The 53,871-nt window shown below is 69.5% G+C and carries 55 protein-coding genes and 2 riboswitches (2 of these 57 cut by a window edge); of the genes, 34 read left to right on the top strand and 21 right to left on the bottom strand.

The window, feature by feature from the left end:
• Positions 1-235, top strand: the 3' portion of a protein-coding gene (locus ACUDCK_RS18685) for a hypothetical protein (protein WP_175166692.1). It extends 41 nt beyond the left edge of the window; the window shows 235 of its 276 coding nt (coding positions 42-276); its start codon lies beyond the left edge, outside the window; the stop codon is at positions 233-235.
• Positions 236-269: 34 nt separating this feature from the next.
• Here ACUDCK_RS18685 and trhA read toward each other — a convergent pair whose 3' ends face one another.
• Positions 270-923, bottom strand: coding sequence for a PAQR family membrane homeostasis protein TrhA (gene trhA, locus ACUDCK_RS18680; RefSeq protein WP_064527895.1), 654 nt, complete (start codon positions 921-923; stop codon positions 270-272).
• A 279-nt stretch (positions 924-1,202) separates the two neighbouring features.
• Between trhA and ACUDCK_RS18675 the strand changes: the two genes are divergently transcribed.
• The 3 genes from ACUDCK_RS18675 (at position 1,203) to ACUDCK_RS18665 (ending at position 3,283) form a co-directional block, all read left to right on the top strand.
• On the top strand, positions 1,203-1,385 hold the full coding sequence (locus ACUDCK_RS18675) for a hypothetical protein (RefSeq protein WP_006396220.1): 183 nt from the start codon (positions 1,203-1,205) through the stop codon (positions 1,383-1,385).
• Between the two features lie 125 nt (positions 1,386-1,510).
• Positions 1,511-2,581 (top strand): extracellular catalytic domain type 1 short-chain-length polyhydroxyalkanoate depolymerase, encoded by a 1,071-nt coding sequence (locus ACUDCK_RS18670; RefSeq protein WP_054502917.1) that lies wholly within the window; start codon positions 1,511-1,513, stop codon positions 2,579-2,581.
• A 189-nt stretch (positions 2,582-2,770) separates the two neighbouring features.
• Entirely contained in the window at positions 2,771-3,283 is a 513-nt protein-coding gene (locus ACUDCK_RS18665; RefSeq protein ID WP_054502916.1) for a DUF1993 domain-containing protein, read from the top strand.
• An 85-nt stretch (positions 3,284-3,368) separates the two neighbouring features.
• Here the strand turns inward: ACUDCK_RS18665 and ACUDCK_RS18660 are convergent, their stop codons facing one another.
• Positions 3,369-3,872, bottom strand: a complete 504-nt coding sequence (locus tag ACUDCK_RS18660; RefSeq protein WP_054502915.1) for a VOC family protein — start codon at positions 3,870-3,872, stop codon at positions 3,369-3,371.
• Positions 3,873-4,003: 131 nt separating this feature from the next.
• Positions 4,004-4,372, bottom strand: coding sequence for a DUF1428 domain-containing protein (locus tag ACUDCK_RS18655; RefSeq protein WP_054502914.1), 369 nt, complete (start codon positions 4,370-4,372; stop codon positions 4,004-4,006).
• Positions 4,373-4,542: 170 nt separating this feature from the next.
• Here ACUDCK_RS18655 and ACUDCK_RS18650 point away from each other — a divergent pair, with 170 nt between their 5' ends.
• The 3 genes from ACUDCK_RS18650 to ACUDCK_RS18640 all read left to right on the top strand — a co-directional run bounded on the left by ACUDCK_RS18650 (position 4,543) and on the right by ACUDCK_RS18640 (position 8,274).
• Complete coding sequence (locus tag ACUDCK_RS18650; protein ID WP_175166693.1) at positions 4,543-5,517, top strand: GlxA family transcriptional regulator; 975 nt, start codon at positions 4,543-4,545, stop codon at positions 5,515-5,517.
• Between the two features lie 279 nt (positions 5,518-5,796).
• Positions 5,797-7,266 (top strand): dihydropyrimidinase, encoded by a 1,470-nt coding sequence (gene hydA / locus ACUDCK_RS18645; protein ID WP_144654805.1) that lies wholly within the window; start codon positions 5,797-5,799, stop codon positions 7,264-7,266.
• Between the two features lie 75 nt (positions 7,267-7,341).
• Positions 7,342-8,274 (top strand): N-carbamoyl-D-amino-acid hydrolase, encoded by a 933-nt coding sequence (locus tag ACUDCK_RS18640; RefSeq protein ID WP_155755605.1) that lies wholly within the window; start codon positions 7,342-7,344, stop codon positions 8,272-8,274.
• Here ACUDCK_RS18640 and ACUDCK_RS18635 read toward each other — a convergent pair.
• Positions 8,271-9,233: a LysR family transcriptional regulator gene (locus ACUDCK_RS18635; RefSeq protein ID WP_054502910.1), complete on the bottom strand. Its 963-nt coding sequence runs from the start codon at positions 9,231-9,233 to the stop codon at positions 8,271-8,273. The two genes, ACUDCK_RS18640 and ACUDCK_RS18635, sit on opposite strands and share 4 nt — an antisense overlap.
• A 78-nt stretch (positions 9,234-9,311) precedes the next feature.
• Between ACUDCK_RS18635 and ACUDCK_RS18630 the strand changes: the two genes are divergently transcribed.
• Positions 9,312-9,971 (top strand): aspartate/glutamate racemase family protein, encoded by a 660-nt coding sequence (locus ACUDCK_RS18630; protein ID WP_054502909.1) that lies wholly within the window; start codon positions 9,312-9,314, stop codon positions 9,969-9,971.
• Positions 9,972-10,037: 66 nt separating this feature from the next.
• Here the strand turns inward: ACUDCK_RS18630 and ACUDCK_RS18625 are convergent, their stop codons facing one another.
• The 5 genes from ACUDCK_RS18625 to ACUDCK_RS18605 form a co-directional block, all read right to left on the bottom strand.
• On the bottom strand, positions 10,038-11,798 hold the full coding sequence (locus tag ACUDCK_RS18625; RefSeq protein WP_175166694.1) for an ABC transporter ATP-binding protein: 1,761 nt from the start codon (positions 11,796-11,798) through the stop codon (positions 10,038-10,040).
• 12 nt (positions 11,799-11,810) lie between these two features.
• Positions 11,811-13,265, bottom strand: a complete 1,455-nt coding sequence (locus ACUDCK_RS18620) for an amidohydrolase family protein (RefSeq protein WP_054502907.1) — start codon at positions 13,263-13,265, stop codon at positions 11,811-11,813.
• 64 nt (positions 13,266-13,329) lie between these two features.
• Positions 13,330-14,907 carry an ABC transporter substrate-binding protein gene (locus ACUDCK_RS18615; protein ID WP_054502906.1) on the bottom strand — a complete coding sequence of 526 codons (1,578 nt, stop codon included), beginning with the start codon at positions 14,905-14,907 and terminating at the stop codon, positions 13,330-13,332.
• A gap of 50 nt (positions 14,908-14,957) precedes the next feature.
• Positions 14,958-15,863, bottom strand: coding sequence for an ABC transporter permease (locus ACUDCK_RS18610; RefSeq protein WP_231133056.1), 906 nt, complete (start codon positions 15,861-15,863; stop codon positions 14,958-14,960).
• The gene (locus ACUDCK_RS18605; RefSeq protein ID WP_054502904.1) at positions 15,860-16,798 is read right to left on the bottom strand and encodes an ABC transporter permease; all 939 of its coding nucleotides are present in this window, start codon (positions 16,796-16,798) and stop codon (positions 15,860-15,862) included. The genes ACUDCK_RS18610 and ACUDCK_RS18605 overlap by 4 nt, the downstream gene beginning before the upstream one ends.
• A 533-nt stretch (positions 16,799-17,331) precedes the next feature.
• On the opposite strand from ACUDCK_RS18605, the gene ACUDCK_RS18600 reads away from it, so the two are divergent.
• Both ACUDCK_RS18600 and ACUDCK_RS18595 read left to right on the top strand, forming a co-directional pair.
• Positions 17,332-18,306 carry a Bug family tripartite tricarboxylate transporter substrate binding protein gene (locus ACUDCK_RS18600; RefSeq protein WP_054502903.1) on the top strand — a complete coding sequence of 325 codons (975 nt, stop codon included), beginning with the start codon at positions 17,332-17,334 and terminating at the stop codon, positions 18,304-18,306.
• A gap of 27 nt (positions 18,307-18,333) precedes the next feature.
• Positions 18,334-19,068 carry an alpha/beta fold hydrolase gene (locus ACUDCK_RS18595; RefSeq protein WP_054502902.1) on the top strand — a complete coding sequence of 245 codons (735 nt, stop codon included), beginning with the start codon at positions 18,334-18,336 and terminating at the stop codon, positions 19,066-19,068.
• A 65-nt stretch (positions 19,069-19,133) separates the two neighbouring features.
• On the opposite strand, the gene ACUDCK_RS18590 is transcribed toward ACUDCK_RS18595, so the two are convergent.
• A complete protein-coding gene (locus ACUDCK_RS18590; protein ID WP_231133055.1) occupies positions 19,134-20,522 on the bottom strand; it encodes an MFS transporter in 1,389 nt (462 codons plus the stop codon).
• A gap of 148 nt (positions 20,523-20,670) precedes the next feature.
• Between ACUDCK_RS18590 and ACUDCK_RS18585 the strand changes: the two genes are divergently transcribed.
• A complete protein-coding gene (locus tag ACUDCK_RS18585; RefSeq protein WP_064527883.1) occupies positions 20,671-21,573 on the top strand; it encodes a LysR family transcriptional regulator in 903 nt (300 codons plus the stop codon).
• Positions 21,574-21,609: 36 nt separating this feature from the next.
• Here the strand turns inward: ACUDCK_RS18585 and ACUDCK_RS18580 are convergent, their stop codons facing one another.
• Positions 21,610-21,900 (bottom strand): hypothetical protein, encoded by a 291-nt coding sequence (locus tag ACUDCK_RS18580; RefSeq protein WP_064527881.1) that lies wholly within the window; start codon positions 21,898-21,900, stop codon positions 21,610-21,612.
• Positions 21,901-22,092: 192 nt separating this feature from the next.
• Between ACUDCK_RS18580 and ACUDCK_RS18575 the strand changes: the two genes are divergently transcribed.
• The 11 genes from ACUDCK_RS18575 to ACUDCK_RS18525 all read left to right on the top strand — a co-directional run bounded on the left by ACUDCK_RS18575 (position 22,093) and on the right by ACUDCK_RS18525 (position 31,602).
• The gene (locus ACUDCK_RS18575; RefSeq protein WP_240806380.1) at positions 22,093-22,530 is read left to right on the top strand and encodes a hypothetical protein; all 438 of its coding nucleotides are present in this window, start codon (positions 22,093-22,095) and stop codon (positions 22,528-22,530) included.
• A 112-nt stretch (positions 22,531-22,642) separates the two neighbouring features.
• Entirely contained in the window at positions 22,643-23,230 is a 588-nt protein-coding gene (locus ACUDCK_RS18570) for a TetR/AcrR family transcriptional regulator (protein WP_144654810.1), read from the top strand.
• A gap of 166 nt (positions 23,231-23,396) precedes the next feature.
• Positions 23,397-23,900: a hypothetical protein gene (locus tag ACUDCK_RS18565; protein ID WP_116791800.1), complete on the top strand. Its 504-nt coding sequence runs from the start codon at positions 23,397-23,399 to the stop codon at positions 23,898-23,900.
• 44 nt (positions 23,901-23,944) lie between these two features.
• Positions 23,945-24,604, top strand: coding sequence for a hypothetical protein (locus tag ACUDCK_RS18560; RefSeq protein WP_175143160.1), 660 nt, complete (start codon positions 23,945-23,947; stop codon positions 24,602-24,604).
• Between the two features lie 269 nt (positions 24,605-24,873).
• Positions 24,874-25,659: an IclR family transcriptional regulator gene (locus ACUDCK_RS18555; RefSeq protein WP_054502895.1), complete on the top strand. Its 786-nt coding sequence runs from the start codon at positions 24,874-24,876 to the stop codon at positions 25,657-25,659.
• Entirely contained in the window at positions 25,656-27,266 is a 1,611-nt protein-coding gene (locus ACUDCK_RS18550) for an OPT/YSL family transporter (RefSeq protein WP_175143159.1), read from the top strand. The genes ACUDCK_RS18555 and ACUDCK_RS18550 overlap by 4 nt, the downstream gene beginning before the upstream one ends.
• Before the next feature lie 40 nt (positions 27,267-27,306).
• Positions 27,307-28,248 carry a DUF1177 domain-containing protein gene (locus ACUDCK_RS18545; RefSeq protein WP_064527873.1) on the top strand — a complete coding sequence of 314 codons (942 nt, stop codon included), beginning with the start codon at positions 27,307-27,309 and terminating at the stop codon, positions 28,246-28,248.
• Positions 28,249-28,266: 18 nt separating this feature from the next.
• Complete coding sequence (locus ACUDCK_RS18540; protein ID WP_175166695.1) at positions 28,267-28,962, top strand: AroM family protein; 696 nt, start codon at positions 28,267-28,269, stop codon at positions 28,960-28,962.
• Between the two features lie 67 nt (positions 28,963-29,029).
• The gene (locus ACUDCK_RS18535) at positions 29,030-29,839 is read left to right on the top strand and encodes a DinB family protein (RefSeq protein ID WP_175166696.1); all 810 of its coding nucleotides are present in this window, start codon (positions 29,030-29,032) and stop codon (positions 29,837-29,839) included.
• Complete coding sequence (locus tag ACUDCK_RS18530; protein ID WP_054502892.1) at positions 29,836-30,585, top strand: alpha/beta fold hydrolase; 750 nt, start codon at positions 29,836-29,838, stop codon at positions 30,583-30,585. The genes ACUDCK_RS18535 and ACUDCK_RS18530 overlap by 4 nt, the downstream gene beginning before the upstream one ends.
• Before the next feature lie 69 nt (positions 30,586-30,654).
• The gene (locus ACUDCK_RS18525; protein WP_054502891.1) at positions 30,655-31,602 is read left to right on the top strand and encodes a Dyp-type peroxidase; all 948 of its coding nucleotides are present in this window, start codon (positions 30,655-30,657) and stop codon (positions 31,600-31,602) included.
• A gap of 6 nt (positions 31,603-31,608) precedes the next feature.
• Here ACUDCK_RS18525 and ACUDCK_RS18520 read toward each other — a convergent pair whose 3' ends face one another.
• Complete coding sequence (locus ACUDCK_RS18520) at positions 31,609-32,055, bottom strand: SRPBCC family protein (RefSeq protein ID WP_064527868.1); 447 nt, start codon at positions 32,053-32,055, stop codon at positions 31,609-31,611.
• An 88-nt stretch (positions 32,056-32,143) separates the two neighbouring features.
• Positions 32,144-33,871, bottom strand: a complete 1,728-nt coding sequence (locus ACUDCK_RS18515; RefSeq protein ID WP_064527866.1) for an NAD(P)H dependent flavin oxidoreductase family protein — start codon at positions 33,869-33,871, stop codon at positions 32,144-32,146.
• A 113-nt stretch (positions 33,872-33,984) separates the two neighbouring features.
• Between ACUDCK_RS18515 and pdxR the strand changes: the two genes are divergently transcribed.
• The 3 genes from pdxR to ACUDCK_RS18500 all read left to right on the top strand — a co-directional run bounded on the left by pdxR (position 33,985) and on the right by ACUDCK_RS18500 (position 37,318).
• Positions 33,985-35,505 (top strand): MocR-like pyridoxine biosynthesis transcription factor PdxR, encoded by a 1,521-nt coding sequence (gene pdxR, locus ACUDCK_RS18510; protein ID WP_081273633.1) that lies wholly within the window; start codon positions 33,985-33,987, stop codon positions 35,503-35,505.
• 128 nt (positions 35,506-35,633) lie between these two features.
• Positions 35,634-36,422 (top strand): PhzF family phenazine biosynthesis protein, encoded by a 789-nt coding sequence (locus ACUDCK_RS18505; RefSeq protein ID WP_054501984.1) that lies wholly within the window; start codon positions 35,634-35,636, stop codon positions 36,420-36,422.
• 152 nt (positions 36,423-36,574) lie between these two features.
• On the top strand, positions 36,575-37,318 hold the full coding sequence (locus tag ACUDCK_RS18500; protein WP_064527862.1) for a sulfite exporter TauE/SafE family protein: 744 nt from the start codon (positions 36,575-36,577) through the stop codon (positions 37,316-37,318).
• Positions 37,319-37,455: 137 nt separating this feature from the next.
• Here the strand turns inward: ACUDCK_RS18500 and ACUDCK_RS18495 are convergent, their stop codons facing one another.
• The gene (locus ACUDCK_RS18495; RefSeq protein ID WP_064527860.1) at positions 37,456-37,737 is read right to left on the bottom strand and encodes a type II toxin-antitoxin system Phd/YefM family antitoxin; all 282 of its coding nucleotides are present in this window, start codon (positions 37,735-37,737) and stop codon (positions 37,456-37,458) included.
• 164 nt (positions 37,738-37,901) lie between these two features.
• Positions 37,902-39,131, bottom strand: a complete 1,230-nt coding sequence (locus tag ACUDCK_RS18490; RefSeq protein ID WP_054501987.1) for a D-amino acid dehydrogenase — start codon at positions 39,129-39,131, stop codon at positions 37,902-37,904.
• A 44-nt stretch (positions 39,132-39,175) separates the two neighbouring features.
• Positions 39,176-39,262, bottom strand: a riboswitch (glycine riboswitch).
• Between the two features lies 1 nt (position 39,263).
• A riboswitch (glycine riboswitch) is annotated at positions 39,264-39,354 on the bottom strand.
• Between the two features lie 136 nt (positions 39,355-39,490).
• Here ACUDCK_RS18490 and blaELC point away from each other — a divergent pair.
• The 6 genes from blaELC (at position 39,491) to ACUDCK_RS18460 (ending at position 45,346) form a co-directional block, all read left to right on the top strand.
• Positions 39,491-40,783 (top strand): ELC family class C beta-lactamase, encoded by a 1,293-nt coding sequence (gene blaELC, locus ACUDCK_RS18485; protein ID WP_244976818.1) that lies wholly within the window; start codon positions 39,491-39,493, stop codon positions 40,781-40,783.
• An 85-nt stretch (positions 40,784-40,868) separates the two neighbouring features.
• Positions 40,869-41,294: a CopD family protein gene (locus ACUDCK_RS18480; RefSeq protein ID WP_054501989.1), complete on the top strand. Its 426-nt coding sequence runs from the start codon at positions 40,869-40,871 to the stop codon at positions 41,292-41,294.
• A 134-nt stretch (positions 41,295-41,428) separates the two neighbouring features.
• Positions 41,429-42,268: a MetQ/NlpA family ABC transporter substrate-binding protein gene (locus tag ACUDCK_RS18475; protein ID WP_054501990.1), complete on the top strand. Its 840-nt coding sequence runs from the start codon at positions 41,429-41,431 to the stop codon at positions 42,266-42,268.
• Between the two features lie 91 nt (positions 42,269-42,359).
• A complete protein-coding gene (locus ACUDCK_RS18470) occupies positions 42,360-43,469 on the top strand; it encodes a methionine ABC transporter ATP-binding protein (RefSeq protein ID WP_054501991.1) in 1,110 nt (369 codons plus the stop codon).
• Positions 43,447-44,103: a methionine ABC transporter permease gene (locus ACUDCK_RS18465; RefSeq protein ID WP_026383015.1), complete on the top strand. Its 657-nt coding sequence runs from the start codon at positions 43,447-43,449 to the stop codon at positions 44,101-44,103. Before ACUDCK_RS18470 ends, ACUDCK_RS18465 begins: the two co-directional genes overlap by 23 nt.
• Positions 44,104-44,149: 46 nt before the next feature.
• Complete coding sequence (locus ACUDCK_RS18460) at positions 44,150-45,346, top strand: trans-sulfuration enzyme family protein (protein WP_064527857.1); 1,197 nt, start codon at positions 44,150-44,152, stop codon at positions 45,344-45,346.
• Between the two features lie 50 nt (positions 45,347-45,396).
• On the opposite strand, the gene ACUDCK_RS18455 is transcribed toward ACUDCK_RS18460, so the two are convergent.
• Entirely contained in the window at positions 45,397-46,467 is a 1,071-nt protein-coding gene (locus ACUDCK_RS18455; RefSeq protein WP_064527855.1) for a hypothetical protein, read from the bottom strand.
• Positions 46,468-46,519: 52 nt separating this feature from the next.
• Positions 46,520-46,963 carry a hypothetical protein gene (locus ACUDCK_RS18450; RefSeq protein ID WP_064527853.1) on the bottom strand — a complete coding sequence of 148 codons (444 nt, stop codon included), beginning with the start codon at positions 46,961-46,963 and terminating at the stop codon, positions 46,520-46,522.
• A gap of 194 nt (positions 46,964-47,157) precedes the next feature.
• Between ACUDCK_RS18450 and ppk2 the strand changes: the two genes are divergently transcribed.
• Positions 47,158-48,435, top strand: coding sequence for a polyphosphate kinase 2 (gene ppk2, locus ACUDCK_RS18445; protein WP_064527852.1), 1,278 nt, complete (start codon positions 47,158-47,160; stop codon positions 48,433-48,435).
• Positions 48,436-48,495: 60 nt separating this feature from the next.
• Here ppk2 and ACUDCK_RS18440 read toward each other — a convergent pair whose 3' ends face one another.
• The 4 genes from ACUDCK_RS18440 to ACUDCK_RS18425 all read right to left on the bottom strand — a co-directional run bounded on the left by ACUDCK_RS18440 (position 48,496) and on the right by ACUDCK_RS18425 (position 52,597).
• Entirely contained in the window at positions 48,496-48,876 is a 381-nt protein-coding gene (locus tag ACUDCK_RS18440) for an RNA-binding S4 domain-containing protein (RefSeq protein ID WP_054478886.1), read from the bottom strand.
• 52 nt (positions 48,877-48,928) lie between these two features.
• Positions 48,929-50,635, bottom strand: a complete 1,707-nt coding sequence (locus ACUDCK_RS18435; RefSeq protein WP_240806383.1) for a putative bifunctional diguanylate cyclase/phosphodiesterase — start codon at positions 50,633-50,635, stop codon at positions 48,929-48,931.
• 139 nt (positions 50,636-50,774) lie between these two features.
• Positions 50,775-51,764: a tripartite tricarboxylate transporter substrate binding protein gene (locus ACUDCK_RS18430; RefSeq protein WP_064527850.1), complete on the bottom strand. Its 990-nt coding sequence runs from the start codon at positions 51,762-51,764 to the stop codon at positions 50,775-50,777.
• Complete coding sequence (locus ACUDCK_RS18425) at positions 51,764-52,597, bottom strand: amidohydrolase family protein (protein WP_395756751.1); 834 nt, start codon at positions 52,595-52,597, stop codon at positions 51,764-51,766. Before ACUDCK_RS18425 ends, ACUDCK_RS18430 begins: the two co-directional genes overlap by 1 nt.
• A gap of 120 nt (positions 52,598-52,717) precedes the next feature.
• On the opposite strand from ACUDCK_RS18425, the gene ACUDCK_RS18420 reads away from it, so the two are divergent.
• The gene (locus tag ACUDCK_RS18420; protein ID WP_064527846.1) at positions 52,718-53,605 is read left to right on the top strand and encodes a LysR family transcriptional regulator; all 888 of its coding nucleotides are present in this window, start codon (positions 52,718-52,720) and stop codon (positions 53,603-53,605) included.
• A 119-nt stretch (positions 53,606-53,724) separates the two neighbouring features.
• A protein-coding gene (locus tag ACUDCK_RS18415; protein WP_116791780.1) for an ABC transporter ATP-binding protein/permease crosses the window boundary here: on the top strand, positions 53,725-53,871 show its start. 1,686 nt of this gene lie beyond the right edge of the window; the window shows 147 of its 1,833 coding nt (coding positions 1-147); its start codon is at positions 53,725-53,727; its stop codon lies beyond the right edge, outside the window.

Here is a 53,871-nt window from a genome sequence, read left to right as displayed (position 1 = left end):
CGCCAGCGTATCCCGCATTTCCGTGGCGGGCAGCCCCCGTCCCGCCTTCACCGCGACCGTGGGGGTCGAGCTGGCCGCCGATTGGCACCGCCTGCACGACCCGCACCAGGTGCCGTTGTTCGCGGCCGGCGGCTTCGTGTCGTCGCCAGTCATGGCGGTGGATGCCGCCATCCATCACGGCCGCCAGTTGGTCGACGGCTACGTGCGGCCAGCCGCGCAGGTGCCCGCGCGCTAGCGCGGCGCGTCGACAGGGCGTGGCCTGAACGCGTTCAGGCAGCGCCCGCGCCGTACCACAGCACGGCGAAGAAATGACAAACGGTGCCGGCCAGCACGAACAGGTGCCAGACGAAGTGGCCATAGCGCCAGCGGTTGTCGAACACGAAGAACACCACGCCGCCGGTGTAGGCCAGCCCGCCGGCCAGCAGCCACCACAGGCCGCCGCTGGGCACCAGCTCGAGCATCGGCTTGACGGCGATGACCACCAGCCAGCCCATCGCCAGGTACAGCCCGGTGGACAGGGCGGGGCGGTCGAGCCGCTTGCTCGCCTTCAGCCCCACGCCCAGCAGCGCCATGCCCCACACCAGGCCGAACAGCGTCCAGCCCCAGGGACCGCGCAGCGCGCCCAGCGCGAACGGAGTATAGGTGCCCGCGATCAGCAGGTAGATGGCCGAGTGGTCGAGCACATTGAACAGGCGCTTGGCGCGGTTGTCCGGCAGCGCGTGGTAAATGGCCGACGCCAGGTAAAGCAGGCACATGCTGGCGGCAAAGATCGCCGCGCCGACGATAAACGCGGCATCGCCCTGGCGCGTGGCCGCGACGATCAGGATCGGGGCGGCGGCCAGCGCGCCAGCCGCGCCCAGACCGTGGCTGACGGTGTTGGCGATTTCCTCTCCGAGGGTCTGGCGGCGGTCATTCGGGAACATGGTGTGCGGAGCGAGCGAGAATTGTAGTCAGGGTTTTCACCATAAGGGTTTTGCGTCGCCGCCTCAAGTCGGCCGGAGGCGCAGGGCGGCCCGCCTTGATTTTCTGCAAACCCGGCCGCTGCGGGGGCGCTCGAAAAGCTGCGAGGGCAAGTTACTGTGTGATACATTTCTCTCGCTAAATCAGCCGCCCGCAGAGGCGGCGCTTTGGCTGCGTACCGCGTTATCGAGGGGCTGCGCATCCGGCGGGCCCGCACAGACTCTTCAAGGGGAGGCTCTTCTATGATTCCGGCAATCGGCCTGATGGTTGGGGCATACATCGTCACGCGCATGACCGCGACGCTGACCCGGCCAGGCACCAGCAAGGTCGTCAAGGTGCTTTCCATCATCACGATCGCGGTAGCGCTGGTCTCCTGTCTGGAATTGCTGACGAGCGGCGCGGCAATCCAGTCCGGTCGGTTCTGAGCCGGGCCGGTCCCGGAGCATGGGCGTCCGCCCGCGGCGGATGCGGCAGTCGGCGGGCCGCGCGTTGCGGCCAGGCGGTTTTCAAACGTCGTCGTGGAGTCACACAGCGTTCACAGGCCCGATCAATGGCGCGCAGTCTCACCCATCTGTTTTTCACCGCCGCGAAGAAGCTGAGCCGCATGCAGCGCGCGGCCATGCGCATCGCGGCGCCCAAGCGGGCGCGCAAGCGCGCCGCGCCGGCGCGTCCGGCCGCCGCCCGGCCGGCCGCGCACAGCGCCACCGGCGCCGCGGCCCCCAGCCTGGGCAGCGGTCGCTGGGAAGCCTCGCGACAATTCACCGACGCGCACGGCCGCAGCCTGTCTTTCGCCCGCTACACGCCGCCGGCCGTGCCGCGCCAGGGTATGCCGCTGGTGGTGATGCTGCATGGCTGTCGCCAGACCGCGCTGGCGTTCGCGCGCGGGTCGCGCATGAACCAGTGGGCCGACGCCGGCGGATTCATGGTGCTGTACCCGCAGCAATCGATGACGCGGCAGGTGCAGCGCTGCTGGCGCTGGTTCCAGCCCGACGCGCAGCACGGCGGCGCCGAGGCCGACCTGATCGCCGCCTTGATCCAGGCCGAGGTGGCGCGCCACGGGCTGGACCCTGAACGCGTCTACATCGCCGGCCTGTCGGCCGGCGCCGGCATGGCCGGGCTGGTGGCGCTGCGCCATCCCGCGCTGATCGCCGCGCTGGCGATGCATTCCGGGCCGGTGCTGGGCGACGCGCACAGTGCCGCGGCCGGCCTGAACACGATGCGCCGCGGCTCGGTCAAGCCGTTGCTGCCGCTATTGCAGGGCGTGGCGGATCCCGCCGCGTTCGCGCTCGGCATGCCGGCCATGATCCTGCAGGGGCAGATGGATCCGGCGGTGGCGCCGCGCAATGCCAGGCAATTGTTCGAGCAGTTCCGCGCCCTGAACGGGCTGGCGGCGGACGAGCCGCCGGTCGAGCGGGTGCTGGGCCTTGGCACCGAGAAGGCCTATCGCCGCGTCGATCTGTTGCGGGGCCGCAAGATCGTGCTGCGGCTGTGCGAAATCACCCGCGTCGAGCACGGCTGGAGCGGCGGCGATGCCTCGGTGCGCTATCACGCGCGCAGCGGCCCGGATGCCTCGGCGCTGATCTGGCGGTTCTTCCAGGGGCAGCGGCGCGTGGTCGCGTAGCGCGCCTGCGGGCAAGGGCGGCGGGGTGGCCTGACGGCGGCCAGCGCGTTATTGTTCGGGAAACGGAAACAGACATGTCGTCCCCGGCGCCGGCCGGCCGTCGCGGCGCGGCGCTAACATCGCGCCACGCCCGCGGACCCGGCGCCGTTCCCGCGCCCGGCCGGGCAAGCCTATTCGGAACTCATCATCATGTCCCTGTCCATCTACCAGGCCTCGGTGCCTGTCTTCATCCGCGGTTTGAGCGTGCTGGCCGCGCTGCTGGAAAAGGGCGCCGCCCACGCGGCCGCCAACGGCATCGATCCGGCCGAGCTGGTCAATGCCCGCCTGGCCCCCGACATGTACCCGCTGTCGGGGCAGGTGCAACGCGCCAGCGACGCCTCCAAGTTCGCCACGCAGCGCCTGTCGCAGGTCGAATCGCCCAGGTTTCCCGATGAGGAAACCACATTCGAGCAATTGCAGAAGCGCATCGCCGACACCATCGCCTACCTGCGCTCGGTGCCGGCCGAGGCGCTCGAGGGCGCCGAGGGCCGTAAGATCACGCTCAGCTTCGGCGAGTTCAAGCCCGAATTCCAGGGCGATGCCTACCTGCTGACGTTCGCGCTGCCGAACTTCTATTTCCACGTCACCACCGCCTACGACATCCTGCGCCACGCCGGCGTGCCGATCGGCAAGCTGGACTTCCTGGGGCCGTACACGGCCTGACGCGGCGTCGGGGCGTCCCGCACGCCCTCGCCGGTACGCCCGCGCCCTTGCGGACGCGGGCCGGGCGGGCGCTTGAAGCGGCGGGTCAGCCCGGCTGCTTCGAGCGATCGCCGCAGCCTTCCATCTCGCCCATCCGGGCCATGTTGCGCTGGATTTCCTCCGGCGTCAGGTCTTCCTTGTGGGTGGCGATCGACCAGCGGTGGCCGAACGGATCCACCACCTGGCCGTAGCGGTCGCCCCAGAACATGTCGGCCGCCGGCATGGTGACCTGCGCGCCCGCCGCCACCGCCTGCTTGATCGCGGCATCCACATCCTGCACGTACAGGTGCAACGTTACCGGCGAGCCCTTGAGCGCCTTTGGGCCCAGGCTGCCCCATTCGGGGAAGTCATCCATCAGCATCACCACCGAATCGCCGATGCGGATGGCGGCATGCATCACCTTGCCGCCGGGGGCCGGCAGGCGCGTCAGTTCCTTGGCATCGAACGCCTTGCGGTAGAAGGCAATGGCATCCGAGGCGCCTTCGCACACGATGTGCGGGGTCAGGGTGTGCATGCCGTCGGGAATCGCTTGCTTTGCGGGGGTGGCCATGATGTGTCTCCGATAACCGTGAAAGAGAGGGGTACTTGGGGGACGGGCGCCGGCGACTGCGCAGTCCGGCCCGTCCTGTTCCCACGACGAATGGGCGGTGCCGGGATCGACATGCCGCCGCGATTTTTTTTTCAACCGCGGGCCGACTTGCCCACCAGGGTGGTGAAGCCGCCCCAGCACATGCGCTTGAAATCGAACACGCCCTCGCAGGACATGCCCGTCAGGCGCGGGTCGGCCATGACCTTGGCGTTGATGCGGTCGCGTTCGGCCTTGCTGGCGAACGCGATCCAGGAGAACACCACCGTCTCGCCCTCGCGCGCGCCGGCGGCGGCGCTGAACGAGCCGAAGCCCTCGCCGTCGATGTCGTCGGCCACGCACTCGCGGAATTCCAGCGCGCCGCATTCCAGCCAGATCGAGCCGGCCAGCTCGGCCATCTTGCGATAAGTCTCGATGTTGGCCTTGGGCACGCTCAGCAGGTAACCATCTATGTACTGTTCCATCCGATGCTCCTTGATTCCGTGTCGTTGTACGCGCCCCCCGCAGGCCCGCATCGCCGCGGCGGCCGCGCCGGCAGCCATGCCGGTAGTTGTCACTGTATCGGGATCGGCAGCGCTTTCAGATAGGCGATTGCGACATTCTTGAGGGTGGATTGCGACAGGTCTGTCGGCGTATGCTGGTGGGCATGAAAAACATCGCCTTCCTGCTGCCGGCCGGCGCCAATATCGCGTCGCTGGAAACAGCCCGGCACGGCTTCCTGGTGGCCAATGAGTACCTGGCCGCGCAGGGGCGCGCGCCGCAATTCCAGGTGCGCACGCTGGCCGCCACGCGCCAGGTCAGCCTGGACGACGGCCGCATCACGGTGCAGGCCGACCTGGTGCTGGACGAGGCCCGCGATATCGACATCTGCATCGCGCCGCCGCTGCTGGGCGCGGTGTCGGACGTGGTGCTGTCCAACCGCGAACTGGTCGATTGGATCGCCCGGCACTATCGCGGCGGCGGCGAGGTCGCCAGCCTGTGCCTGGGGGCGGCGCTGCTGGCCGCCGGCGGCCTGCTCGACGGCCAGCAGGCGGTGGTGCACTGGGCCGCGCGCAACCTGTACGCCAGCCTGTTTCCGGCGGTGGATTGGGGCATCGACCGCGTGGTCCATTCCGGCAACGGCATCTACACCAGCGGCGGCGCATTCTCGGCCGCGCACCTGGTGCTGCACCTGATCGAGAAATACACCGACCGCGACACCGCCATCTGGTGCGCCAAGTACTTCCAGCTCGACTGGAGCCGCCAGAGCCAATTGCCGTTCTCGGTGTTCATGGGCCAGAAGGCGCACGCCGACCAGGTGGTGCGCGCGGTGCAGGACTTCATCGAAAGCCGCTACACCGAAAAGATCACCGTCGAGGACCTGGCCGATCGCCACGCGCTCGGCCGCCGCACGCTCGAACGGCGTTTTCGCCAGGCCACCGGCAACAGCATCGTCGAGTACGTGCAGCGCGTGCGCGTCGAAGCCGCCAAGCGGCGCCTGGAAAGCTCGCGCAAGAGCGTGTCGGAAGTGATGTACGAGGTCGGCTACAACGACACCAAGGCCTTTCGCGACATCTTCAATAAATACTGCGGCATGTCGCCGGTGGGCTACCGCGAACGCTACCAGTAGTCGGCCCGCGTCAGCCCGCGCGCCGGCGCGCCACGGGGAAACCCGATATAAAACTTTGCACAGCCTCCATGATCCAGCGTTATGCGTGGCGGCCGGCTGTTTGCCGCGTCGTGGGGAAATAGTCCATGGAATCAGGGCGTTAGCGTCTCCGTCTGGCGCCCGTCCGTGGCCCGGCGCGGCGGCTTCGCGCCGTTTCCCAATTGCCCGCGGGCATGCATGATGGTGCCTCCTGCCAGGCGCCGCCACGGCGCGCCGGGCCATGCGTTGGGACTTTTCTTGATGACAGACTTCGATCTGACCTTGCACAACGGCCGCATCGTCACGGCCGATGCCGACTTCGTCGGCGACATCGGCATTGTGGACGGCGCCATTGCCGCGATCGCGACCTCGCTGCCGGCGGGCCGCCGCGCCATCGACGCGGCCGGCCGGCTGGTCATGCCGGGCGGCATCGACAGCCACTGCCACGTGGAACAGCTTTCCAGCATGGGCGTGCTGTGCGCCGACGACTGGCACACCGCCTCGATCTCGGCGGCCCACGGGGGCAACACCACCATCGTGCCGTTCGCGGCGCAGCATCGCGGCCAGTCGCTGCGCCAGGTCGCCGAGGCCTACGCCGCCTCGGCCGCCGAGAAATCGGTGATCGACTACAGCTACCACCTGATCATCTCGGACCCCACGCCCGATACCTTGAACCGCGACCTGCCCGAGCTGATCCGCGCCGGCATCACCTCGTTCAAGGTCTTCATGACCTACGACAAGCTCAAGCTGGACGACCGCCAGTTGCTGGACGTGTTCGCCATCGCCGCGCGCGAGGGCGCGCTGCCGATGGTGCACGCCGAGAACAACGACGTCATCAGTTGGATCGCGCGCCACCTGCTGGCGGCGGGCCACACCGCGCCCAAATACCACGCCGTCAGCCACGATCCGATCGCGGAGAACGAGGCCACGCAGCGCGCCATCAGCCTGGCCGCGGTGCTGGAAGTGCCGGTGCTGATCGTGCACGTCTCGACCCAGGGCGGCGCGCAGGCGATCCACGCCGCGCAGACGCTGGGCGCGCCGGTGTACGGCGAGACCTGCCCGCACTACCTGCTGCTGACCGCCGAGGATATCGACATCCCCGGCGTCGAGGGCGCCAAGTTCTGCTGCAGCCCGCCGCCGCGCGACCCGCTGTCGCAGCAGGCGCTGTGGCAGAGCCTGGACAGCGGCACGCTGGCGCTGCTGTCGTCCGATCACGCGCCGTACCGCTATGACGAATCCGGCAAGCTGCCGGCCGGCGACGCGACCACGTTCAAGCAGATCGCCAACGGCCTGCCGGGCCTGGAAGTGCGCATGCCGCTGCTGTTTTCCGAAGGCGTGCGCAGCGGCCGCCTGACGCTGCAGCAGTTCGTGGCGCTGACCTCGACCAATCACGCCCGCATGTACGGCCTGTACCCGAAGAAGGGCACGCTGGCGGTGGGCGCGGACGCCGACATCGCGATCTGGGATCCGGAGAAGACCGTGACCCTGCGCGCCGCCGACCTGCACGACGCGGTCGGCTACACGCCCTATGAAGGCCGCCAGGTCACCGGCTGGCCCACCACGGTGATCAGCCGCGGCGACGTGATCGTGGACGACGGCGTGCTGCGCGCCGAGCGCGGCCGCGGCCAGTTCATCGCCCGCGGCCTGCCCGCCCCGCTGCAGAAGGCGCGCGAGATCAGCCCGCGCGCCGCCTTGCTGCGCAAGATTTTCCCGGCCGTGATCGCGTCCTGAGCGACACGGCCCTCAACGCATAGCGATAGAACCCCGGAGACTGACATCGTGAGCAACGCAACCCATGCGCGCAAAATGGACCTCGCGGTCGCCCAGATGGGCGCCGTCAACCTGGCCGACACCCGCGCGGTGGTGGTCCGCCGCCTCGTCGAGATGATGCGCGAAGCCGCGGCCCGCAAGGCCGAGTTCGTGGTCTTTCCCGAACTGGCGCTGACCACCTTCTTCCCGCGCTACTGGATGGAAGACGCCGAGGCGGTCGATCGCTTCTTCGAAAAGAGCATGCCCAACGCCGACGTGCAGCCGCTGTTCGACACCGCGCGCGAGCTCGGCATCGGCTTCTACCTGGGCTACGCCGAACTGACCCCGGAAGGGCGCCAGTTCAACACCGCCATCCTGGTCGACCGCCAGGCCAAAATCATCGGCAAGTACCGCAAGATCCACCTGCCGGGCCATTCCGACCACAAGCCGGAGGCGCCGTTCCAGCACCTGGAGAAGAAGTTCTTCGAGGTCGGCGACCTGGGCTTCGGCGTCTGGGAGACCAACGACGTCAAGATCGGCATGTGCCTGTGCAATGACCGCCGCTGGCCCGAGACCTACCGCGTGATGTCGCTGCAGAGCGCCGAGCTGATCGTGCTGGGCTACAACACGCCGTCGCTGAACATCCACTGGAACGAGCCGGCGCACCTGCGCACCACCACGCACGAGATCGTGCTGCAGGCCAGCGCCTACCAGAACGCGGTGTGGGTCGCCGCCGCCGCCAAGTGCGGCCACGAGGATGGCCACCACATGATCGGCAGCTCCATGATCGTGGCGCCGTCGGGCGAGATCGTGGCCCGCTCGAGCGGCGAGGAAGACGAAGTCATCACCGCCCGCATCGACCTGGGCATGGGCCAGACCTTCCGCGACCACGTCTTCAACTTCGCCAAGCACCGCAGCCCGCAGCACTACAAGCTGATCGTCGAGCGCACCGGCGCCGGCGAGCCGCTGCCGGTGGCGCAAATCGATTAGGTCCGCTTGAGGATTGCCTGCGTCATCGCGGGCAACTCCTTTTTGACGATCTGGGAAAACTGCGTCAGGAAGGCCTTGGCGATGGACGGGGGCGGCTCGATCCGGGAATGAGACACGTACACGAACAGCGGGATCGCCGGCTCGACGCGGCGCACCGCCAGCCCGTGCATCAGGGCGTCGGTCAGGCCATACGAGTCCACCAGCGCCACGCCGACGCCCTGGCGCACGAACGAGCACGCGGTCTGCGACGAGCGCACTTCGATCGCCGGGGCCAGGATGTCGCGGCCCTGCGGATCGAGATGCGCGTACAGCGTCTCGCCCAGCGGCGTGTCGCGGCTGTAGCCCACCAGCATCTCGCCGGCCAGCATGTCCGGCAGGATCACGCGCTCGCGCGCCAGGCGGTGGCCCGCCGGCAGCACGCAGACGATTTCGCCCTGCGCCAGCTCGGTGGTGATCAGGTTGGGATGCTCCGGCTTGAAGATGGAGATGGCGATGTCGGCGTAGCCCAGCAGCAGTTGCGGCAGCAGCGCGTCCATGCCCAGTGGCCGGTAGCGGATGCGCACGCCGGGGTTGCGGGCGCAGAACTTCGCGGTTGCCGCCGGGATCAGCCACTCGCCGAAGCTGGGGCTGGACACCACGCTGACCAGGCCGCCGCCGTGGCCGGCCAGGCCCGCGGCCATGTCGTTCAGGCGGTTGACGCCGGCCTGGATCGATTCCACTTCCTGGAACAGCTTGCGCGCTTCCTTGGTGGGATGCAGGCGGCCCTTGAAGCGCTCGAACAGCGCATAGCCGAGGCGCAGTTCGATCGATGCCAGCACCCGGCTGATGGCCGGCTGGGTCACGTGCAGCAGCCGCCCGGCCGCGCTCAACGAGCCCGTGATCATGATGGCGTGGAATACCTCGATCTGGCGCAGATTCAACGGCGCGGAAGACCGGACCTTTCCGGGTAACTCAGACATGCTGCGTGCTTTCCTCTTGACCCGGGCGGTGCGCCGGCGCTTGCCGGCCCGCCTCTATTGCAAGGATTCTACTCAATCGTGCCCAACGCCCGCATCCTCCTCGTAAACCCGAATTCCCTGGACAAGGTGACCGAGGCCATCGGCCGCGCGGTCGAGCCGTTCCGCCACCTGCCGCTGGATTTCCGCTGCCTGACGTCCGCCGGCGGGCCGGCCGGCATCCAGAACCAGGCCGAGGCCGACGCCAGCATCGCGCCCATGACCGAGCTGGTGCGGCGCGAGGCGGCCGGCGCCGACGCCGTGATCGTGGCCTGCTTCAGCGATCCGGGGCTGCATGGCCTGCGCGACCTGGCGCCGGTGCCCGTGCTGGGCATCGGCGAATGCTCGGTGCTGACGGCAATGAGCATCGGCGCCCGCGTCGGCGTCATCGCCATCGCCGGCGCCGCCATCCCGCGCCACCTGCGCTACTTCCGCGCCATGGGCGTGGCCGACCGCATCTGCGGCGAACTGGCGCTGGACCTGCGCGTGAGCGACCTGGCCGACGCCGAACTGGCGTTCCAGCGCATGGCGACAGTGGGCAGGACCCTGCGCGACGCCCACGGCGCCGACGTGCTCATCATGGGGTGCGCGGGCATGGCGGACCTGCGCGCGCGGCTGCAGGAGGCCTGCGGCCTGCCGGTGGTGGAGCCGACCCAGGCCGCCGTGGCCATGGCGGTCGGGCGGATCTTCGGCGGCGCTTGAACGGCCGCGGGGGCGGCAGCGCATCGGCCATGCCGGCGCCGTGGCGCGCGCATGGCCGATGCGGCGTTACGCCGCCTGCTGCACGTAGTGGCCGGCGGCCACCTGCACCAGTTGGGCCACGACCGGGTTGTCGCCCACCTTGCGGATCGGGCTCGGAATCTCGCGGGCCGCGCGCGCGCTGCGCTGGTGGCGCCGCGCCGGATCCGGCACCGGCACCGCCGACAGCAGCCGCTGCGTATAGGGATGGCGCGGCCGGTGCAGCACCTCCTGGGTCGGGCCGATCTCGACGATCTGGCCCATGTACATGACCGCCACGCGGTGGCTGACCTTCTCCACCACCGCGATGTCGTGCGAGATGAACAGGTACGACAGGCCCATCTCGCCCTGCAGCTCCTTCATCAGCTCGATCACGCGCGCCTGCACCGACACGTCCAGCGCCGACACCGGCTCGTCGGCCACGATGATCCTGGGATTCACGCTCAGCGCGCGGGCGATGCACAGGCGCTGGCGCTGGCCGCCCGAGAACTGGTGAGCGTAACGGTCCAGGAAGTCGCGCGGCAGGCTGACCCGTTCCAGCAACTGGGCGGCGCGCTCGCGGCGCTGCTCGCGGCTGTGGCCGCCATGCACCTTGAGCGGTTCGCTGACCAGGTCCCAGGCGTGCAGGCGCGGATTGAGCGACGCATACGGGTCCTGGAAGATCATCTGGATGTGGCGCCGCATCGCGCGCATCTGCTCGGGCGTCATGTGGGTGACGTCCTGGCCGGCCAGGCGGATCGAGCCGGCGCTCGGCTGCACCAGCTTCATCAGCAGGCGCCCGGTGGTCGACTTGCCCGAGCCGGACTCGCCCACCAGCGCCAGCGTCTCGCCGGCGCGCAAGTCGAACGACACGCCCTCGACGGCGTGCACGTTGGCCACCACCTTGCCGAAGGCGCCGGCCTTGACCGGAAAGCGCTTGGCCAGGCCCGACACTTCCAGCACCGCCGGGCGCTCCCGCACCATGGCTTCGTCGGGCGAACCGTCGCCCAGCCGCGGCACCGCGGCCAGCAGGTCGCGCGTGTAGGGCTGCGTGGGCGCCTCGAACAGCGTCGCGGTGGCGCTTTCCTCGATCCTGTCGCCGTGCCGCATCACCACCACGCGATCGGCGATCTCGGCCACCACGCCCATGTCGTGCGTGATGAACAGCACCGCCATGCCGACCTCGCGCTGCAGGTCGCGGATCAGGTCGATGATCTCGGCCTGCACCGTGACGTCGAGCGCGGTGGTCGGTTCGTCGGCGATCAGGAGCTGCGGCCGGCAGGCCAGCGCCATCGCGATCATCACGCGCTGGCGCATGCCGCCGGACAGGTCGCCGGGATACTGCGTTATGCGGCGTTCGGGTTCGGACATCTTCACCGCCACCAGCATCTCCTGGGCGCGCCGCCAGGCCTCCTGGCGCGAGATGTCCTGGTGCAGCAGATAGACTTCGGCCAGTTGGTCGCCCACCGTCATCACCGGGTTGAGCGAGGTCATCGGCTCCTGGAAGATCATCGAGATCTCGTTGCCGCGGATGCGCCGCAATGCCGGTTCCTCCAGCCCGAACAGGTCCACCTCGCGGCCGTCGCGCGGCACGAAGCGGGCGCTGCCGGCGGCGATGCGGCCGCCGGCGCGCTCGATCAGGCGCAGGATCGACAGCGCCGTCACCGATTTGCCGGAGCCGGACTCGCCCACCAGCGCCACCGTTTCGCCGCGGCCGATGGTGAAGTCCAGCGACTTCACCGCCCGATACGGTCGGGCGCGGGCGCCGAACTCGACGCTCAGGCCCCGCACCGCCAGTAAGGTCTCGCTCATGGGGATGCTCCGTCAGGCGCGGCTGGGAAAGACGCGCGGCGACATGGCGTCGATGTCGCGGCCGGCGTAGTCGCGCTGCGCCACGGTGGCGATGGTCCGCGCCTGGGCGCGCTCCACTTCCTGCATGGCGCGTTCGATGTCGATGGTCAGCAGCTTGCCGTCCCTGACCACCTGCTCGCCGTCCACGTACACGTCGCGGATGGCGCGGTCGCCGGCCGAATAGATCAGGCTGCGCAGCGGCTCGCGGCCAGGCCGCATGTACGGATGCGACAGGTCGACCAGCGAGAAGTCGGCCTTGCCGCCGACCGCGATGCGGCCGATGTCGTCGCGGCCCAGCATGCGCGCGCCGTTGATCGTGGCGGCGTTGAACACTTCCTCGGTGGACGCGGCGCGGAAATGGCCGGCCTGCAGCCGGGCCACGTAGCAGGCCAGCCGCATTTCATCGAGCATGTTGTGCGGGAAGGTATCGGTGCCGATGCCGACGTTGATGCCGGCGCGCAGGTAGCGGCCCAGAAAGCTCAGCGCGATGCCGCGCCGCGCGAACACCGTCGGACAGTGCGCGACGTGCGCGCCGGAGCGTTGCAGCAGGCCGAAGTCATCGGCGTGCGGCCAATACAGCGCGCGGTGGTCGTTCAGGAAGATGCCGTGGCCGATGATGAGGCCGCCATCGAGCAGGCCCTGGTCATCGAGCCATTCGATCGGCGTGCGGCCGTGGCGGCGCGTCATCTCCGAGAATTCGACCACGCTCTGCGCGGCGTGGATCTGCATCGGGACGCCCAGGCGGCGCGCGGCGTCCCGTGCCGCCTTGAGCAGTTCGGGCGAGCAGGTGTCGACCTGCGAGGGGCACAGCATGGCGCCGAGGCGGCCGCTGGGGTGGTTGATGGCGCTGTCGGCCACCGCCAGGGCGGCCTCGAACGACTTGAGCGCCGCCGCTTCATCCCAGGTGTATTCGACCGAATGGCCGTCGTTGGTGCGCCAGGCGGCCGAGCGGAACATCGGGCCCAGCACCCCACGGATGCCGGCCGCCGCCACCACGTCGGCCCAGCCGGGGCGCGGCAGCGACATGTCCACGAAGGTGGTCACGCCGCTCAGCAGCATCTCGGCCATCGCCACCTGGTTGGAGTACTGCGCCGTCTCGATGCCGGTGCGGAACACCGGCATGTATTCGTACAGCGAGCTCTGGCCCAGCTTGTCGCTGCCCAGTTCTTCCAGCAGCCCGCGGTTGCCCGGCTCGGAAGAGGGATGGCTGTGGACGTTCACCAGGCCTGGCATCGCCATCAGGCCGTTGCCGGCCACGACCCGGTCGGCCGGACCGGCATAGTCCTTGCCGGCATGGATGACGGTGTTGCCGCGCATCACCAGGTCGGCGTTCTCGATATAGACGTGCGAGCCCAGCGCCTCGTCCCAGGCCACCAGGGTGGCGAGCTGCTTGAAATGGGTGATGCGGGCTTGATTGGTGTCGCTCACGGGAGACTCTCTGTGCGGCGGAATCAGGAGAAGGGCGGCGGGGGGGGGCGCCGCCCGGTGCGGTTTACTTCAACTCGATGTCCAGGCCCTTGTAGGCGGCGGCGCCGAAGATGCCGTGCGCGCGCATCGGCTTCAAGCGCGGCCCGCCCACCAGGTACAGCGAGTCGTGGTACAGCGGAATCCACGCCACGCCGTCGGAGATCTTGGTCAGCGCCTTGGACAGGATCGCATCGCCGCTCCTGGCGTCCAGCGCCTCGCTGCCCTCGGCCAGCCAGCGGTCGGTGTCGGCGTCCTTCCAGTTCATGCGGTTCGGGGTCGGGATGCTGCTGGACAGGAAGTAGCTGTTGAGCGCCTCGCCCGTGCTCATGTAGCCGAAGCTCATGCTGAATTCATCGAACTCCTGCGTGGCCAGTTTGCCCCAGGCCGAGGTCGAGTCGAACAGTTGCACGCGCAGGTCGGCGCCGACCTTCTTCATGTCGCCCTGCACGGCTTCCATGATGTCTTTCCAGTAGCCGGTGATGCCGTAGTGCAGCAGCGACAGCTTCTGGCCGTCCTTGTAGCGGTAGCCGTCCTTGCCCATCTTCCAGCCGGCTTCGTCCAGCAGCTTGTTGGCGGCGGCCGGGTCATAGCGGTAGGCGTCGTTGGAGCCGGCGGGGGTGTTGGTGGCCAGCATGCTGGTGGCGGGCACCGCCTCGCCGAAGGTGATGGCCTCGGTCAGCGCCTTGCGGTTGATCGCCAGGTTGAGGGCGCGGCGCACGTTCACGTCCGTCAGCATCGGCTTGTCGATCTTGAAGCCGAGGAAGAAGGTCCAGTAGAACGGGTCGGCCTTGCTGACGAACAGGCGCTTGTCGGCCTTCAGGTCCTTGATGGCCCACTGCGGCAGGTAGCGCGACAGGTCGGCCTGGCCGCTTTGCAGCGCGGTCAGGCGGGTGCTTTCCTCGGGCACGATCTTCCAGACGATCTTGTCGACCTTGGGCGTCGGGTCCTTGTAGATCGCCGGGCCCCACTTGTAGCCGGCATGGCGGGTCAGCACCACTTCATTGCGCGGCGACCAGCTCTGGAAGCAGTACGGACCGGTGCCGTCGAAGGCCTTGACGCCGTAGTCCTGGCCCAGCGCCTTGACCTGGTCGATGTTGATGACCGAGTGCATGTAGTGCGCCATCTGCTGCAGCAGCTCGTTGTAGGGCTTCTTCAGCTTGTAGACCACGGTGACGTCGTCGGGCGCGGTGATGCTGTCGACCGGACCGGCGCGCCAGCGCTCCAGGCCCTTGGTTTCCGGGTCCAGCCAGCGGGTGTAGCTGGCGACCACGTCCTTGGCCGTCATCTTGCGGCCGCTGCAGAACGTCACGTCGTCGCGCAGGCTGAAGGTGTAGGTCAGGCCGTCCGGCGAGATGGTCCAGCTCTTGGCCAGCGCCGGCACCGGCGTCTTCATGTCGTAGTCCAGTCCCACCATGGTGTCGGCGGCCATGAACAGCACTTCGGCCGCGCCGCGCGCGGTGGTGCGGTGCGGGTCGTACTTGTCGGTGTCCAGCTCGCGCAGGATCAGGACGGTCTTTTCGGCCTGCGCCAGCGCCGGCGCGGGCGCGGCCAGCAGGCAGGTCAAGGCCAGCGGCGCGAGGGCCAGTCCCTGGATGGTCTTCATGTTGCGGTTCCCCTGTGTGGTTTGTGGTGTGTGGCCGGGCCTGCCGCGGTTCAGAACCGCAGCTTGGGATCGAGCGCGTCGCGCAGGCTGTCGCCCAGCAGGTTGAAGGCAAGCACGATGAAGAAGATGGTCATCGTGGGAATGGTCGAGATGTGCGGGAAGATCTGCAGGAACTTGCGGCCGTCGGCGGCCATGCTGCCCAGTTCCGCGAACGGCGGCTGCGGTCCCAGCCCCAGGAACGACAGCACGGAGCCCAGCAGGATGGTGTGGCCCAGTTGCAGCGTGGCGTAGATCATCAGCATCGACGAGCAGTTCGGCAGCAGATAACGGGTGATCAGGTAAAAGTTGCCGAAGCCCATGGCGTGGCCGGCCTCCATGTATTCCTGCTTCATCACCACCATGGCCGAGCCGCGCGCGATGCGCGCCATGCCGGGAATCGCCGAGATCCCCAGCGCCAGCACCATGCTGGTGGTGCCGGGGCCCATCAGCGCCGACAGGCTAAGGCCGAACAGGATCGCCGGGAACGACAACAGCACGTCGACCACGCGCATGATGACGCCTTCCAACGGTCGGTAGTAGGCGGCCAGGATGCCGAGCAGGGCGCCCAGGCCGGAGCCGCCGATCACCGCCAGCACGCTCAGCATCAGCGTGGCGCGGATGCCGTAGATCACGCGCGACAGGATGTCGCGGCCCTGCACGTCGGTGCCCAGCAGATAGTGGACGCCATCGGCCGAGGTCCAGCCCGGCGCCTTGCGGGCGATGGCCATGTTGGTCGAATACGGATCGTGCGGCGCCAGCCAGGGGGCGAACAGCGCCACCAGCACGATCGCGATCACCGCCAGCAGCGACAGCAGCAGGATGGGATCGCGGCGCAGGCGCGACGCGATGCGCGTCAGCGGCGTGGCGATGGCCTGGGGCGGCAGTCCGCCCATCGAGGAAGTGGTGCCTGCGCTCATGATTTGTTGCCCCGTGGATCCAGGTAGCCGTAGAGCAGATCCACGATCAGGTTGATGAGGATGAAGCCCAGCGCGGTCACCAGGATCGCGCCCTGGGCCAGCGGGAAATCGCCGGCGAAGATGGCGCCGACCGCCATGCGGCCCACGCCCGGCCAGGAATAGATCTGTTCGGTGACCACGGCGCCGCCCAGCAGGTTGCCCACCTGCAGGCCCACCAGTGTCACGATCGGCAGCAGCGCGTTGCGCAGCGCGTGGCGCAGCAGCACGCGGCGTTCGCCGGCGCCCTTGGCGCGCGCGGTGCGCACGTAGTCGCCGCTGAGCGTCTCGATCACGGCGGTGCGGGTGATGCGCGCCACCGGTCCGATCAGCACCGACCCCAGCGTGAGCGCGGGCAGCGCCAGCGATTGCAGGCCGGCCAGGGTCCAGATCGGGCCGTTGCGGCCGATGTACGGCAGGATGCCGGCGCCGCCGACGTGCTGCACCAGCAGCAGGCCGACCCAGAACACCGGCAGCGACACGCCCACCACCGACAGCGTCATGACGAAGCGGTCGGTCAGCTTGCCGCGGCGGTAGGCGGCCAGCGTGCCCAGCAGGATCGCCAGCGGGATGGACCAGACCACGCTGGCCAGCATCAGCTCGGCCGTCGCGCCGATCGTGGCGCCGATCTCGTCGATGACCGGCACGTTGGAGATCATCGAGCGGCCCAGGTCCAGATGCAGCAGGCGCCACACGTACAGGGACAACTGCTGGACGATCGATTTGTCCAGGCCGAGCTCCTGGCGCACCTGCGCCAGTTCCTCGGCGGTCGCGGTGGGGCCGGCAATCACGGCGGCGGGGTCCGCCGGCGCGACCTGCAGGAGCACGAAGCACACCACCACCACGCCCAGCAGGACGGGCAGCGAGATCGTGAAGCGATTGAGGATCTGGCGGATCATGCGAGGCCCGCGCAAGTCAAACGGGCTGGCTCGGGGACTGGCCCGGTGCGCGGCGCGCCCGCGGCGGGCCGTGGGGGGGAAAGGTGAACTGGTCTCGGCATGACACGACCTCGTCTCTGTGGGCGTCCAGGTGCTGCGGTGGCCAAAGAATGCCAGCGCGTCCTGGCGCCGGGGACCCAGGGAAATCCACTATGGGAAGACCGCGGCGAGATTTCGTATTCCCTTCTCAACCAATTGAAATGAAAGGGTTTTTTTCGGGTTTTCGGCGAATGGCGCGACGCCTGCGATAACGCGGTGTTATGAAGCCTGCCTAAAGATTGATAGACACCGGAGCGATAGGCGGCAGGATCGGGACGCCCGGGCGGCGGATGGGCGGCGACGCCCGCATATCCATAGTTGGAATCCTTCGTTGGCGCCGGCTGGCGCGCCTCTTAGCCTGTTTGCTGTGTAAAGCGGGCGTTCGACACCGAAGGGGTGACCGAGGCCGGCGCCGCGCGGCGCCGGACGCCCGCGGGCTTTGTGGAGCGTGCGGTTTGAAGTTCTCTCGTTTCTGGACCCGGGTGCAAGGCCTGGCGGTGGTGTTCCTGTTGGGCGCGATGGCGCCGGCCGGCGCCGCCTATCCCGATAAACCCGTGCGGCTGGTGCTGCCGCTGGCTCCGGGCGGCGCCATGGACGTGCTCGGGCGCGGCCTGGCCGAGCGGCTCGGGGCGCTATGGAAGGTGCCTGTCATCGTCGAGAACCGCGCCGGCGCCGGTGGCAACATTGCCGCCGATCAGGTGGCGCGCGCGGCTCCCGACGGCTATACGCTGCTGCTGACCGGCGACATGCTGGTGGCCAACCAGACCCTGTTCAAGGGCGCCATCAACTACGACCCGGTCAAGAGCTTCGCGCCCATCAGCATCGTGGCGGCGACGCCGCCGGTGATCGTGGTGCGCGCCGATTCGCCCGTCCGCGATATCGCCGGCCTGCGCGACGCGGCCAGCCGGCACGTCCTGAACGTCGGCACCCCGGGCTACGGCAACAGCAACCACCGCGCGCTCACCCGCCTGCAGCAGCAAGTGCAGGGCACCGTCCAGCACGTGCCGTACAAGGGGGCGGGGCCGGCGGTGGTGGCGCTGCTGGGCGGCGAGATCGACGCCGCCATCGTGGCGTTGCCCGCCGTTTCCACCCTGATCGCCAACGGCCAGGTGCGCGCGCTCGCCGTGCTGCAGGACAACCGCAGCGCCACCGTGCCGCAGGTGCCGACGGCGGCGCAGGTCGGGCTGGCGATGGATGGCGACACCGGCTGGTTCGGCCTGCTGGCGCCGGCCGGCACCCCGCCGCAGGTGGTCGACGACGTCTGGCGCGCGGTGCGCCAGGCCGTCACCGAGCCGGATTTCCGCGCGCGCCTGCTGGCCATCGGCTTCGAGCCGATCGCCGACCAGCCGCGCGCGTTCGCCGACCGCATCGTCAGCGACGCCCTCAAATTCCCGGCGCTGCTGCGTGACAGCGGCGTGGCGCTGCAATAACGCTTCACCGACGCGCAAGAGGCCGCCATGCCCATCCTGACCATCGGCAACGCCGAACTGCATTTCGACATCCAGGGCCAGGGCGACGCCGTGCTGGCGCTGGCCCCCGGCGGCATGCTGTCGCACCGCGAACTGTGGCGCGTGACGCGCGACGGCCGGCCGCGCGAGTATCCGGATCCGGTCGCCGCGCTCGCCAGCCGCTACCGCGTGATCGCCCCGGACCAGCGCAACGCCGGCCGCTCGCGCGCGCCGGTGCTGGCCAGCGACGGCTGGACCACCTATGCGCGGGATCACCTGGGCCTGCTGGACGCGCTGGGCGTGCAGCGCTTCCACGTGATCGGCTCCTGCATCGGTTCGTCGTTCGCGCTCAAGCTGTGCGAGCTGGCGCCCGAACGCGTGGCGTCGGCGATCCTGCAGCAACCCATCGGCATCGCCGGGCAGGAGGGCAAGCGCGGCGAGTCCTTCGACCAATGGGCCGATACCGTGCGCCAGCGCGATCCCGCCATCGACGAACGGGCCCTGGAGGGCCTGCGGCACAACCTGTTCGGCGGCGATTTCGTCTTCAGCGTCAGCCGCGACTTCGTGCGGCGCAACCCGATTCCGCTGCTGATCCTGGGCGGCAACGACCCGTTGCATCCGCGCGCCGTCTCGCTGGAGCTGGCGCAACTGGCGCCCGCGGCCACCCTGGTGGAAGCGTGGAAGACGCAGCCGCGGCGCTATCTCGACGCCATCCAGGACTTCCTGGCGCGGCACCCGGCCTGAGCGCCGCGGGACTGTCAGCGGCGCTGGACGGTACGCGACGCCGGGCGGTGAGCGTCGCCGGGCCTCTACGAGGCCGCCAGCGGCTGCCGCGAGCGCCGCGCAAGGTGTTCGAGCAGGGCGCTGGCCAGGCTTCCCGCCAGCGCGAACCCGACCGCCACCCACAAGGCCCAGGTGGCGCCGGCGCGGGCGTTGAACACAAAGCACGCCGCCACGAAGGCCGCGCCCATCGTCTGGCCCAGCAGCCGCGCCAGGCCGGACAGGCCGCTGGCCACGCTGGCGCGGTGCGCCGGCACGCTGAACATGATGAAGCGCTGGTTGGGCGAGAGGAACAACCCGAACCCCGTGCCGCACAACGCCATCGGCAGCATCACCGCCCACATCGGCGCGCCGGCCGGCAGCGCGCTCACCGCTAGCAGGCCGGCGGCCAGCAGCGCCAGGCCGACCATGCCCAGCAGGCTGGCGGACATCCGGTCCGACCACTTGCCCGAGAACGGCGCCAGGCAGGCCCCCATCACCGGCCAGGGCGCGATCAGCATCCCGACCTCGGCGATGTCGCGCCCCAGCGTCTGGTTCAGCAGGAACGGCAGCGCCACCATGGCCGCGCCCTGCGCCGCGAAAGCCAGCACGCACACCAGCACCGCCAGCGAGAAGGGCGCCAGGCGCAGCAGGTCCAGCGGCACGATGGCGTGCGCGCTCAGGCGTTCGCGGCGCCACAGCAACGCCCAGCTCAGCGCCGCGAGCACCCAGATCAGGGCGGTGTTCCCGTCGGGCTGCGCCACGCGTTCCAGGCCCAGCACCGCGAGCCCGAACGCCAGCGCACACAACACGGCCGCGCCGGCATCGAGCGCCTTGCCGTCGCCAGGCAACCTGGGCAGGTGCCGCCCGGCCAGCGCCAGCGCCACCAGGCAGAAGGGCACGTTCACATAGAACAGCCAGTGCCAGCTCAGCACCGTCAGCATCGCCGACGCCAGCACCGGCCCGCCCGCCAGCGAGGCGGCCGCGATCATGGCGTTCAGGCCCATGCCCCGGCCCAGTTCCTCCTTGCGGTAGATGGCGCTCACCAGCGCCATGTTGCAGCCCATCAGCGCCGCGGCGGCCAGGCCCTGCGCGGCCCGGGCCGCCTCCAGCGACCACAGCGACTGCGCCGCGCCGCACCAGACGGAGGCGGCCAGGAACAGCCACAGCGCCGGCAGGAACACCCGCCGGTGGCCGAGCTTTCCGGCCAGGGCGGCCAGCGGCAGCATCGTCGCCACCATGACGAGCTGATAGATCGTGACCACGCCGATCACGTCGGCGGCGCCAACGCCGAGCTGCGCGGCCATCGACGGCAGCGCCGTGTTCGTCATGGAGGTATCGAGCGTCGCCATCGAGATCGACAGGGACACGGCCAGCATCGCGTAGCGGCGCGCGGCGGGTGTCAGGGGAGCGGGGAGAGAAGCAGCGGGCGTGGACATTGCGGTATACGGGGGGCAGAGAAACGGCTCCCAGTATGAAAGCCGCGATCCTTGCGGTGAATAGCAAAATCCGTAAACCAGCCTTGCAGATATGAAATACTGGAGCCGCATGGCATCCCGGCGGCAAGGGCCGCGAAGCGAGGGCAGGGTGAACCGATCGGAAGGCATGGCGTTGCTGGTGGCGGCCGTGGACCAGGGCAGTCTCAGCGGCGCGTCGCGCGTCAGCGGGGTGTCTTTGGCCTCGGTCAGCCGCCACATCAGCGCGTTGGAGGAGCGCATTGGCACCCGGCTGCTGGTGCGTTCGACCCGGGCGCTGTGTTTGACCGAGGCTGGTCAGCGCTATTACGCCGAGGCCAAGCGCCTGCTGGCGGACATGGACGAACTGGAGAGCAGTATGCGGATCGATGCCGCCGAGCCCTCCGGCCGGCTACGCGTCACGGCGCCGACGCTCTACGGCCGCGTGCATCTGCAGCCGCTGCTGGCCAAGTTCCTGGTGCTGCATCCCAAGGTCACGCTCGACCTGCACCTGCTGGACCGCCCCGTCAACCTGCTGGAAGAGGGCATCGACCTCGCGGTGCTGGTGGGCGAGCAGCCCAGCTCCAGCCTCGTCGCGCGGCGCCTGGGATCCATCCGCTGGGTGCTGAGCGCCTCGCCCGATTACCTGGCGCGGCGCGGCACGCCCCGCAGCCTGCAGGACCTGACCCAACACGACGGCCTGGTGTATAGCCACCTGGCGACCGAGGACATGTGGACGCTGATGGACAAGGGCAAGCCCACCGTCGTGCGGGTGCCGACCCGCATGCGCTCGAACACCGTGGATGGCGTGGTCACCGCCGCCGCGGCCGGCGCCGGCATCGTCTACGCGCCCGCCTGGGCCATCGCCGACCACGTCGCGGCGGGCCGCCTGCGTCCCTTGATGGTGGCTTCGGAAACGCCGCCCCGGCCGGTGTTCGCCCTGATGACGCACCAGCGGCTGATGGCCGGCAAGGTCCGCTCGCTGGTGGAGTTCCTGGTGGAAAAACTGCGGGAAAAATCGCTCAACGAGCTATGACCCGCCAGGGCGTGGCGCGTGCCGGCGGGCCGGCGTTCAGAGGCCGTCCAGCAGCGCCCTGCCGGTCTCGTTCGCCGACTTGCCCTGGTTGACGGCATCGGTCAGCGTCGTCACGAACCACGGCAGCACCAGCTTGGTGTCGGAGTCGGACAGGCTGACGCGCAGGCGTTCCTGGGGGGCGGCGGGGGCGGCGTCGGCGCTGGCGGAGGGAGCGCTTTGCGTCGGGGCCGACGTGGCGCTGGCGGGCGCGGCCGGCGGTTGGGCCAGGGCGGCGGCGCTGGTCAGCAGCGTGGCGGCAAGCAGGGGAAGGCGGCGAAGGCAGGGCATGGGGAACAGGCTCCAAAAGGCGGGGCGGTTCGATCATCAGCGCCCCGCGGACATCGGCGGGCGCCTGGGAAACCGTTGCCGCTATTGTGTGACGGCGCCGGGCGCCTGGATACCAGGGAGTTGTGATGGTGTGTGAATTTCTGTCCGCGCGCGGCAATCCGGCACAATCCCTGATTCGTGACGGAGAATCCGATGGCTGAAACCGACCCCGGCGGTCCCGCGCAGGCGGACCTGCTGCCCTATACCCACGACGGCATCCCCGCCCAGGAGACCGGGCTGGCCAATCCCGCGGCGCAGGACGGCCGCCTGCGGGTGGTGCTGCTGGCGCCCGACCCAGCATCCGCCGCCCCGTTGCGCGATCGGGCCCGCGAGATTGCCAGCGACCTGGCCGCCCGATCGGACGCCGGCTTGCGTTTCCTCTGGGACGCCGGCCGCACGCCCGACGATCCCGAGCATCCGCCGGCAGCCTTCCTGCAAGGCTTCACGCCCTCCGACTTGGTGGTCGCCGCGGACGGCAGCTATGTCGTGCACTTCGCGCCGCACGATGCCGCCTGGTTCATGGCGGGGTATTGGCCGGCGCTGCGCTACTCGGCCGGACATCTGCCGGTGGGCTGGACGTGTGAATCCTGACGCGGCGGGGCGCGGATGGAGCCCGGCGGCGGGGCCGATCCGTCCGCATCCTGCGCCACTGCCCCGGGTCGATCTCTTGACAGTAAACCAACCAACTAGTAGATTGGTTGCCATGAACCTGGAACTTTCCCCCCGCGCCCTCGAAATCGTCGACCAGACCCGGCAGTTGCTGGCGAGCGGCGGCTATCACGGCTTCAGCTATGCCGACATCTCCGAGCGGGTGCGCATCGGCAAGGCCAGCATCCACCACCATTTCCCGACCAAGGCGGACCTGGTGCTGACCGTGGTCACGCGGCATCGCGAGCAGGCCCGCTCGGGGCTGGCGGCGCTGGACCAGCATGTGACGGATCCGCAGGCGCGCTTGATGGCGTATGCGGACTACTGGGCCAAGTGCATCCGCGATGGTTCGATGCCCATGTGCATCTGCGCCATGCTGGCAGCCGAATTGCCGATGATCCCGCAGGCGGTGGCGGACGAGGTGCGCGCCTATTTCGGCGAGCTGACCGCGTGGATCGGGTCGGTGCTGGGCGCGGGTGTCGCCACGGGGCAGTTCCAGTTGCGCAACGGTGTTCTGGTCGAGGCGCAGGCCTTCATGTCCACGATCCACGGCGCGATGCTGACGGCCCGGGCGCTGGGCGCGCCCGAGGCATTCACGGCGATCTCGCACGCGGCCATCAGGCAGTTGTCGACGCCGGCGTGATGGCCGGCCCGCGCGCGCCTTCGGGTGCGCGTTTTTTTGAATGACTTAACCAACCAACTAGTTGGTTGTTTTATGAATTTGCCGGGCGTCATTGCCCATGTCTGTCCACGTTGTCGGCGCTGTCGCCAATCCCTGGCCGCGCCTGCGCTTTCAAGGAGCCCTGCCCATGCCGCATCCCATTTCGCCTCTCGGGGCCGCACACACCCTCATCAGCCTGGTCCCCGCCTTCGCGGGCCTGTACAGCTTCGTCCGCTACCACGGCATCGACAGCGCGACGCCGGTCGGCAAGATCTATCTGGGCGGCCTGGTGGTGGCGGTGCTGACGTCGTTCGGCCTGTCCAGCACGGGTGGATTCAACCCCGGGCATGCGCTGGGCATCCTGGCGTTGCTGTCGGTCGCGGGGGCGCTGCTGCTGTCGCGCCTGCCGCCCCAATCGGCGGCGCGGGCTCATCTGTCGCAACTGGGGTTCGCGTTCAGCTTCTTCCTGATGTGGGTGCCGGGGATCGCGGAGACGCTGACCCGGCTGCCGGTGTCGCATCCGTTGGCCGACGGGCCGCAGTCGCCGCTGGTGCGCGGCGCGCTGGCGACGTGGTTCGCGGTCTTCGTGCTGGGCGCCATCACGCAGCAATGGTGGATCCGTTCGCAGCGTCGCCGCGCGCCGTTCCGCTAGCCAGGTGATGCCGCGCGCGCCGGCGCGCGGCCAGGGGACTTGCCATGAGCGCCAACGCCATTGACCCAATCGATCCACCGCGCATCGACGCGGTGCGCGACCCGTACCGTCTCGAACGCCTGCACGCGCAACTGCGGACCGACCGCGCGATGCGCGCGCGGGCCGCGGCGTTCTCGCGCATCCACGCCGCGCAGACGCAGGCGGTGTCGGCAACGGCGGCGGTAGCGGCGTCTCAACCACCGCCGCCGGCCGCGCCTGCCGCGACAGCGTCATCCGCGCCGCGCGCCGCGGCCCCGAAAATGGACGCGCCCGGCATCGCGCTCGAACCCTTGCGCGACCAATACACGGCGCATTGCCTGAAGCTCGCGATCCAGGCGTTCCGTGATGAACAGGCTCGGCTGCAGGCGCGCACCGTCGCGACCAACCGGGCCGAACGCGATGCCCAGGCGGCGTTGCAGGCGCGCGCCGAGGCCGCCAATGACCTGGGCACGATTCAGGGCCTGCTGCCGCAACTGCCATATCGCTTCGTGGCGGGGCTGCCGGCGATCCTGCCGTCGCAGACCGTGGCCGCGCCCGGCCCCGCGCCCATCACGGTGGGGCCGGTGGCGCAGGCCGCGGCCTTGCGCAATGCCATCGACGATGCGCTGGCCGGCGATCCCGCCCAGCGCGCTCGCAACCGCCGCCCGCGCCCGAGCGAGGAATGATGCGCGGCCGGCGCAACGCCGGCGGTACGCGCCGAGCGCAGCCGTAACGGGCGCGGCCACCGCGGTCCGCGTCGCTGGCACATCGCGGACACGCACAGGCGCGGCCGCCAGGGCATGCCGGCCAGCGCGCGCCCCGGCTTCGCATTCAGCGTTCCGTAAATCACCTTTCAAAGTCCCTCCAAACCTAGGGTTAGTTCGCGTATCCGGCCGTTTTCGGAAGGACTACATTGACTCATTCATTGGAACCAAGTCTCATTTTTTGGAACTTTATGGCCTCACTCGAAAACGCAGCCATCATTCTTCGCCTGATCAACAAGCTCAATCGCAAGGTCACGGTGACGGACCTGGTCGAGCACCTGGGGATGCCGAAAAGCTCGGCATCGCGCCTGTTGGCGCAGATGAAGGAACTGGGGCTGCTGGACCGTGAGGAGAGCACCCGCGCCTATGGCCCGGGGGTGATGATCCTGGAGCTGTCGCGGATGGTGCGCGAGACCACCTCGTTGTCCGCGCAGATGCAGGACGCGCTCAAGCGCCTGAGCGCCCAGAGCGGCCACACCGGCTACATCTCGGTGCTCGAGGGCCGCGACGTGATGGTGCTGCACGTGCAGCAGGGCTCGCATCCACTGCGCGTCACGACCTATCCCGGACACCGTTCGCCCAGTTGGGCCACCTCGACCGGCCGCGTGCTGCTGGCGCGCGACAGCGACGACAAGGTGGCCAAGCGGCTGGGCAAGCAACTGCCGTTCATTTCCGACGAAGCGCCGCGCACCGTGCCTGACGTGCTGGCCCGTCTGCGCGATGTGCGCGAGTCCGGCTTCGCCGTGGCGATCAACGAGGCCATCCCGGGGGTGGCCTCGGTCAGTTGCGCCGTGAGCGACCCGGTGTCCATGGAGCGCTTCGCCATGTGCCTTTCCTTTCCGGCGGCCCAGGCCGATGCCGCCAGCGTGCAAGCGCTGGCCGCGGACCTGCTGACGGAAGCCAGAAGCCTCGGCCGCATCGTGTGCGATCCGGCCTGGGGATCCCCCGTTCATGCCCTCCACGAGTCAGCACCATGATTGATTCCACCCCCCGCCACGCCGCCCAAGGCGGCGCCACCGCGCAGGAAGACCCGCATCCAAGAGCGCTCTCGCTGTCCAACCTGGTCCTGTTGGCCGCACTGAGCGTGTTTGGCGCGGTGATCGGCATCCAGTTGATCGTGACCCTGGGCGTGACGCCCAACACCTCCATCATCGGCGCGCTGGTGGCGATGATCCTGGCCCGCGTGCCGATGCGCCTGCTGCGCTCCTACCGCTCGGTCCACACGCAGAACCTGGCGCAGACCGCCATCTCCTCGGCCACCTTCGGCGCGGCCAACAGCCTGCTGCTGCCGCTGGCCATTCCCTATCTGCTGGGCCGCCCCGACATGGTGCTGCCGATGTTCCTGGGCGTGGGGCTGGCGATGCTGCTGGACGCCTACATGCTGTACCGCCTGTTCGGCAGTTCGGTGTTCCCGGCCACCGGCGCCTGGCCGCCCGGGGTGGCCGCGGCCGAAGCCATCAAGGCCGGCGACCAGGGCGGCACGCAGGCCAAGCTGCTGGGCCTGGGCATCGTGGTGGGCGCGGCGGGCTCGTGGTTCAAGATCCCGATGTCGGCGTTCGGCGTGGCCTTCATCGGCAACATCTGGGCGCTCGGCATGTTCGGCCTGGGCCTGCTGCTGCGCGGCTATTCCGAGCCGCTGTTCGGCATGGACATCAACAAGCAGTACATCCCGCACGGGGTGATGATCGGCGCCGGGCTGGTGGCGCTGATCCAGGTGGCGATGGTCATGCGCGGCAAGGCCGGCCCCAAGGCCAGCGGCCCGGCCGGTCCCAGCGTCGGCAGCAGCCTGCGCCTGGGCGGGGTGGGGTACATCCTGCTGTCCGCCGGCATTTCGCTGCTGGCCGGGCTGTATGCCGACATGCCGCTGCCGATGCTGCTGGGCTTCATCCTTTATGCCGCCTTCGCCGCGCTGGTGCACGAGCTCATCGTCGGCATCGCCGCCATGCACTCGGGCTGGTTCCCGGCGTTCGCGGTGGCGCTCATCACCTTGCTGCTGGGCCTGTTGATCGGCTTTCCGCCGCATGCGCTGGCGATCCTGTGCGGTTTCTCGGTGGCGACCGGCCCGGCCTTCGCGGACATGGGCTACGACCTCAAGGCCGGCTTCATGCTGCGCGGCAACGGCGCCGACATGGCTCTCGAACTGGAAGGCCGCAAGCAGCAGTTGATTGCCGCCATGCTGGCCTTCCTGATCGCGATCCCGGTGGTGTACTTCAGCTATGGCGCGCTGTTCGCGGGCGGCCAACTGCCGCCGGTGGCCAAGGTCTACGTGGCCACCATCAACGCCGGCGCCACGCCGGGCATCGCGCAGATGCTGCTGGTATGGGCCATTCCCGGCGCCATCATCCAGTTGATCGGCGGCCCCAAGCGCCAGCTCGGCGTGTTGCTGGCCACCGGCCTGCTGATCGCCAACCCGCTGGCGGGCTGGGCCGTGGCGGCGGGTATCGCGCTGCGCCTGTTGATCGAGAAGGTCGGCGGCGAAAAGCACCGCAACCACATGGAAGTGTTTGCCGGCGGGATCATCGCGGGCGACGCCATCTTCAGCTTCTTCAGCGCCGCCATCACCTCTCATTTTGGCAAGAAGTGATTCCCCCTTCTTGCCGTCTTTGCCCGAAAGGAAATCCATCATGAGTCTTTCCCAGACATTGCAGGCCTTCGAAGCGCTGGACAGCGCGCACGCGTCGGGCCACACCGTGGCCACGCTGCTCGAAGGCCATCCCGGCGTCAGCGTCACCGTCACCAAGATCACCGGCGCCAACGGTTCCACCGATTTCGTGCGCATCGTCATTCCCGGCGCCCAGGGCAAGCGCGCCGGCGGGCCGGCGCCCACGCTCGGCATTGTCGGTCGCCTGGGCGGCATCGGCGCGCGGCCGGGCCGCATTGGCCTGGTGTCCGACGGCGACGGCGCGGTCGCGGCCGTGGCCGCCGCGCTCAAGCTGGCGCACATGCAGGCGCAGGGCGACGTGCTGGCCGGCGACGTGATCATCGGCACGCACATCTGCCCCGATGCGCCGACCCGTCCGCACGAACCGGTGGATTTCATGGATTCGCCGGTCGACATGAAGGCCATGAACGAGCAGGAACTCAGCGACGAGATGGACGCGGTGCTGTCGATCGACACCACCAAGGGCAACCGCATCATCAACCACAAGGGCTTCGCGCTGTCGCCGACGGTCAAGCAGGGCTACATCCTGCGCATCTCGGAAGACCTGCTGCGCATCATGGAGACGACCACCGGCCGTCCCGCCGCCACCTTCCCGATCTCGCTGCAGGACATCACGCCCTACGACAACGGCGTGTACCACGTGAACAGCATCATGCAGCCGTCGGTCGCCACCGCGGCGCCGGTGGTCGGCGTGGCCATCACCACCGAGAGCGTGGTGCCGGGCTGCGGCACGGGCGCCAGCCACGAGGTCGACATCGCGTCCGCCGCCAAGTTCGCGGTCGAAGTGGCCAAGGAATTCACCCAGGGCAAGTGCCAGTTCTTCGACCGCGACGAGTACGCGCTGCTGCTCAAGCTCTACGGTTCGCTGGCCCATCTGCAGGGCGAGCAGGTCGCCAAACACTGAACGCACGGGAGCGCCATCATGTCCGCCACGGCCAAGCTCGGCACCATCACCATCGGCCAGGCCCCCCGGCCCGACATCACGCCGATTCTCGAACGGCACCTGCCGCCCGGCACCCCCTGCCTGCACGCGGGCCTGCTCGACGGCCTGGCGCGCGATGAGATCGAACGGCGCTATGCGCCGCGGGCCGGCCAGGCCACGCTCATCACGCGGCTGCTGGACGGCTCGTCGGTGGTGGTGGACAAGGCCGCCATGCTGGCGCTGCTCACGCAGAAGATCGCGGCGCTGGAGGCCCAGGGCTGCGCCTTCGTGCTGGTGCTGTGCACCGGCGCGTTCGACGACCTGCGCGCCGCCAGCGCGTGGCTCATCGAGCCGGACCTGATCGTCTCGCCCACCGTCGCCGCCCTGGCGGGCGCGCGGCAGGTGGGCGTGATCGTGCCGCTGGCGTCGCAGGTGGCGTCCGAGGCGCACAAGTGGCGCGCGCTGCAACACGCGCCGCTGTGCGCCGTGGCCTCGCCCTATGCCGACGGCAGTGAGTCCCTGGCCGAGGCGGCCCGAGAACTCAAGCGGCAGGGCGCCGACCTGCTGGTGCTCGACTGCATGGGGTTCGTCGAACGCCATCGGACGGCGGCCGCGGCGGCGTCCGGCCTGCCGGTGATGCTGTCGAACGCGGTGATTGCGCGGCTGACGGCGGAGCTGCTGACACAGGCAGACTGATACGCGCGTGTTGACGGCGTCCGGCTAGTAACGTATCGTTTTGCGCAGTTACTATCCGAGCGTCGCCATGCACTCCCGTTTCGACCGATTCCGCGCCACCCCGCTCGGGCAGCAGCTCGAGGCCCTGATCGATGAGCCCGGCCGCTACCTCGAGTACGCGGCGCTGTCGCGGGTCGGCGTGGCCGCCGTCGCCGCCATCAGCGATGACATCGAGAGGTTGTTTCCCGAAGTCGCGGCGGACACCACCGCGCGGCAGTTCTGCGGCGCGCTGGTGGCCGACCTGATGCGGCGCCACGGGCACGACGTAGTGCAGGCGCGCGGCCGGGTGGCGGGTCCGGTCTTCAGCTATGGCGCGGTGTTCAGCCCGCGGCCCGTGGCGCTGCCGTTCGCCGGCGTCATCGACGGGCTGGCGCGCATGCCGGACGCGCTGGCCGGCCTGATGGCGCGGGTGCCCGCCGCGTGGCGCACCCGCCGGCCCGAAGGCACCGGCTTTTCGGCCACCGAACACGTCTGCCACCTGCGCGACCTGGACGCCGTGTTCACCCAGCGCATCGCGGCCATCCTGGCCGCGCCGCTGCCGCGCATCGATTCCGTCGACGGCACGGCCATGGCGGCCGAGCGCGACTACCAGGAACAGGACCCGGACGCCGCGCTGGCGTCGTTCCGCCGCGGCCGGGCGCAGTTGTGCGCCTCGCTGCGCAAGCTGGACGCGGCGGCGCTGGCGCGCTGCGGGCTGCGCGACGGCCTGCACCGCATGACGCTGGAGCAGATCGCGCGCGAGCTGCTCGACCACGACCGCACCCATTGCCAGGAACTGGAGGAACTGCTCGCCGAGCTGGCGCCGCCGGCCGCCCGCGGCAAAGGCGGCCCCGCATGAGCCGCGCGTCCGCCGCGCCGCCGATGCTGCTGATCCACGGCCTCATCGGCGCTTTCGATGTCGACGCGGGCCTGCCACCGCACGCCGCGCCGCCGCTGCTGGGCTACGGCGAACACCAGGCGACGCCGCCGGCGCGCATCTCGCTGCCGGCGCAGGTCGAGCACCTGCGCGCGTTCATCGACACGCATTTCGATGGCGTCGCGGTCGACCTGGTGGGGCATTCGGTCGGCGGCGCGGTGGCGATGCTGCTGGCGCAGGCCTATCCGCAGCGGGTGCGCCGCATCGTCAATGTCGAGGGCAATTTCACGCTGGCCGACGCGTTCTGGTCGGCGTCCGTGGCGCGCATGAGCGCGGGCGAGGCCGAGGCCATGCTGGACGGCTTTCGCGCCGATCCGCTCGGCTGGCTGGGCGGCGCGGTGGCCGAGCCCCGGCCGCATTGGCGCGACACCGCCGCCCGCTGGCTCGCCCAGCAGCCGGCCTCGACGCTGCGTGCCATGGCGGCGTCGGTGGTGGCGGTGACGGGCGCGGCAGGTTACCAGGACACCTTGCGGCAGGTGTTCGCGCGCCATCCTGTGTACCTGCTGTCGGGCGGGCGTTCGCACGCCGGCTGGAACGTGCCAGACTGGGCCTGGCGCGCCTGCGCGGGGCGGCAGGCGCTGGACGGCTGCGGCCACCTGATGATGCTGGAGCGGCCCGAGGCATTCGTGGCGGCGCTGCGCCACTGCCTGGGGCATGACGGCAATTAAGGCGGCGCATCGGCTATATTTCCAGCGCCTCCTGTCTCTCGCGGGCCGTTGCCGGCCCCACTGAATCCCATGTCCGAAAAACCCGTCGAACCGCAAGCCGTCCTCAGCCCCAACGCCCGCTACGCGATCTTCATCGTCGCCACGCTGAACCCCGGCGCCGACAACGCCGCCGCCGTGCGCGCCTGGTGCGAAGACGTCGGCAACCTGGTGCGCACCGTCGGCACGCGCGCGGTGGCGGCCGACCTGTCCTGTGTCTGTGGTTTCGGCTCGGCGGCCTGGGACACGCTGTTCGGCGCGCCGCGGCCCGCCGGCCTGCATCCGTTCCGCGAGATCGGCGCGGGCGAGCGCGTCGCCGTCTCGACGCCCGGCGACATCCTGCTGCACATTCGCGCCGAAGCCATGGACGCCTGTTTCGAGCTGGCCACCTTGCTGGTGGCCGCGCTGGGCTCGGCGGCCACCGTGGTCGATGAAGTGCATGGCTTCCGCTACTTCGACCGGCGCGCCATCATCGGCTTCGTCGACGGCACCGAGAACCCGCAGGGCTTCGAGCTGCCCGGCTACACCCTGATCGGCGACGAGGACGAAGCGTTCGCCGGCGGCAGCTACGTGCTGGTGCAGAAGTACCTGCACGACATGGCGGCCTGGGAAAAGCTGTCGACCGAACAGCAGGAGCTCATCATCGGCCGCCGCAAGCTCACCAACGTCGAACTGCCCGACGACGTCAAGCCGTCGTACTCGCACAGCGCCCTGACCACCCTGGAAGAGGACGGCCAGGAGATCAAGATCCTGCGCGACAACATGCCGTTCGGCCGCGCCGGCGCCGGCGAATTCGGCACCTACTTCATCGGCTACGCGCGTTCGCCCAAGCCGATCGAACAGATGCTCGAGAACATGTTCGTCGGCCGTCCGGCCGGCAACTACGACCGCCTGCTGGACTACAGCCGAGCCGTCACCGGCAGCCTGTTCTTCGTGCCGTCGGCCGAGCTGCTGGACGAGCTGGCCGGACGCGAAGGCTGATCGGTATCAGTCGGGAATCTGCGGCTCCACCAGCCGCATCAACTGCGCCAGCGATTCCTGCCAGCCCAGGTAGCACATCTCCGGCGGAATCACCGCGGGGATGTTCTCCTGCACCACGGTCATCTCCGTGCCGCAGGAGACCTTGCGCAGGGTGATGGTGGTCTGCATCTGCCCCGGCAGGTTCGGATCGTCGAACTGGTCCGTGTAGCGGATCTTCTCGCCCGGCACCAGTTCCAGGTACTCGCCGCCGAAATCGTGGGCGTGGCCGGTGCCGAAATTGCGGAACGACATGCGGTGCCGCCCGCCCACCCGCGCCTCCAGTTCATGGACCTCGCAGGTGAAGCCGTAGGGCGGCAGCCAGCGCACGACCGCGTCGGGTTCGAGGAAGGCGCGGTAGACGCGTTCGGGAGTGGTGCGCAGGACGCGATGCAGGGTCACGGTGCCAGTCGTCATGATGAATCCGCCTTTGAAGGGAAGTTGAGCGTACTGGTTCGACGTTCGAGCATCCCGCGGATCGACATGACTGGCATGGGGACAAACCCTAGGTCGTCGCCCTGTCGGCTTGCGCCGTCGTTTCCCGCAGCAGCACATCCTCATAGAAGGCGCCGATCGGCAGCGCGCGGTCGCGCACCTGGATCTCCAGCACCCAGATGCCGTCGGCGGGCACGAAATCCGCCTGCGCCAGTTGGTGCTTGCCGTAGAGCGCGTGCGGAAAATCCGCCACGCGGTGGCCCGGGATCTCGCGCACCAGTTCGCAGCCGTGCTGGCGGGCGTGCGCCTCGGCGCGGTCGTACAGGGCGGCGCCGGTCAGGCCCTGGAGCCAGTCCTCGCGGGTGCGCTCGAATACCTGGCGCGCGGCCTCGGCGCAGCGCTCATGGTCGGCGTCGGCGCCCAGCACGAAGGTGTCGCCGTAGTCGCCCTCGTAGCCGTCCCAGACCGGACCGATGTCGACCACGAACACGTCCTCTTCCCGCAGGCGGCGCTGGCAGTCGGTGGGCTGCACCGCGGGCGACTGCGAGTCGGGGCCGAAGCGGATGTAGGTGGGGTGCCAGTTGTGCGAGGAGCCCATCTGGCGCAGGTGCGCGTCGGCCGCGTTGACCGCCTCGCGCGTGGTCATCCCGGGCCGCATCAGCGCGGCGATCTCGCGCACCGCGTCGCGCGAGCGGCGGCGCGCCTCGAGGATGCCGGCCAGGGTGAAGTGGCTGCCGACCCGTTCCCAGGGATGGGCGGGGGCGGCCGGCGCGCCGGCGGCGGCCGCGTCCTGCGAGGGCAGGAACGCTTCCGCGTGGAAGCGGTCGCGCGCCAGCCCGGCGGCGCCCAGCCGCTCGCGGGCCGCCCGCACCATCGCCGGGTTGCCGCAGGCGTAGACCACGGCGCGGGCCCAGTCATGGCCGGCGGCGAGGGCGGCGTCCTGTACGTGCCAGGGGGCGGCGGCCGGCGCGGCCGGGGTCTCCGACAGCACGGCATGCCAGGCGAAACCGGCGCCCTTGCCCTGCAGCGCATCGAGCAGCGGTCCCGCGTAGCAATCGTCCTCCGTCCGGCCGCCCCAGTAGAGCGTGACGCGCTTGAAGCGCGGGTCCCGCAGCGCTTGCATCAGGATCGGATGGATGCCGGCGTAGCCGGTGCCGGTGGCCAGCAGCACCAGGTGCTCGATGTCCGCGGGCCAGCCGTCGGCCGGCCAGACGCAGGCGCCCTGCGGGCCTTCCAGGGACAGCGTATCGCCGGGCATCAGGCGCGGCAGGATGCGTTCGGTGAAGCCGCCGCCGGGCATGCGGCGGATGTGGAATTCGAGTTGCGCGGGGCCGGCGGCGGCGGGTACGTTGGCGATCGAGAAGGGGCGCTGGCTGCCGTCTTCCAGCAGGAAACGCACGTGCTGGCCGGCCTGCCAGGTGAAGGCGGCTTCGCCGCGCACCGCGATGACCAGCCGGGTGACGTCGGCCGTCAGCGGCGCGCGCGACAGCACGGTGGCCTCGCGCCGCTGCAGCGGCCGGGGCGGGGCCTGCCAATGCGGAAACCGCAGCGTCAGGTCGCTGGCGGCGCGGCACTGGCACATCAGCAGTTCGTCGTCGGCGGTGACGTAGGAACGTTCATTGGGCGGCGCGATGCGTTCGTGGCGGCCGGCGGTGACCACCGCCCGGCAGGCGCCGCATTCGCCGCGCTGACAGGAGAAGGGCACGGCCGCGCCCTGGGCCAGCGCGGCGTCCAGGATCGAGGTGGCGCCATCGCAGGTGAATTGGCCGCTGGCGAGCGTGATGGTGTGGGTGGGCATGGCACGGTTCCGAAAGACGGGTCGATGGGCGTAATGTAGGGATAGAATGGCTGGGTGAAATAGGGCCATTTCCATGAATATGAGCAAGCCACTCACATGAGCAAGCCACTTACATGAGCAAGCCAATGGTGCGCGATGCCCGGCTGGAATCCAGCCTCGACCTGCCGGTCGACCCGCCGCGCGCGGGAGAATCCAAGCAGGCCTGGGTCTACCGGCAGATCCGCGAACGGATCCTGCGCGGCGTGCTGCCCTCGGGCGGGCGGCTGCCGTCCACCCGCGACCTGGCGGCGCGCTGGCACGTGGCCCGCTCCACGGTCGAGGCCGCCTACGACCAGTTGCGCGGCGAGGGCTATACCGCAGGCGCGGTCGGTTCCGGCACCTACGTGGCGGCGGTCATCCCGGACAATTTCTTCCGGCACGGCCTGCCTGGCGATGACGGCGCGGCCAGCGGACCGGGCGCGGCCGCGGCGCCTGACCGCGCGCGCGCCGCGGCGGGCGGGCAGGCCGCCGGGGCCGCCGATCCGTCGGCCCCGGCCCCGCGCCGTGACGCGTCCTCCTTCATGGCGCGCAGCGCCGACGCCTCGCTGTTCCCCATGGAAACCTGGCGCAAGGGCCTGATGGCCAGTGCCCGGCGCGTCACGCCGGCGCAACTGGCGCACGAGGATCCGTTGGGCTGGTATCCGCTGCGCGAGCAGATCGCCCGCTACCTGGGCGCCGCGCGCGGCATCGCCTGCGACGCCGGCCAGGTGGTGGTGCTGACCGGCATCCGCGACGGCCTGGACCTGAGCGCGCGCCTGCTGCTGACGCCGCGGGACAAGGTGCTGGTCGAAGACCCCGGCTACCTCAACGCCGAGCCGCTGTTCAGCCAGTACACGCGGCGCATCGTGCCCATCGCCATCGACGAGCACGGCTTCTCGGTCGCGCGCGCCCGGCGCCAGCGCGGCGCCCGGCTGGCGCACGTGACGCCGGCGCATCAATCGCCCACCGGCGTCACCATGCCCGTGTCGCGTCGCCTGGAACTGCTGGACTGGGCCGCGCAGACCGGCTGCTGGATCCTCGACGACGACTACGACAGCGAGTTCGGCTACGACGGCGCGCCGCTGGCGGCGCTGAAAAGCCTGGACGGCGCCGACCGCGTGATTCACTTCGGCAGCTTCAACAAGACGCTCTTCAATGCCTTGCGCATCGGCTACGCGGTGGTGCCGCGGTCGCTGGCGCCGGCCTTCGCCCGCGCGCTCTACGTCACCGGACGTTCGTGCAGCGTGATCGAGCAGATGACGCTGGCCACGTTCCTGGAGGACGGCGGCTTCGCGCGCCACGTGCGCAAGGCGCGCTCGGTCTACGCCGGCCGCCGCGACCGCGTCATGGCCATGCTGCGCGAGACGTCAGGCGCGGCGCCGCTGCGCGTCAGCGGCGAGCAGACCGGCTTTCACCTGGTGTGGTGGCCGCCGTCCGGCTTCGACGTCGCGGCCCTGCTGACCCGCGCCCGTGAATGGGGCGTGGGCATCCAGCCGGTCGCGGACTTCTGCCGGCGGGTGTCCTGGCCGCAAGGCGTGGTCATCGGCTACAGCGCGCGGCAGGACGCCGACCTGGACCGGCTGGAAGCGCTGCTGCGCGAGGCCATGCCTCGCTAGCGCCCTTCAATTCGGGGCTGGCCTGCGCGGGCGGGCGCCTGGCGGCCAGGCGCTCGCCGTTTTCGTAGCAAAATGCCGCATGGCGTGCCTGCGCGCGCCGCCGACTTCATCGCATCCGAGGATCTTCCATGCCGCAACTCGATCTCTACCAGGTAGACGCCTTCTCCGCCGCGCCCTTCGGCGGCAATCCCGCCGCGGTGGTGCCGCTGGACGCCTGGCTCCCGGACGCCACGCTGCAACGCATCGCCGAGGAAAACAACCTGTCCGAAACCGCCTATGTCGTGCGGCGCGGCGACCTGTACGACCTGCGCTGGTTCACGCCCGCGGTCGAGGTCGACCTGTGCGGCCATGCCACGCTGGCGACAGCCTGGGTGCTGTTCGAGCAACTCGGGGCCAGGGACGAGGTGCTGCGGTTCGCCACCCGCAGCGGCGAACTGCAGGTGCGTCGCGCCGGCGACGGCCTGGCGATGGACTTCCCGGCCAAGCAGCCGGTGGCCGAGGCCGTGCCGCCCGGCCTGTTGCAGGCCCTGGGGCTGGCCGAGGCGCGGGCGCTGTACCGCACCGACGACTACCTCGTCGTGATCGACGACGAAGCGCTGATCGACGGCCTCAAGCCGGACTTCGCCGCGCTGGCGGCCTTCGACGTGCGCGGCGTGGCGGTGACCGCGCCGTCCGCGCGCCACGATTTCGTGTCGCGCTGGTTCGGCCCGCGGGTGGGCGTGAACGAAGACCCGGTGACCGGTTCCGCGCATACCTCGCTGGCGCCATACTGGGCGCAGCGCCTGGGCAAGACGGTCCTGAGCGCCGAGCAGGGCGGGGCGCGCAAGGGGCAACTGCGCTGCGAGGTGCGCGACAACGGCCGCGTCATCATCAGCGGTCAGGCGGCGCTGTACCTGCGCGGCGCGATCTTCCTCTGATTGCGCGGGGCCGCGGGTGCCATTACCGAAAACCTATCGCCTCATCAGCACTTCAAATACGCGCCGCGCCGGGGCGCGCCTAGAATCTGCCGTCACAAGACACGGACCGGCCGACACGCGTCGCCGTTCACGACAACGAGGAGAGGCAGGGCATGGATGCGGTGTGGATAGTGGCGATCGGCGCTGCCGCGGCAGGCTTCGTGCAGGGGCTGTCGGGCTTTGCCTTCGGCATGGTGGCCATGTCGTTCTGGGCCTGGGTGCTGGACCCGCGGCTGGCGGCGGCGCTGGCGGTGTTCGGCGCGCTGACCGGACAACTGCTGGCGGTGTTCTCGGTGCGCCGAGGCTTCAATTGGCCGCTGCTGTGGCCGTTCCTGCTGGGCGGGCTGGCCGGCATCCCGCTGGGCGTGCTGGTCCTGCCGCACCTGGACATGGACTGGTTCAAGGCGGTGCTGGGCGCGTTGCTGGCGCTATGGTGCCCGGTGATGCTGGTGGCGCAGCGCCTGCCCCGCATTGGCGGCAACCGCTGGGGCGACGGCGCGGTCGGCCTGGCGGGAGGCGTGCTGGGCGGCATCGGCGGTTTCGCCGGCAGCGTGCCGACGCTGTGGTGCACGCTGCGCGGCTTCAACAAGGACACGCAGCGCGCCGTGATCCAGAACTTCAATCTGTCGATGCTGTCGGTGACCATGGCGATCTACCTGACCACCGGCATCGTTACGCGCGACATGGCGCCGATGTTCGCGGTGGTGGCGCCGGCGATGCTGATCCCCACGCTGCTGGGCACGCGTTTGTATATCGGCATTTCCGACGTGACGTTCCGTCGCGTGGTGCTGGGGCTGCTGACGTGCTCGGGCCTGACGCTGCTGGCGTCGTCGGTGCCGCAACTGCTGGCGCGCTAGCGATGCCGATGACCGGCGTGTGGCGGCATTGCGGGCATGGCTGCGGGAAGAGGCGGGGCATCTTGCCGTCGTCCGACCCGCAGGGCGCTCAAGCTGCAGGTCTTCTTCGGCGCCATCAAGCAAAAGAACTTGATGGTTCACTCTTCGTCTTCCTCATCCAACGCATCTATGCGGGCGAACACGTCTGCGGCAGGCGAGACTCGGCCTTCCTCGATTTCCCGCCGTCCGTGGGCAAGCAGTTGTAGCAGGGCCATCGCTTGCTCCTGCTCCTCGAAACTCTTGACGTCCATGACGACGAGCTTGGCTTCGCCGTTCTGCGTGATGAGCAGGGGCTCGCGTGTTTCGGTCAACGTCGTGACGATCTCGGCGGCGTGGCTCTTGAGGTAGGAGATGGGTTTGACTTGGGTCGAATACTTCATGGCGCGGACTCCCTGAGGTTAGGGTGTGGACCGGTTGTAGTCTTTATTTAGTCCGGCCATGAATTGGGGTGGGTCTTATTGTCCACGGGAGAACAATGGTCTTTTTTTGGTGCGTTTGTCCATCGCGGTCATGATCTCCCGGCGTGCCATCTCCTGGCATGGGCTTAAGGCAACGCCACCGCCTGCCTGACGCTCGCCGCCAGCATCTGCGCCGTCGCCGCCGACAGCGTCCATCCCAGATGCCCGTGCCCGGTGTTGTAGAAAACGCCCGGCCGCTTACCAGGGCCGACGCGCGGCATCATGTCGGGCATCATCGGCCGCAGGCCGCACCACGGCACCACGCGCGCGGTGCGCACGCCGGGGAAATGGCGGCGGGTCCAGTCCACCAGGGGTTGGATGCGTTCGGCGCGGATGTCCAGGTTGAAGCCATTGAACTCGGCGGTGCCGGCCACGCGGAAGCGGTCGCCCAGGCGGCTGGTGACGATCTTGGCGGCCTCGTCCAGCAGGCTCACGGTGGGCGCGGCGGCCTGGCTCGCGGCGTCGTCCAGGTGCACGCTGATCGAGTAGCCCTTGACCGGGTAGATGTTCAGGCGGTCGCCCAGTTGCCGCGCGAACTGGCGGCTGGCGGCGCCGGCGCAGACCACGATGGCGTCGGCTTCGTGCTGTTCGCGCCGCGCGCCTTCTGCACGCGCGATATCCAGCACGTAGGGCAGGCCGTCGCGGCTGATGGCGCGGATGTCCGCGTCCTGTTCGAAACGCACCCCGCGCCGCAGGCACGCCTGCGCCAGGCCGCTGGTGAACTTGTGGATGTCGCCGGTGGCGTCGGACGGCGTGTAGAAGCCGCCGTGGCAGGGCGTTTGCAGCGTCGGCTCGATGCCGCGGATTTCCTCCGGCGTGACGGCGTGCCGCTCCAGCCCGCCTTCGCGCAGCAGCGCGTTGGCGCGGCGCGCGGTCTCGAAGCTGGCGGCGTCATGGTAGATGTGCAGGATGCCGCGGCGCTGCAGGTCGAAGTCGATGCCTTCGTCCACCGCCATGGCGTACAGGTGCTCGCGCGCTTCGATCGCCATGCGGGTGGTGGCGATGGTGTTCTGGCGGTAGTTGCGGATCTGCCCCATGAACTGGGCCAGCCACGAATACTTGTGCCAGCTCGGGCGCGGATTGAGCAGCAGCGGCGCGTCGTGGCGGCCCAGCCAGCGCAGGCCCTTCATGATGGTGGCGGCGCTGTTCCACACTTCGGCATTGCTGGCGGACAGTTGGCCGCCGTTGGCAAAGGACGTCTCCATGGCGGGATAGCGCTGGCGGTCGTAGACGGTGACGTCGTAGCCCAGTTTGCTCAAGGCGTAGGCGGACGTGACGCCGGTGATACCGGCGCCGATGATGGCGATGCGGGGCATGATGGCTCCAGATGGCGTGGCCACGACCCAATGATCGTGGCACCCCATCTGTCTCTGTACCTGAGAGCTTCACCCGGGCGCGGCGGCGCGGGTTCCCCTTCGGTGGGCGCCAGGCGCCTCTCTCCAGATTGTCTAGACCGCGCAGTCCTGTTGCCTGAGAGTTTCCGGGGCGGTTGCTCCGTCGGCGCCCGCCACGGGGGCGGGACTCTTCTGCGGGGTTTTGAATCGACGCACCGAGAATAGCCAAAATTCGGCGCGGGCGGGACTCAGGGTTAATACCAAGGGGGCGCCGGATTGGCTCTACACTGGGCGCCGAACCGCCGGCACGCGCCGGCCGGAAAACGAAAGGACGACCCCGCATGCGCGCTCCGGCAATGTTCCGTATTTCCCTGCTGTCCATGACGTTGACGCTGGCCCTGGCCGGCGCCGCCTCGGCCGGCCCGGCCGTCGCGCAAGCGCCCGCCGCCAAGGCAACCACGGCATCGACCTCCGTATCCACGCCCGCATCCACGCCCGCATCCTCGCCGGCATCCACCGCCAAGGCATCCGCGACGCCGGCACCCGCGTCCGCCAAGGCCGATCGCGCCACCGCCGCCGTCGACGCCGCCGTGGCCGAGGTCATGCGCGAGTACGGCATCGCCGGCATGGCCATCGGCGTCAGCCGCGACGGCGAGCAGCGCTTCTTCAACTACGGCGACGCCTCGCGCGCGCCGCGCCGCGCGGTCTCCAGCGACACCCTGTTCGAACTGGGGTCGATCAGCAAGACCTTCACCGTCACGCTGGCCGCCTACGCCCAGGCCACGGGCCGCCTGTCGCTCACCGACAGCCCGGCCAAGTGGGTGCCCGAGCTGCAAGGCAGCGAATTCGCCAGGCTGACGCTGGTGAACCTGGCCACGCACACCGCCGGCGGCTTCCCCTTGCAGGTGCCGGACGCGGTGCAGAGCATGGCGCAACTGATGGACCACCTGAAGGCCTGGACCCCGTGGTACGCGCCTGGCACGCGCCGCACCTACGCCAACCCCAGCATCGGCATGCTGGGCGTGGTGGCGGCGCGCGCGCTGGGCGAGCCCTACGTGGTGGCGATGGAGCAGCGGCTGTTTCCCAAGCTGGGCCTGCGCGATACCTACCTGGAAGTGCCGCCGGGCAAGATGCCCGACTACGCCCAGGGCTACGACAAGCAGGATGCGCCGGTGCGCGTGAACCCGGGCGTGCTGGCGGACGAGGCCTATGGCGTGAAGTCCAGCGCCCGCGACATGCTGCGCTTCGTCGAGATCAACCTGGGCACCGCGCCGGTCGATGCCACGCTGCAGCGCGCCATCGCCGAGACCCACACCGGCTATTACCAGTTGGGCGCGATGACGCAGGACCTGATCTGGGAACAGTACCGTTACCCGGTGTCGGTGGAAGACCTGGTGCACGGCAATTCCGCCCAGGTCGCGTTCGAGACCCTGCCGGTCAAGGCCCTGCAACCGCCGCTGGCGCCGCAGCAGGCAGTGTGGATCAACAAGACCGGTGCCACCAATGGCTTCGGCGCCTACGTGGCGTTCGTGCCGTCGCGCAAGCTCGGCATCGTGATCCTGGCCAACCGCAACTATCCGAATGAGGCGCGGGTGCGGCTGGCGTTGCGGGTGCTCAAGGCGCTGGCGCCGTGAACGCCGGCGTCGGTCTTTGCCGTAGCGCAAACCCGTCGGACCCGATTCCACCCTGGCGCGCGCCGCTGCGGCGATAATCGCGCGCATGACCTACCAATTACTCAAAATGCTGCATGTCGCCGCCGTGGTCGCATGGCTGGGCGGCTCCCTGTTCGTGTCGCTGTTCCTGCTGTCGTCGCAGCCGCCCGACAGCGACGAGGCGCCCAAGGAACGCAGGATGCTGGGCGCGCTGCGCCGCTGGACGCTGTTCGTGACCACGCCGGCGATGGTGCTGGCGTGGCTGGTCGGCCTGCACCTGGCCGTGACCTTCGGCTGGTTCGCGATGACCTGGATCTGGATCAAGATCGCGCTGGCGCTGGTCCTGTCGGGCCTGCTGGGCGTGCAGAGCGCTGCCTTGCGCCGCCAGTCGCAGGGCAGCGTGAAACGCGCGCCGCTGGTCGACCTGTACGCGCCGCTCACGGTGGTCGCCGCGGCGGTCATCGTGACGCTGGTGGTGGTCAAGCCGTTCTGAGGCGCCACTTATGCGCCGGCGCCATATCCAAACACCCCTGTAATAACGACTCAACCAACTATTCGTTCGCGCGCGCAGGGGCCATCCCTAGAATCGTCTCCTCATAACCGTATCGACTGAGAGGCGATTTCCATATGACTCCCCGCACTTACACCGCCCGCGCGGGCACGCTGGCCAAGGCCCTGCTGGGCGCCGTGCTGGCCGCGGCCGCCATGTTCCACGGGCCGGCCTTCTCGGCCGATCCCAAGCCGCTCAAGGTCGGCGTGCGCGGCGGCGTCGACGAACAGATCTGGGAAGTGGTGGCGCAGGTCGCCAAGAAGAACGGCCTGGCCGTCGAGCCGGTGGTCATCACCGGCACCGCCAGCCCCAACGAGGCGCTCAACAACGGCGACCTGGACGCCAACGCGTTCCAGCACATCCCGTTCCTGAACGACCAGATCAAGCAGCGCGGCTACAAACTCGTGTCGGTGGCCAATACGCTGATCTCGCCCATCGCCTTCTATTCGAAGAAATACAAGTCGCTGCAGGCCCTGCCCGAAGGCGCCAAGGTCGGCATCCCCAACGATCCCAGCAACCAGACCCGTGCGCTGGTGATCCTGCGCGACCAGGGCCTGATCACGCTCAAGGACGGCTTCGATCCGGCCACGGGCACCGCGACGCTGGCCGACGTGACCTCCAACCCGCGCAAGCTCGACTTCGTCGAAAGCGCCTCGGTGGTGCTGGCGCGTTCGCTGCCCGACGTCGACACCGCCGCCATCGTCAACAGCTTCGCCTACCAGGCCGGGCTGATCGCCACGCGCGACGGCATCGCGGTCGAGAAGAAAGAGAACAACCCCTACGTCAACATCATCGCCGTGCGCGAGAAAGACAGGAACGCGCCCTGGGTGCCCGAGCTGGTCAAGGCCTATCACTCCGAAGAGGTGCGCCAGTTCATCCTGAGCAAGTACGAAGGCTCGGTGATCCCGGTCTTCTGAGCCGGAACGCGCGGCGGCGCCAGCCGGCGCCGCCGCCATCCTCGCTCGCGGAGCGGCACGCGCCGCCGCGCGGGCGGCTCGGGAACACAGCATGATGCAACACGACATCCCCCTGGCGGATCCGGCCCTGCGGCCCGCCGCCGACGCGGCGCAAGACGCCCACATCGTTTTCGACGGCCTGCAGAAACGCTACCAGGGCCCGCAGGGCACGGTAACGGCGCTGGCCGATATCTCCTTTTCCATCGGGCGCGGCGAGGTGTTCGGCATCATCGGCCGCAGCGGCGCCGGCAAGTCGACGCTGCTGCGCTCGATCAACATGCTGGAGCGGCCCAGCGCCGGCCAGGTGCGGGTCGACGGCGTGGACGTCGGCGGCCTGGACGAAAATGCGCTGGTCGGCCTGCGGCGCCGCATCGGCATGATCTTCCAGCACTTCAACCTGCTGTCGGCCAAGACCGTGGCGCAGAACGTGGCCTTGCCGCTGCGTGTCGCGGGCGTCAAGCCGGCCGAGGCGCGCGCCAAGGTCGACGCGCTGCTGGACCTGGTCGGGTTGCGCGACAAGGCCGACACCTATCCTTCCAAGCTGTCCGGCGGCCAGAAGCAGCGCGTGGGCATCGCCCGCGCCCTGGTGCATGACCCGGAGATCCTGCTGTGCGACGAGGCCACCTCGGCGCTCGACCCCGAAACCACTCAGTCGATCCTGGCGCTGCTGCGCGACATCAACCGCAAGCTGGGCCTGACGGTGGTGCTGATCACGCACGATATGGCGGTGATCCGCGAGGTCTGCCACAAGGTGCTGGTGCTGGACGGCGGCCGCAAGGTCGAGCACGGCGAGGTCTGGCGCGTGTTCGGCAATCCCCAGGCCGATGCCACCCGTGCGTTGCTGCGGCCGTTGCAGCATGACCTGCCGGCCGACCTGGCCGCGCGGCTGGTGCCGGACCTGCAAGGCGGCGCGGGCCTGGCAGTGCTGCGGCTGCGCTTCACCGGGCAGGGCCGTCCCGAGGGCGTCTCGCTGCAGGCGTTGGCGGCGCTGGGGCCGGGCGCGACGCTGTTGCATGGCGGGCTGGACCGCCTGCGCGGCCACGCCCAGGGCAGCCTGCTGGTGTCGGTGCCGGCCGCCGTTCTACAGGAAGAGGCCGCGCGCGCCGCGCTGGTGGCCGATCAGATCGAGGTACTGGGCTATGTCGCTGCCGATGCTGGATAAATACCTGCAGGCCTTCCTGCAGACGCTGACCATGGTGGGCGTGTCCGCGCTCATCGCGATCGCCGCCGGCCTGACGCTGGCGGTGGTGCTGACCGTCACCGCGCCGGGCAACCTGTATCCGCGGCCGCGCCTGAACAAAGCGCTGTCGATCACCGTGAACACGTTCCGCGCCATCCCCTTCATCATCCTGCTGGTGGCGATGCTGCCGTTCACGCGCATGCTGGTCGGCACCACGCTCGGCACCTGGGCCGCGATCGTGCCGCTGTCCGCCAATCTGGTGCCGTTCTTCGCGCGCATCGCCCAGGTCAGCCTGAACGATGTCGACCACGGCCTGGTGGAGGCCGCGCGCGCCATGGGCTGCCGCCGCTGGCACATCGTGCGCCACGTGCTGCTGCCCGAGGCGTTGCCCGGCATCATCGGCGGCATGACCGTCAGCGTCATCGCCATGATCAACGCCTCGGCCATGGCCGGCGCGGTGGGCGCCGGCGGCCTGGGCGACCTGGCCATCCGCTATGGCTACGAACGCTACGAGACCCGCGTGATGTTCGAAGTGATCGTGATCCTGATCGCGCTGGTCTCGATCGTGCAATTCACCGGCGAATGGCTGTCGCGCCGCGCCGACCACAAGCGCTGACGGCGCCGCGCCGTCCGCATCCCCGAGCTGATTCCCGGAGGTATCCATGTCCGACTCGCAACACCACGGCTTCGCCACCCGCGCCATCCACCTGGGCTACGACCCGCTGGACGAGCTGGGCGCGCTGTCGCCGCCGCTCTACCTGACCTCCACCTACACCCAGGACAGCATCGAGGCCTTCGACCGCATTCGCCTCGGCGAACAATCGGGCTACGTCTACGGCCGCACCCGCAACCCGACCCAGGCCCTGCTGGAAGAGCGGCTGGCCTCGCTCGAAGGCGCCGAGGCCGGCGTGGTCACCGCGTCGGGCATGGCGGCGATCTCGGCCACGCTGCTGTCGCTGCTGCAAAGCGGCGACGAGATCGTGGTCGACCAGATCGTCTACGGCACCGCCTTCACGCTGTTCGCGCAGGGGCTGCCGCGCCTGGGCATCAACGCCGTGTTCGCCGATTTCACGCGCCCGGAAACCGTGGCCGCCGCCATCGGCCCCAAGACCCGCGCGGTCTATTTCGAGACGCCGGCCAACCCCAACCTGCGGCTGGTCGACATCGCCGCCATCTCGGCCATCGCGCGCGGCAAGGGGCTCTTGACCATCGTCGACAACACCTTCGCCACGCCCGTGCTGCAACGGCCGCTGCAACACGGCGCCGACATCGTGCTGCACTCGGCCACCAAGTACCTGGGCGGCCATGGCGACCTGCTGGCCGGGGCGGTGGTTGGCCGCAAGCAGCACATCGACGCGATCCGCCTGCAGGGCCTGCGTTACTTCACCGGCGCGACGCTGTCGCCGTTCACCGCCTTCCTGGTGCTGCGCGGCCTGAAGACGCTGGAATTGCGGGTCGAGCGTCACAGCGAATCGGCATTGAAGGTGGCGAAGTTCCTGCGCGAACACGCGGCGGTGGCCGACGTGTTCTATCCGGGCCTGGCGGGCACGGCCGGCGCCGAGATCGCGCAGCGTCAGCAGGCGGCCGGCGGCGGGCTGGTGGCGTTCGAGTTGAAGGGGGGGCTGGCCGCGGGCCGGCGCCTGCTGAACAGCCTGAAGCTGGCGCGCATCGCTGTCAGCCTGGGCGATCCGGAAACGCTGATCCAGCATCCGGCCACCATGACGCACGCCAGCTATACGGCCGAAGACCGCGAAAAGTATGGCCTGTCGGAAGGCCTGCTGCGCTTGTCGGTCGGGCTGGAAACCGCCGCCGACATCCTGGCCGATCTGAAGCAGGGGCTGGATCAGGCGGGGAGCTGACGCTCGATCGCGCCCGGCCCGCCTTCGCGCCCGGGCGCCGACGACCCGCGTCAGCGCAGCACCGAGGTCAGGCTGTCGAACTGCTGCGATTCCAGCCGCGCGCGTTCCTCGGTCAGTTGGCGCACCGCCAGTTGATGGGCGCGGAACCGGTTCAACAGGCTGTCGCGGTCGAACACGATCTCGTTGTGCTCCACGCGCCACGCGCGGCGGTTGTCGTCGAGCAGATTGATCATCTTCTCGAACTCGTCCAGCGTCTGGCGCTCCAGCTCCCAGTTGCGCGCCAGCGTTGCCTTCTGCTGCGGCCGCGCCTTGATCGCGCCTTCGACCATGCGGTCCTTCTGCTGCTCGCTCAGGTCGAGCGAGCGGATGGTGACGGGCACGTCGGCCAGCAGCCGCTGGTTCTGCTGGCTGTATTTCCGCACCACGCGCTGCGATTGTTCCAGGATCAGCCGGCTTTCCACCATGCCGCGGTCGCGCGCCAGACGGTTGGGGATGAAGAGGTCCGACAGCCGCACCTCGTCCAGTTCCTTCATGTAGGCGCGGTACTGCGCCACCCGCTGTCCCAGGATGATCTTGACGCCGCGCTCGATCTCGCCATACACGCCATGCGCCTTGGGGGTGGCGTCGATGTCCGGCACGTCGCCGGGCGGATGGTCGGGCGCGTTGAGCGCGGCGCGCATCCATTCGCCGGTGCGGCGGATCTCGGCCAGCGCGGTGGCCTTCTGCGTTTCGCGATAGGCCGCGAGGCCGGCCAGGACGGCGGCCGCGGCCGCCAGCAGCAGGCCGGTGGCGAAGGCCGCGCGCATGCGGTGCAACGGCGTGCGAAAGCGCTTGAACAGCGACAGGGCCAGGATCACCACGGCGGCGGGCAGTACCAGCGCGATGGCGCTGCCGACCGCGCTGCCGACGCGGTAGCCCAGCGACTCGGCGGGGTCCGCGACGCCGTCCGCGCCGTCGGACTTGAAGATCAACAGGAGCAGCCACAACCCGATGTACAGGCCCCAGGTCCATGCCCGCAGGGCGCGGCTGGGTCGTGGGGAACCGCGGGCCGCCGATGTCGCGGACGGCAGCGGCGTGTTGGCGCCTTCCGGGCTCAGGGTGGGTTCTCTACGTGTTTCCACGGCGGGCGGCAGCCACGAAATATTTAGCCGCAGATGTTACCGTGAGGGCTTTTCAGGTGCAATGCGGATCGCGCCGCCAGCCGACCCAGTTGCCTTCGCCCTCGAAGTGATGGATACCGCGTTTGGCCACGGCCAATCCCTCGCGCAGCGCCTGCACGTCCAGTCCCGGCATGTGCCGCAGCAGCGCCGGTGGCAGGGCGGCCAGGTCGAGGTGTTCCTGGCCGAACTCGACCGCCATCGGCGAGCCGTCGTCGCGCACCCGGACGTACCATAGGCCTTCCATGTAAGCGCCGGCCCACGGATCGGGAAACAGCGCCTCGGTGAAGCGGAAACCGAATTCGTCGACGGCCTCCCACGGCCAGAACTGGCGCCGGCCGCCCGTCGCTTCGGTGCCCATGGCGCGGGTGAAGCCGCTGTCGTCGAAGCGGATGGTTTCGGCGTAGGGGTCGGGCGGCGCGGGCGGGCCGGCGAACAGCCGTTTGAGCAGGGACCACATGGCGGCAGGGGGCAGTCGAAAGAGGGCAGCGGGCAGTGTAGCGGCGCGGATTGCTGCCGCAATGTTACAAGCATTGATCCACGTCAACGCCCCGCCTCGGCACGCCGGTTAGGGTAGATGTTTTTTCCTGACGGGTCGCCGGCGACTGGCCGGCCGCCGCGGCTCTGACCTCACGCGCAGCAAGGATTGCAACGATGACTGACAAGACCCCGCAAGCTTCCGGATCGCCCGCCGAGAACGACGACGGCGCCACGGCCCCGCGCGCCGCCAAGCGCACCGCCGCGCCGCGCAAGGCCACCCGCTCCGCCGCGGCCGGCAAGCGCACGCCGGCCCCGGCGCGGTCCGCCCGCGGCGCCGCGACGCCCAAGTCCACGCGCGCCGTCCGCGCCGACAAGCCGTCCAAGGTCGCCCAGCCGTTGGCGTCCGCGCCGGCAGCCCCGGCCGGGCTGCCCGCCATCGAACCGGCGATCCAGGCGCGCAAGCGCGTCAATGCGCGGGAAGTCGCCGCGCGCCAGGAGACCTCGTCGGTGTTGGCCGACATCGCCCGCCGCTACCAGATCGGCGAATCGGGCGAAGCCCACGCGGCGCTGCGCTCGGTGATCGAGGAACTGTCGCCGGACGACGCGGTGGCGGTGCACCGCGCGCTGCTCGAAGCCAACGCGCAGGCGCCGGCCGCGCGCCGCAATCCCGACGAGGAGCTGGCGACCGACTGGCGCGAGGGTATCTATCCGTACCGCCACCGCATGCTGCGGCGCAATTACGAAAAGCAGAAATACGCGCTGCAGGTCGAGCTGCTCAAGCTGCAGGCCTGGGTCAAGGCCACCGGACAGCGCGTGGTGATCCTGTTCGAGGGCCGCGACGCGGCGGGCAAGGGCGGCACCATCAAGCGCATGATGGAGCACCTGAATCCGCGCGGCGCGCGCGTGGTGGCGCTGGAGAAGCCGTCCGACACCGAACGCGGCCAGTGGTATTTCCAGCGCTATGTGCAGCATCTGCCCACCGCCGGCGAAATCGTGATGTTCGACCGCTCCTGGTACAACCGCGCCGGCGTCGAGCGCGTGATGGGCTTCTGCTCGCAGGAGGAATACCTGCAGTTCCTGCGCCAGGTGCCCGACTTCGAGCGCCACCTGGTCACCAGCGGCATCCACCTGGTCAAGTTCTGGTTCTCGGTCAGCCAGGAAGAGCAGCGCCGCCGCTTCCTGCAGCGCAAGGTGCATCCGCTCAAGCAATGGAAGCTGAGCCCCGTGGACCTGGCCTCGCTCGACAAGTGGGACGACTACACCCGCGCCAAGGAAGCGATGTTCGCGCACACGGACACGGCCGACGCGCCGTGGATCGTGGTGAAGTCGGATTGCAAGAAGCGCGCGCGCCTGAACGCCATGCGCTATGTGCTCAGCCGCCTGCCGTACGAAGGCAAGAGCGGCGCGCCGGAACTGGCGCTGGATCCGTTGATCGTGGGACGGGCGCTGTAGCGCTGTCGCTTTTTCGTGGCCGGTCCGCCGGGCCGGTCCGGGCCCTGTCGCGGTCGCGTCTCACTTGCCCCGCATCTGGTCGATCAGGCGCCGGTCGCGCTTGGTCGGTCGGCCGGCGGCGATGTCCAGCGCCGGCTCGGGCGCCAGCCGCCGCATCTCGGCCGCGCGTTCGCGCGCGGCGGCGCTTTCCGGGGTTTCCTCATATAGCTGGCGCGCCACCGGCGCCGGGCCGCGCGCGCCGCTGACGGCGACCACGCGCACCTGGATGGGCGGGTCTTCCTTGCGGATGCTGATCACGTCGCCGGGGCCGACCTCGCGCGCCGGTTTGGCGGGCTGGCCGTTGACCTGCACCCGGCCCTTGCCGATTTCGTCCACCGCCAGGCTGCGCGTCTTGTAGAAGCGCGCCGCCCAGAGCCATTTGTCGAGCCGTATCCTGTCCATCGTCATTGCCGTCATCAATCGGGTCGTCAGGCGGACATGATAGCGGTTCGCCTCAGCGCGGCACTTCGCGCAGCAGCGCGGCGAAGGCGCTGGCCGGCAGCGCGCGGCTGAACAGGAAGCCCTGCATCGCGTCGCAGCCTTCCTCGATCAGCATCTGGCGCTGCGCCTCGGTCTCGACGCCCTCGGCCAGCGTGCGCATGCCCAGCGAATGCGCCAGCCGCACCACGCCGCGGATCACGGCGGTGGCGGTCGGCACCTTGCCCAGCGCCCAGACGAACGACTGGTCGATCTTGAGCGTGTCGATCGGCAGCCGCGCCAGGTACGCCAGGCTCGAATAACCCGAGCCGAAGTCATCCAGCGACGCCGATATGCCGGCCTCGCGCAGCGCCGCGAGAATGCCGGAGGCCTTCTCGACGTCGCTCATCAGCGAATTCTCGGTGACTTCCACGTCGAGCAGTGTCGGCGGCACGCCATGCACCTGCGCCAGGCGCACGATGGTGTTGGCCAGGTCGGGCGCCACCAACTGGCGCGCCGACAGGTTGAACGAGATGCGCGGCACCGGCAGGCCCTCGCCCAGCCATTCGCTGATGTGCAGGCAGGTGGCGTTGGCCACCCATTCGGTCAGCGCCGACTCCATCGGCGAATCCAGGATCACGTCCAGGAACGCCGCCGGCGCCAGCAGGCCGCGGGTGGGATGGCGCCAGCGCAGCAACGCCTCGGCGCCGCACAGCGAGCCGTCGTGCATGCTGATCTGCGGCTGGAAGTGCAGCTCGAACTGGTTGTTGGCCAGCGCGCCCTGGATGTCGCCGCGCAGCGACAGGCGCGCGCCCAGCCCCTGCATCAGTTCGCGGTGATACACCCGCACCTGGAAACGGCCGGCCGACTTGGCCGCGTACATCGCCGCGTCGGCATAGTTCAGCAGCATCTCGGCCGATTCGCCGGGCGAGTTCATCAGCGCGATGCCGATGCTGGCGCCCAGCGAGACCGAGCGGCCATGGATGTCGCTCGGGATCGACAGCGCGTTCAGGATCGAATTGGCCAGGGCCTCGGCCGCACGCTCGTTGGTGCCGCGCAGCACCAGCAGGAACTCGTCGCCGCCGACCCGGGCGCAGAAAATCGCGGGCGTGAGGAACTTGCGCAGCCGCTCGGCCACATCGCACAGCAGCAGGTCGCCCTCGGCGTGGCCGAAGGCGTCGTTGACTTCCTTGAAGCGGTCCAGGTCCAGGAACAGCACCGCCAGGGTCGGGCCCTGCGCGGCCAGCGTCCGCTCGGCCTCGGCGATGGCGGCGGACAGCGTGTCCATGCATTGGCGCCGGTTCGGCAGGCCGGTCAGGTAGTCATGGGTGGCCTGGTATCTGAGCTGGGCGGTTTCCTCGCGTTCGCGCGAGACGTCGCGCAACAGGACCGCCAGGCCGTCCTCATGCGCAAAGGCGCGCACCTCGAACCAGCTCGCCAGCGGCGCGTAGTAGCCGATGTGTTGGGCCGGGCGGCCGGTCTGCATGGCGCCGCGGCAGGCATCGTAGTAGCCGGTGCCGACCAGGTCCGGACAACTGTCCCACAGGCCGCGCCCCACCAGGTCCAGCCTGTTGCGCCGCAACAGGCGTTCGGCGGCCGGGTTCAGGTAGCGCACGCGCCATTCGCGATCGAGCGACAGGAAGCCGTCGGCCAGACTGTCGAGCGTGGCGCCGTCGGCGCCGGCCGCGAGGCGGGCGTCGGCGGGCGGGGGAAAGGATGAGGGCTCGTGGCTGTCGTGGTTCATCTCGTCGCGGATTTCCCTGAGCGCGCTTGAAGTGCTGTTGTATCGCATCGGGGAGCCGCCGTAAAACCAAAAAAAGACGCCCCGAGGGGCGTCCAAGACCGGCATTCCGGTTGTCGGGCGGCAGGTCGCCCGGCGGTACTCAATCCAGTTTCAGGTCGGCTTCCTTGACCACGCGCTGCCACTTGGCGATCTCGGCGCGGCGGAACGTGTCCAGTTCGGCGGGGGTGGAGCCGATGGGCTCGGCGCCGATGCCTTCGAGCTGTTCGGCGATCTGCGGGTCCTTCAGCACCTTGGCCAGGGCCTGCGACACCTGGTTGACGATTTCCGGCGGCGTGCCGGCCGGGGCGAACACGGCGTTCCACTCATACGTCTCGTAGCCGGGCACGCCGGATTCGGCGATGGTGGGCAGGTCCGGCGCCGCTTTGGAACGCTCCGAGCCGCCCACGGCGACCGCGCGCAGCTTGCCGTTCTTCACGTGCTGCCAGGCCGAGCCCATGCTGGCGAACATCACCGGCACTTGGCCCGACATGACGTCGATCATGGCCGGGCCGCCGCCCTTGTAGGCGACGTGCTGCAGTTGGGTCTTGGCCAGCAGGTTGAACAGTTCGCCGGCCAGATGCTGGGCCGAGCCGGGGCCGGCCGAGGCGAAATAGACGTGTTCCTTGCTGTCGGGCTGGCCCAGGCGGATCAGGTCGGCCACGGTCTTGACCTCGTACGACGGGGTCACCACCAGCACGTTGGGCACGCGCAACAGCAGCGACACCGGCGCGAACGCGGTCAGGGTGTCGAACTGCATCTTGGAATGCAGCGCGGGGTTCTGCGCGTGGTTGGAGGCGTCCAGCATCAGCGTGTAGCCGTCGGGCTGGGCCTTGGCGACCACGGCGCCGCCGATCATGCCGCCGGCGCCGCCGCGGTTTTCGATGACCACCGGCTGGCCCAGTTCAGCCGCCAGCTTGGGGCCGATCAGGCGGGCCACCACGTCGACCGTGCCGCCGGGCGGGTAGGTCACCACCAGCGTAACGGCGCGCTCGGGGTAGGCGGCGGTTGCCGTGCCGGCGGCGCCGGCCAGCAGGCCGGCGGCAGCCAGCAGGCTGGCGCGGCGCGCGAGGCGTTGGATCAGAGGGGTCATCAGAATTCTCCTTGGAATTGGAACAGCCGCAACGGTGTCTCGGCGAGTACGGCGCGCCGTTGCGTGGGGTCGTCGATCCAGTCGGCCAGCCACCGCATGGACGCGGGGTAGGACGCCAGGTGGCGATGCTCGGTGTGGGGCCAGTCGCTGCCCCACATGAGGCGGGCGGGCGTGTAGGCGTCCAGCAGTTGGCGCGCGGCCTCGCGGCCAGCGCTGGCACAGGCCTCGCCGGTCCAGTTGCGGTAAGGGGCGGACAGCTTGACCCATACCCGGCCGCTGTCGGCCTGCCGCAGCAGGTAGCCGAAGCCGGGGTCGGCCACGCCGAGCGCCGGGTCGGGACGGCCGAAGTGGTCCACCACCACGCGGCAGCCGGCCTGCAGCAGCGCCGGCATGATATCGGCCAGGCGCGCGGCCTGCAGGTGGATCTCGACGTGCCAGCCGAGCGCGTTGACGCGAGCCAGCAATGACTGCCACGGTTGCGTGCGCAGGTCGGGCACGGCCAGGCCGATCAGGTTGAGCCGGATGCCGACCACGCCGGCCGCGGCCAGCGCCCGCAGCGCGGCCTCGTCGATGGCCGTGTCCACCACCGCCACGCCGCGCAGCCGCGCCGGCGCGGCGCGCAGCGCCTCCAGCAGGTGGCTGTTGTCAGTGCCCAGGAAACTGGGCTGCACCAGCACGCCATGCGACAGCCCGTGCGCGTCCAGCAGGCCCAGGTATTGGGCCAGCGGGGCGTCGTAGTCCGGGGTGTGGCGGCGGGTGTCCGCCAACGCCAGGCCCTGCAGGAAGACGTGGGCGTGGCTGTCGACGGCGAGGCCGGTGACGGAGGGGGGCAAGGCAGTCTCCTGGGCGGGGTCCATGCCCCGCGCGTTCTGTAAGGTTCTGTAAGCGGCATTCTAGGGAGGCAGGGTATAGTTTTCCATTCTGGAAAATTGCTTTATTTATATTGGATTGATATGGAAACCCGGCATCTGCGCTACTTCCTGGCGGTGGTGGACCACGGCAGCGTCAGCCGCGCCTCCGAATGGCTGGGCATCGCCCAGCCGGCGTTGAGCCAGGCCCTGGGACGCATGGAAAAGGACCTGGGCGTGCGCCTGTTCGAACGCTCGCGCCAGGGCACCACGCCCACGCCCGCGGCCCAGGCCATCCTGGAGGACGTGCGCGCCAGCGTCGCGCGCATCGACGCCGCCGCGCGCCGCGCCCGCGAGATCGGCCGCGGCAGCGCCGGCCAGTTGACGGTGGGGCTGGTGTCGTCGGCGCTGTTCGATACGCTGCCGCGCGCCTTGCGCGAGATGCGTCGGCAGGCGCCCGGCGTGCGCGTGATCCTGCGCGAGATGAGCAATGCCGAGCAGGCCGACGCCCTGCAGACCGGCGAGATCGACATCGGCCTGATGCATACGCCGGTGGCGGTGGGCGGGCGCATGCGCGAGCGGCAACTGCTGCGCGACCGGCTGGTGGCGGCGGTGCCGGACGAGTTCGACGTCGCCGCCGATGGCCGGGTCTCGATGGCGCAGATCGCGCAGGCCGGCCTGGTGATGTACCCGCAGTCACAACTGCCGGCGTTCTACGCCGACATTCTCGATGCCATGCGCAAGGGCGGCCATGACGCCCACGTGGCGCAGGAGGCCAACCGCACCCTGACCGTGCTGGCGTGCGTGGCCGGCGGTTGCGGCGTGGCGCTCTTGCCCAGTTGGATCCGCTCGATGGATTTCCGCGGCGTGCGCTTTTGCGAAGTGCGCGACGGCGAGCGCCTGCCCAGCTTCGACCTGAGCGCGATCTGGCCGGCCCGCTCGGTGCCGACCCTGGCTGATTTGTTCGCCAATCTGGACCTGGGCGGGCATTGACCTTTAACTGCGCATTCAGTTGCGCCGGCGAACGCTTAAGCCACGCTTAAGAAGCCGTTTCCCCCGGAACCGCGACGCCCCGGCCGCTCTAAACAGAAACGACGTTAGAGGGGCTCTTCATGGACCTGAACTGGCAGCAGCAGTTGTGGGAAAGCGCGCTCTGGCTGGCGCGCGCGTTTGGCATCAGCGTGGTCGCGCTGGCAGTGGCGACGCTGGCGCTGGCGCGCTGGACCGACTGGGGGCGCAAGTTCTGGCGCCTGGCCTGG

This window comes from Achromobacter sp. CF-sbj1-Ac2-l (assembly GCF_052698165.1).
The sequence above is the reverse complement of the archived record's forward strand: the minus strand, read 5'-3'. Positions and strand labels throughout refer to the sequence as shown.

Excerpts from the sequence above, each read along its gene's own strand:
- ACUDCK_RS18590 (WP_231133055.1), bottom strand. The coding sequence starts at position 20,522 with ATGTCCACGCCCGCTGCTTCTCTCCCCGCTCCCCTGACACCCGCCGCG.
- ACUDCK_RS18650 (WP_175166693.1), top strand. The coding sequence starts at position 4,543 with ATGCTGGTGGGCATGAAAAACATCGCCTTCCTGCTGCCGGCCGGCGCC.
- ACUDCK_RS18480 (WP_054501989.1), top strand. The coding sequence starts at position 40,869 with ATGACCTACCAATTACTCAAAATGCTGCATGTCGCCGCCGTGGTCGCA.
- ACUDCK_RS18420 (WP_064527846.1), top strand. The coding sequence starts at position 52,718 with ATGGAAACCCGGCATCTGCGCTACTTCCTGGCGGTGGTGGACCACGGC.
- ACUDCK_RS18470 (WP_054501991.1), top strand. The coding sequence starts at position 42,360 with ATGATGCAACACGACATCCCCCTGGCGGATCCGGCCCTGCGGCCCGCC.
- ACUDCK_RS18670 (WP_054502917.1), top strand. The coding sequence starts at position 1,511 with ATGGCGCGCAGTCTCACCCATCTGTTTTTCACCGCCGCGAAGAAGCTG.
- ACUDCK_RS18625 (WP_175166694.1), bottom strand. The coding sequence starts at position 11,798 with ATGAGCGAGACCTTACTGGCGGTGCGGGGCCTGAGCGTCGAGTTCGGC.
- ACUDCK_RS18605 (WP_054502904.1), bottom strand. The coding sequence starts at position 16,798 with ATGATCCGCCAGATCCTCAATCGCTTCACGATCTCGCTGCCCGTCCTG.
- ACUDCK_RS18635 (WP_054502910.1), bottom strand. The coding sequence starts at position 9,233 with ATGTCTGAGTTACCCGGAAAGGTCCGGTCTTCCGCGCCGTTGAATCTG.
- ACUDCK_RS18490 (WP_054501987.1), bottom strand. The coding sequence starts at position 39,131 with ATGCCCCGCATCGCCATCATCGGCGCCGGTATCACCGGCGTCACGTCC.
- ACUDCK_RS18450 (WP_064527853.1), bottom strand. The coding sequence starts at position 46,963 with ATGTGGTCCCTGCTCAAACGGCTGTTCGCCGGCCCGCCCGCGCCGCCC.
- hydA (WP_144654805.1), top strand. The coding sequence starts at position 5,797 with ATGACAGACTTCGATCTGACCTTGCACAACGGCCGCATCGTCACGGCC.
- ACUDCK_RS18520 (WP_064527868.1), bottom strand. The coding sequence starts at position 32,055 with ATGACGACTGGCACCGTGACCCTGCATCGCGTCCTGCGCACCACTCCC.
- ACUDCK_RS18610 (WP_231133056.1), bottom strand. The coding sequence starts at position 15,863 with ATGAGCGCAGGCACCACTTCCTCGATGGGCGGACTGCCGCCCCAGGCC.
- ACUDCK_RS18475 (WP_054501990.1), top strand. The coding sequence starts at position 41,429 with ATGACTCCCCGCACTTACACCGCCCGCGCGGGCACGCTGGCCAAGGCC.
- ACUDCK_RS18615 (WP_054502906.1), bottom strand. The coding sequence starts at position 14,907 with ATGAAGACCATCCAGGGACTGGCCCTCGCGCCGCTGGCCTTGACCTGC.
- ACUDCK_RS18565 (WP_116791800.1), top strand. The coding sequence starts at position 23,397 with ATGCCGCATCCCATTTCGCCTCTCGGGGCCGCACACACCCTCATCAGC.
- ACUDCK_RS18435 (WP_240806383.1), bottom strand. The coding sequence starts at position 50,635 with ATGAACCACGACAGCCACGAGCCCTCATCCTTTCCCCCGCCCGCCGAC.
- ACUDCK_RS18545 (WP_064527873.1), top strand. The coding sequence starts at position 27,307 with ATGAGTCTTTCCCAGACATTGCAGGCCTTCGAAGCGCTGGACAGCGCG.
- ACUDCK_RS18460 (WP_064527857.1), top strand. The coding sequence starts at position 44,150 with ATGTCCGACTCGCAACACCACGGCTTCGCCACCCGCGCCATCCACCTG.
- ACUDCK_RS18665 (WP_054502916.1), top strand. The coding sequence starts at position 2,771 with ATGTCCCTGTCCATCTACCAGGCCTCGGTGCCTGTCTTCATCCGCGGT.
- ACUDCK_RS18675 (WP_006396220.1), top strand. The coding sequence starts at position 1,203 with ATGATTCCGGCAATCGGCCTGATGGTTGGGGCATACATCGTCACGCGC.
- ACUDCK_RS18440 (WP_054478886.1), bottom strand. The coding sequence starts at position 48,876 with ATGGACAGGATACGGCTCGACAAATGGCTCTGGGCGGCGCGCTTCTAC.
- ACUDCK_RS18595 (WP_054502902.1), top strand. The coding sequence starts at position 18,334 with ATGCCCATCCTGACCATCGGCAACGCCGAACTGCATTTCGACATCCAG.
- ACUDCK_RS18570 (WP_144654810.1), top strand. The coding sequence starts at position 22,643 with ATGAACCTGGAACTTTCCCCCCGCGCCCTCGAAATCGTCGACCAGACC.
- ACUDCK_RS18525 (WP_054502891.1), top strand. The coding sequence starts at position 30,655 with ATGTCCGAAAAACCCGTCGAACCGCAAGCCGTCCTCAGCCCCAACGCC.
- ACUDCK_RS18550 (WP_175143159.1), top strand. The coding sequence starts at position 25,656 with ATGATTGATTCCACCCCCCGCCACGCCGCCCAAGGCGGCGCCACCGCG.
- ACUDCK_RS18555 (WP_054502895.1), top strand. The coding sequence starts at position 24,874 with ATGGCCTCACTCGAAAACGCAGCCATCATTCTTCGCCTGATCAACAAG.
- ACUDCK_RS18515 (WP_064527866.1), bottom strand. The coding sequence starts at position 33,871 with ATGCCCACCCACACCATCACGCTCGCCAGCGGCCAATTCACCTGCGAT.
- blaELC (WP_244976818.1), top strand. The coding sequence starts at position 39,491 with ATGCGCGCTCCGGCAATGTTCCGTATTTCCCTGCTGTCCATGACGTTG.
- ACUDCK_RS18560 (WP_175143160.1), top strand. The coding sequence starts at position 23,945 with ATGAGCGCCAACGCCATTGACCCAATCGATCCACCGCGCATCGACGCG.
- ACUDCK_RS18535 (WP_175166696.1), top strand. The coding sequence starts at position 29,030 with ATGCACTCCCGTTTCGACCGATTCCGCGCCACCCCGCTCGGGCAGCAG.
- pdxR (WP_081273633.1), top strand. The coding sequence starts at position 33,985 with ATGAGCAAGCCAATGGTGCGCGATGCCCGGCTGGAATCCAGCCTCGAC.
- ppk2 (WP_064527852.1), top strand. The coding sequence starts at position 47,158 with ATGACTGACAAGACCCCGCAAGCTTCCGGATCGCCCGCCGAGAACGAC.
- ACUDCK_RS18540 (WP_175166695.1), top strand. The coding sequence starts at position 28,267 with ATGTCCGCCACGGCCAAGCTCGGCACCATCACCATCGGCCAGGCCCCC.
- ACUDCK_RS18580 (WP_064527881.1), bottom strand. The coding sequence starts at position 21,900 with ATGCCCTGCCTTCGCCGCCTTCCCCTGCTTGCCGCCACGCTGCTGACC.
- ACUDCK_RS18575 (WP_240806380.1), top strand. The coding sequence starts at position 22,093 with ATGGCTGAAACCGACCCCGGCGGTCCCGCGCAGGCGGACCTGCTGCCC.
- ACUDCK_RS18655 (WP_054502914.1), bottom strand. The coding sequence starts at position 4,372 with ATGGAACAGTACATAGATGGTTACCTGCTGAGCGTGCCCAAGGCCAAC.
- trhA (WP_064527895.1), bottom strand. The coding sequence starts at position 923 with ATGTTCCCGAATGACCGCCGCCAGACCCTCGGAGAGGAAATCGCCAAC.
- ACUDCK_RS18495 (WP_064527860.1), bottom strand. The coding sequence starts at position 37,737 with ATGAAGTATTCGACCCAAGTCAAACCCATCTCCTACCTCAAGAGCCAC.
- ACUDCK_RS18430 (WP_064527850.1), bottom strand. The coding sequence starts at position 51,764 with ATGACCCCTCTGATCCAACGCCTCGCGCGCCGCGCCAGCCTGCTGGCT.
- ACUDCK_RS18500 (WP_064527862.1), top strand. The coding sequence starts at position 36,575 with ATGGATGCGGTGTGGATAGTGGCGATCGGCGCTGCCGCGGCAGGCTTC.
- ACUDCK_RS18660 (WP_054502915.1), bottom strand. The coding sequence starts at position 3,872 with ATGGCCACCCCCGCAAAGCAAGCGATTCCCGACGGCATGCACACCCTG.
- ACUDCK_RS18505 (WP_054501984.1), top strand. The coding sequence starts at position 35,634 with ATGCCGCAACTCGATCTCTACCAGGTAGACGCCTTCTCCGCCGCGCCC.
- ACUDCK_RS18465 (WP_026383015.1), top strand. The coding sequence starts at position 43,447 with ATGTCGCTGCCGATGCTGGATAAATACCTGCAGGCCTTCCTGCAGACG.
- ACUDCK_RS18530 (WP_054502892.1), top strand. The coding sequence starts at position 29,836 with ATGAGCCGCGCGTCCGCCGCGCCGCCGATGCTGCTGATCCACGGCCTC.
- ACUDCK_RS18640 (WP_155755605.1), top strand. The coding sequence starts at position 7,342 with ATGGACCTCGCGGTCGCCCAGATGGGCGCCGTCAACCTGGCCGACACC.